The organism is Vibrio genomosp. F6, assembly GCF_005146325.1.
GTDB lineage: Bacteria > Pseudomonadota > Gammaproteobacteria > Enterobacterales > Vibrionaceae > Vibrio > Vibrio cortegadensis.
Genome location: NZ_SYUT01000028.1, coordinates 230,686 through 288,356, shown reverse-complemented (window position 1 = coordinate 288,356; position 57,671 = coordinate 230,686). Strand labels below are relative to the sequence as shown.

Below are 57,671 nucleotides of genomic sequence, written 5' to 3'. Positions count from 1 at the left end.
CGGTAAGCTTCATCTTGCTTGTCAAATGCATCTGTTGCTGGCATTGAAACAACGCGAACTTTCTTACCTTCAGCCGTTAGCTGAGCGTAAGCTTCAGTTGCAAGTTCAACTTCAGAACCCGTTGCGATAAGGATAAGCTCTGGCTTGCCTGCGCAATCTTTCAGGATGTAACCACCCTTAGCGATGTTTGCTAGCTGCTCTGCATCACGCTCTTGCTGTGCAAGGTTTTGACGAGAGAAGATAAGAGCTGTAGGACCGTCTTTACGTTCAATTGCTAGTTTCCAAGCAACCGCTGACTCAACTTGGTCACATGGACGCCATGTGCTCATGTTTGGAGTTAGACGTAGAGAAGCAACTTGCTCAACAGGTTGGTGAGTTGGACCATCTTCACCTAGGCCGATTGAATCGTGCGTGTAAACTTGAATGTTCTGAACTTTCATCAGAGCAGACATACGCAATGCGTTACGAGCGTATTCCATGAACATTAGGAATGTTGCGCCGTATGGTACGAAACCACCGTGCAAAGCAATACCGTTCATGATTGCTGTCATACCGAATTCACGTACACCGTAATGGATGTAGTTACCTGAGAAATCTTCAGTTGTTAGCGACTTAGAACCAGACCACATAGTCAAGTTAGAAGGCGCAAGGTCAGCAGAGCCGCCCATGAATTCAGGTAGCATTGCACCAAACGCTTCTAGAGCATTTTGAGAAGCTTTACGTGATGCGATGTTTGCAGGGTTAGCTTGAAGATCGGCAATGATTGCTGATGCTTTCTCTTCCCATTCTGCAGGAAGGTCGCCATTTACGCGGCGTTTGAATTCAGCTGCCAGCTCAGGGTATGCTGCTTCATAAGCTGCAAATTTCTCGTTCCACGCTGCTTCCTTAGTTGCGCCTGCTTCTTTCGCATCCCACTCTGCGTAGATTTCCGACGGAATTTCAAAAGAATCGTGCTCCCAACCAAGTTGTGCTTTTGCTGCTTTAATTTCGTCGTGGCCTAGAGGTGCGCCGTGACAGTCGTGTGTGCCTGCTTTATTTGGAGAACCAAAACCGATGATAGTTTTAGTACAAATTAGAGTAGGGCGACCTGTTTCTGCTTTTGCTGCTTCGATAGCGGCATTGATTGCGTCTGCATCGTGGCCATCTACTGCTGGGATTACATGCCAGCCGTAAGCTTCAAAACGCTTAGGAGTATCGTCAGAGAACCAACCTTCAACTTCACCATCGATAGAGATACCGTTGTCATCCCAGAAAGCAACAAGCTTACCAAGACCAAGCGTGCCTGCTAGAGAACATGCTTCGTGAGAGATACCTTCCATTAGACAGCCATCACCCATGAATGCATAAGTGAAGTGATCAACGATGTCGTGGCCTTCTTTGTTGAACTGTGCAGCAAGTGCTTTTTCAGCCATTGCCATACCAACAGCATTAGTAATGCCTTGGCCTAGAGGGCCAGTCGTTGTTTCGATACCTGGTGCGTAACCGTACTCTGGGTGACCTGGCGTTTTAGAGTGTAGTTGACGGAAGTTTTTAAGATCTTCAATCGATAACTCGTAACCAGCAAGGTGAAGTAGAGAGTAAATAAGCATTGAACCGTGGCCGTTAGAAAGAATAAAACGGTCGCGATCTGCCCATTCTGGGTTTGCTGGGTTGTGGTTTAGGTGAGAACGCCAAAGAACTTCAGCGATGTCAGCCATACCCATAGGAGCGCCTGGGTGGCCAGAGTTTGCTTGTTGTACACCGTCCATGCTTAGAGCACGAATAGCGTTAGCTAGAGGTTTACGGTTCATAGTACATCCGAAAATTTAAGTTTGTAAAAGAAAGAGGAACAAAACTGCTCCTCTCATTTGAATTCTTTAAGATTAAAGCTTAGCTTCAATCATTACTTCCAGTTTACCTTGGTCTACTGCGAAGTTGCGGATACCTTCAGCTAGTTTCTCAACTGCCATTGGGTCTTGGTTGTGATCCCATAGGAATTCAGCGTGAGTCATTGCTGCTGGACGCTCTTTATTACCGTTAGAGTCAATTAGTTTCTCTACAACGTCGCCTTCAGCAGCTTCTAGGTCAGCAAGAAGTTGAGGAGCGATTGTTAGGCGGTCACAGCCAGCAAGTTCAAGAATTTCGCCGATGTTACGGAAGCTCGCGCCCATAACAACAGTGTTGTAGCCGTGCTCTTTGTAGTAGTTGTAGATACCAGCTACAGAGATAACACCTGGATCTTCAGAAGCTTCGAAATCACGACCTTCTTTCGCTTTGTACCAGTCCATGATGCGACCAACGAAAGGAGAGATTAGGAATACGCCAGCTTCAGCACATGCACGAGCTTGAGCGAAAGAGAAAAGTAGCGTTAGGTTACAGTTGATGCCTTCTTTCTCTAGGATCTCAGCAGCGCGGATACCTTCCCAAGTAGAAGCAAGTTTGATAAGAATGCGATCGTTAGTGATGCCAGCGTCGTTGTACATTTTGATAAGCTGACGAGCTTTAGCAACACTGCCTTCCATATCGTAAGAAAGACGTGCGTCAACTTCTGTTGAGATACGACCAGGAACAACTTTAAGAATTTCTTTACCGATGTTTACAGCAAGCATGTCACAAGTATCTTGAACTTGTTGTGCTTTATCTGAGCTTTGAGCTTTAGCGTATTCAATAGAAGCGTCGATTAGAGGTGCATACTCTTCAATTTGAGCCGCTTTAAGAATTAGAGAAGGGTTAGTTGTTGCATCTTCTGGAGTGTATTTGCTAATTGCTTCGATATCACCAGTGTCAGCTACAACAGTGGTTAGTTTACGAAGTTGCTCTAATTTATTGCTCATGTTGATCATCCTATTTCTCTGGGCTTAGTCACTTTACTGTAAAGTGAACAGGGCATTTGAAAGCGAGTTAATTGTTGATTTATAAAGCTCAAGTTTCGTTAAGCTTAATAGAGAATCATCAATAAACTTGAAAATTTTTCGGTTTAAACAATTGCGCTGAGCATTTGTTCGAACACTGAGTAAATGATGTGTCCATATTTATCTTATCTGGAGATAAAGTCAATTACTGAATCTAACATATGATGACTTAAATCAAGTATTTTTAATCGCTCTCACATGGCTCAACTCAGATAAACGTTTGCCCAGTATTTGTAAGGGCTGCATGGCAACCAAGTACCTGTAGAATTTGTATGAGTATTTGTAATGGCTATGGGCAAATGTTGCATTACCATAATGTGTTGACATATGATTACCCCCTGAGCATATGAACACCTTTAGGCCATACCCAAATGCTATTTTTTATAAATTACACACTAAAAAGATAGTGATTGGGTATGTCATTTTTAATATTTATGAGAATTGGATATGAGTAATAATAGCCAAGATGTTTCTTTAGATAATACCGATCTCCTTACTGAGATCTCCGTAGCTTACTATCAAGACGGTGCCACTCAAGAAGAGATTTCAAAAAAATTCTCGATTTCAAGAGCTAAAGTTGGCCGTATGCTTAAACAAGCTAGAGATGAAGGGATCGTTGAAATTACGGTAAAATATCACCCTGTATTTAGTGCCAAAATCGAGCAAAGGCTAATTGAGCGATTTGGTGTTAAAAGAGCGCTTATCGCATTAGACCAACCTAATGAAGAGCAGCAGCGTCTCCAAGTGTCAGGTTTGGTGTCAAACTACCTGACTAGCACGTTAAAAAACGGAATGGTGGTAACAGTAGGGCAAGGCAGAAATGTTTCATCGGTTGCTCACCATATAGGGGTAATAACACCGCGGGATTGTAAATTCGTATGTGGTATCGGAGGTATTCACCCGCGGGGCGGAATGTTCAACGCTGATCATATCTGCCGACAACTAGCGAAAAAATATGGGGGTACATCTGAAACACTTTATGCACCTGCTTATGCGGAGAATAAAGATCAGAAAATGGCCTTCATGCAAAATGGAACGGTTAAGCAGACTTTAGATTTAGCTCGTAAAGCGGATGTTGCATTAGTTGGTATTGGTGACATGAGTGAAAATAGCTACATGGTTGATCTCGGCTGGTTTACACCAGATGAAGTGGTGCAGTCGCGCTTGCAACAAGGAGTTGTAGGTGATTTTGCAGGGCACGATTTTTTCAATATTGATGGCAATGCCGCGAATACGGTCATGAGTGATCGTGTTATTGGGTTGAGTATTGAAGAGTTTCGACCGATCTCGGAAGTGATTGCGATTGTGGCAGAAAATAGTAAACCATTAGCGCTACTTGGTGCGTTGAGAAGTGGCGTTATTGATGTGATTGCAACTAGCGTAAGTAATGCTTTGACCGTATTGAATTTAGATGAGCAGATGAAAGAGAGCAAAAGATCTGAATCCTAACGTGCTGAAATGCTCAGGAGCCTAGATATGTTTCTTAAATCCAAAACTATGAAGTATATAAGAGCATGATCATTTTAAGCGTTAGGAAAGCAGCTCAATAGAATGAATCAAACCACCATTTAAGAGAGAAGGGAATGATATCGATATCATTCCCATTATTTTATAGTGCAGTTTGTTTCATTTTTTCTAGGGTAAATGCTTTAAGCTCTTCAGGTGAGATTGGTTTAGAGTAGAGATAACCTTGTAGTAAATCGCACTGACACTCTTTTAGTACGTTCTTTTGGTCATTTGTTTCAACGCCTTCAGCGAGAACGACCATTTCAAATATTTTCCCAATTGCGATGATGTTTTTTACCATCGTCAAAGATTGGTGATCACTATGGATATTATCAATGAAACTCTTATCGACTTTCAATTCATCAATCGGTAGTGCTTTCAGCATACTTAATGAAGAGTAGCCAGTACCAAAATCATCGAGAGAAATCTTAATGCCTAATTGATGCAGTTGCTCGCAAATCGGTTTTACATAATCGAGATCTTCAATAAATAGATTTTCTGTAATTTCAATGGTCAAATTATTCGCATTGAACTTTGAGTAGCTCAAAGATTTCATGAGATGAGGAACAAAATCAACTTGCATGAATTGTCTCTCTGAAATGTTGAGTGACAACCTTAAATCATTGGACATTGCTTGTGGTAACTGGCTGATATCGCTCAGGCTTCGTTCAATAATAAACTTGCCTAATTTAGGCATTAACCCAGATTTTTCAGCAATTGGAATGAAAACGTTCGGTGGAACGAATCCGAGTTTTGTGTCAATCCAACGAACGAGAGCTTCAACACCGTATAGGTTGCCTTCCATATCAAATTGAGGCTGATAAACCATGAATAGCTCTTGGTTTTCAATGGCCAGTCTTAGTTTTTGTTCAATTGCCATCGTTTTAAGGTGTTGCGCTTGCATTTCCGAGTTGAACATTATCGATGCGTTACGTTCTTTTTTAGCCTGAAACATAGAAATGTCTGCGGCTCTTAGCAGTTCATCTAAATTCCCACCGTGTTCAGGGTAAGTTGCTATCCCAATACTGCTGCCTAATAGAAATTGGTTACCATCTATGGTGTAAGGCTTGGAAAGTTTGTCTTGTATATTGTCGGCAAATTTTCGTAGGTCTTGAACATTATGCTTTTTAACCATGACGATGAATTCATCACTGACTTTTCTGATTAAAATATCCGAAGGGGTAACACATGTTTTCAAACGCTCAGAGATGTCGATAAGAATCTTATCACCAAAAGTATGGCCGTGAGCTTCGTTAACACTTTTGAAATTATCGATATCGATGTAGAGCAGATAGAAGGTTTCGCTTGGTAAATCTAGCCATTGACTAAGAGAGTCAGAAAGGTAAGGACGGTTTGGCAATCCTGTCAAATGATCGTGAGTTGCCTGATACAGAAGCTTTTCACGTGTTTTTCTGTCATTTTTTGCGATAGATCGAACGAGAGTGTAGAAACAAATTTGTATCATTAAAAATACAGAAGATAAGAATACAAACTCAGAATAAAATTGTTGCTCTAGAAATTTGCGGTCGGTTTGAGACATCGCCCAAATGTTAAATTCAGGAATAAAGCAGACGGAAGTAAGAAAACTCTGCCCTGGGTAATCGATATTGATGGTGTAAGACCGAGCTGATTTCTTGATTTCAGCCTCTGAAAGTCCGTACTTTTCGCTTATTTTGGCAATACCAGACTGGTAATTTTCTATAGGCATGGGGGTTTTGTACCAATCTTCTGGATAATTATCCGCAGAGATATAAAGAGGGTACAAATCTTCACGTACTAATTGCAATGAGTTGGATGAGTTTAGGTGGCTTGTATTATTGAGCACCATTGTGCTTTGGATTTTAAGCCCTGCGGTCATCAATGCTTTAACTTCACCTGATGCCTCTCGTAACGCTTTTCGGATGGGGATGACAGGCTTTTCTAATGACGGTACGACATAAGTTTTCCCTACGACAACTGAGTTACTATTGAGAGCATTGAGAAAATCGTCATGACTGGGTTTATGCTCTAATAGATTAGGCATCGCAGATAACTCAAGGTTTGAACTGACTGCGATGAAAGTGCCTTCAGGGTTGGTAAGGCCAAAAGCTTCTATTGCTGGGTGCAACTCCAGCAACTTATTAAGGAGGGGACGAATTTGTAATGAGGCGGTTCGAGTATAATCATCTTGAGAGATTATTTGTTGTCCCATTAGCTCTAGCAGTGTTTCTTGACCCTTTAAAAGCGAGTTTGTTGAATTAACAAAAAGCTCTAACTGTAATATTTGATCATTTGTCGCTTGCTGTTCTATTACTTGGTAACGAGAGTGGCAAAATATTCCGAATAACAACATGGTCGCAATTAAAACAACTGTATACATAGTCCAGATGTTTTTCTTTAATTCTGCCATTTAACCTCATGAAGCTTTTCAGTACGCTGTTTGTGATACCATGGTAGCTATTCAAAATAGTGAAGCAAGTATTGATTTGGTAGTAAGTGACATTTTTTGCTTAGATGTGAGAAACATAACTTATTTACTGGGGGGAATGGGAAGAAAAACTAGGGAAGCGGCACTATTGTCCAACTTCCCATGAAATTGATTACCAAATTAATTGGCGGTTCGTGGTAGAAAAAACCTGCTGTTTAGGGGGCGAACCATCATAAAACCATATTTCGACTAACAACTCTTTTTTTGCATTTGGTACTGTAAAGTTGATGGTGCTTTTACCTTCTTGCAATGAAGCTGATGCGATGCGACTTGAATAATTCGCTTGTATGGCTGCGCTATTATCGGTGCTAAATTGATGGTAGACAGATACGTATGCACGTTGTGTGGTCTCACTGCTTAAATCAAGCTTGAGCTGAAAATCGTCTATTGGGTTGTAGTCAAACCCATCAGGAACAATTAGCTCAGAGGTCGTTAAGGTACTTTCTGCCGGAGTGGCGGTGCTATTACCGCCTTCAGAGCTTCCACCCCCACCTCCTCCTCCGCCCCCACATCCCATAAGAATAAGAGTTAGCGTTGTTACAGTCAGTAAGTTTTTCATAATCGATACCCTTATGGTTGATAGTATTTATTTTGTATAGCATTTGATGACTCAAACCAATCAGTGTTTTTACTGCCACCAGATTGCGCATACTCGGCAAAACTCGGATAGGCCGTTACAAGGTCGGTACGTTCTGTCGGCCATTCCCATTCATCGGTAATGAGTAGCGCCCAAGGTAAATTTGACGCTGTCTTAAAGTAAACACCTGAACTTTCATCACTGACATCGACACCAAGGCCGGCTAAGTTATCGGTATCAAATTTCTCTGTTGGGGCCTGGTCGGCTAAATGTATCTCGTAGCTACGACCGGGGTGATTGGGCAAGCCCTGCCCATGATAGGTTCCTGGTGAGGCAAAGATGAATGGGTCATATGGCATTCCCATAAGAGAAGAGACATCAGCATCTTCTTTCAATGTAATACTTAAGTTGAAAGCAAAAGCTTCGGAGTCTTTACAGCTATTAATGGTTCGATAGTAACTGCAATTTGTTGAAATCTTAGACGTTAAATCGTTCGATATAATAAATATTGCTTCGTTGGCATCCAGCTCCAATCCGCTATCTTCATTGATTGCACCGTTATGCTGTTGGAAGGTTCGAGCCGTATCAATCTCAGAGCGAGACAATCCAGCTAATCTAACAGCAAATCCATTTTTATAGTCTGCGCCATAAGCTGCAAATCGGCCTTTAATGGTTGATTTAACCACCTTATTCTCTTTAACAATTTCGGTGATGTGGTAGAACATGACGACGTCGTTCATATCGTAATCTGCGGTATAGGGCCAGTTATCTTCATAAGCGAGGGTCGCGTAGCCAAATTCGCTTGGGAAGTATCGAGCAGTGGCCCCATCATTGAGAACGTTGATTTGATAGTCTTCCACTTCTCCAGAGGTAGAGCCTCCGTTGTAATTAAGTCCTGTTTGTTGACTGAAACGAAATCGAGCCCATGTGTTACCGTTTAGGGCATTGATATCGACATTCAGCAGCAGTTGATTCGTGCCAGCAGTGAGCTCCTTGTCTGAAAATACCTTCTCGTTTTCATCGTCGAAATCACCATCTTGGTTCCAGTCTATCCATGCAGACAAGTAACCAGAGATTGAAGCATTGGCAATAATAATGGAGTCAAAACCAGTTTCTAGAGCGGTAACAAATCCGATTCCATCTTCATCATTACTGCCAGAAGTGTTATCACTTAAAGGGGACACAAAACCATCTTGTTCTCCGTCTGGTACTGAGTTGCCTAACCAAGTCATACCATCGATTTGGTGTCGTGGGCCATTACTGGCAAGCGTAGTTTGATAGCTATCAGGAGCGTCACCAAAATCGATGGTCGAGTCTTCATCAATCACAGGAGCATTTGCACAACGTGCACCATCGTTTTGACTAGATGAAGGACCATCTGCAAATTTAACCGCAGGGACATTTCCGGCGGCTATTTGAGCATCGTCGGATAAATCAATACGGTAGACTTGTCCATCTTGATTTCGAGATACGTAGTAGTAACCGTTGACATCAAAGTAACCCGCTCCAAATGTTCCTAGCTCGCCAGTATCTCCGATGTAAGTTTCAGCGCCTGTTGACGTATTAAAGCGATATAAACCGCCGCTGTTATTATCGATACCATATAGAGAACCATCACCGGGGTGGAAAGCGAAATCCGTTAATTTTGGGCTAGCGGAAGAGGAGATCTGCTCTACTAATAAAATGGCCGTTGGATCACTCTCAAGTGGGCGCAAGTCAATTCTAAAAAGCCCTTTTCCAGTGCGGTATAGGTAATAATATTGGTCGTGAACATCACCCACATAAAAAGTGTGGCCAGTGGGTAAATTAGCTGTGTTAACGATCTCTGCTTGGAAGTCGTGGCCTAACCTTACGATTTGTTTATTCGTTGTGTCGTAACCATAGATATAGCGGTTTTCAAAATCGAACCCGACACCGTTAATGTTCACATCCATGCCTGTGTCGCTTTGTATCAGCGTCGATTGACCAGTAACTAAGTTTAAGCCATACACTTGAACTGGGTTTGATTGGAATAAATAGGCTTTGCTTGGACAAGTATCGAATGGGGCTGCCAATGCCGCCCCTCCATAGGTAGCCAATGATAAAGCAACAATAGGTAGTATTCTCATGTCATCTTCCTTTCCTTCTAACGTATACTCCTTATTACAAGTTGCGTGCCATTTTTAACCTTTTGATTTCAATGTCTTTTATTTTTATATTTTCTATATTCTCAATTTGATTATCAATATTGGAGATATGAAAAAAGCCTTAGCGATTAGACTAAGGCTTAATGATGAGTGACGGAGTAATGCTACCAGCCATGAAACTGGATGGATCGATGACGTTATTTGCTACATACCGGACATGATGGCTGCTTGAATAATTTCATTTCACGCCATGTCAGTGACATCGCATCTAAGATCAATAGCTTTCCTTGCTTCGACTGGCCAAAGTTCGCTAATACCTTAATGGCTTCTAGCGCTTGAGTCGCCCCGATAATTCCGACAACAGGAGCCATTACTCCCGCCTCAACACAACTTAATGCAGCGGTTCCAAATAGGCTACTGAGGCATTGATAGCATGGCTGATTCTCATCATCATAAGTGAATACACTAATTTGACCTTCCATACGAATAGCGGCACCAGAAACTAATGGTGTTTTAGTCGCAAAGCAGAGTCTGTTCAGTTGATTTCGAGTTGCTACGTTGTCACTTGCGTCGAGCACTAAAGAGTGCGATTCCACAAGTTGTCTAAGCTGCTCATCGTTTAAGCGTTCAGAAACCGTATCAACCATGATATGAGGGTTAAGGGTTAAAAGTGTCTCCTTAGCGGAATCGACTTTCAAACGACCAATGTCTGCGTCACTGTGTAGAACTTGACGTTGTAAATTCGACAGTTCAACGACATCGTCATCAATCAAGGTGATTTTTCCAACCCCCGCAGTGGCAAGGTATTGAGAAGAGGCACAACCTAAGCCACCAGCACCAAGGATCAAAATTGAGCTCTGCTTTAGGGCTTCTTGTCCATCAAAATCAAACTGTTTGAGGATGATTTGACGATTGTAGCGAAGCATCTCTTGGTCAGATAATATTTCCAACTCTCAATTCCTTAATAAAGCGTAGAGTTAAACTGCTGGATCTGAACGGTTTCACCCACTTGAACATTGCCTCTGTCACGTTCAATAACGACGAAGCAGTTAGCAAGACTCATTGAACGAAATGCACCAGAGCTTTGGTTGCCTGTTGATTCAACTTCAAATTGGCCATCTTTGATGGTGTAGATCCCGCGTTGGTAATCAGTTCGGCCCGGGCCTTTTTTGAATGCCGTTTTTGTAATGGCAGGGATGGATTCAGGTGCTTGCCAATGAGTATGGCCTGCAAGTTTCGCTAGCATAGGTTGAACTAAAACATACATGGTCAAAATGGCTGAAACCGGGTTTCCTGGCAACCCACAGAACCATGCATCATCTAGAGCGCCAAAAGCAAAAGGCTTGCCCGGTTTAATCGCAAGTTTCCAAAAGCCGATCTCCCCAAGTTCTTCGAGTATGTCTTTGGTGTAATCCGCTTCGCCGACACTTACACCGCCGGAAGTGACAACCACATCAGCCATTTTTTGTGCTTTTTCAAATGTTGCTCGTAACGTGTCTTGGCAGTCTGGAATGATTCCAAGGTCAATCGCTTCGCAGCCAAAACCTTCGATGAGCGGCTTAATACCGTAGCGATTGCTATCGTATATTTGACCATCTTCCAACGTCTCACCCAATGATTTTAACTCGTCACCAGTAGAGAAAAAAGCCACTTTAGGTTTGGCAATGACGTTTAGATGACTAAAGCCAAGAGAGGCGATCATTGGGATATCGCGTGGAGTAAGTCTTACCCCTTTTTCTAGAACGATGTCACCTTGTTTGATGTCGTCACCGGTAGGGCGAATATTGTTTTGTGGTTTGATGTTCTCTTGTTTAATTTCAATGCCAAGATCTGTTACTGCGGTATTTTCTTGCATGATAACAGCATCACAGCCCTCAGGGATTTTTGCGCCTGTCATGATACGGATGCAGGTTCCAGCAGGCCATTCACCTTCAAATGGAAGTCCGGCGAAAGATTTACCAGCAAGCGGTAATATATTGGAACGCTCAAGATCAGCGAGTTTTATTGCATAACCATCCATTGCAGAATTATCAAAAGGTGGAACAAAAATTGGAGATAAAACGTCTTCAGCTAGGACATAGCCTAAAGCATCAGCAAGAGGTAGTTGTAGGGTCGTTTGAATAGGAGAGATACGCGAAAGCATTTTGTCTAGCGCGTCTTCAATAGGCATTAAGCCCGGAGCGTCACAGCAGCCCATATAAGAATCCTTTGGTACTTGTCATTATTAGAGTGTTATCGCCGAGTACTTTAGCATAAATTTAGCCCTGGCAATATACTCCACAGGTGTTGGTATTCATCACTTCAGTGCAATGCCCCTCACCAAAATAGGGGTGTAATTATTCAAGATTGCGAGTATGCTTGTCTGCCATCCAAAAGGGGTAAATCAAGAGGAATGCGAATGTCAGGTCTTAGCGAATCAGCTCTGTTGGTTAAAGATGCGCTATCAAGCCGTGGATTAGAGACGCCGATGCGTCCTAATGATGTAAGCCGAGAAGAGAAAAAAGAAAAGATTGAACACCATATGCGTGAAATCTTGTCTCTGCTCGAGCTAGACCTTACTGACGATAGTTTAGAGGAGACGCCTCAACGCATCGCCAAGATGTATGTTGATGAAGTGTTTTCAGGTTTAGACTACACAAACTTTCCAAAAATCACCGTCATCGAGAATAAGATGAACGTTAGTGAAATGGTTAGAGTAAAGGACATTACGGTAACCAGCACGTGTGAGCACCACTTAGTCACAATAGATGGCAAAGCAGCGGTGGCTTATATACCACGTGGAAAAATCATCGGATTATCAAAAATTAATCGTATCGTACGTTTCTTCGCTCAGCGCCCTCAGGTGCAAGAACGGATGACACAACAGATTCTAGTCGCATTGCAAACCTTGCTTGAGACAGAAGATGTTGCAGTAACGATGGATGCGGTGCATTACTGCGTTAAATCACGTGGAGTGATGGATGCAACAAGTGAAACCACTACTACTGCATTAGGTGGGATCTTTAAGTCCAATCCAGCGACAAGGCATGAGTTTCTCAGCGGCTTACGCTAGGTTTATGGTTAATAGCTCAATAGATTAATCGTGAAAGGCGACTAGCCATTAGCGACAAGAATAAGAAAGCCGATGACATAAAAATGTCATCGGCTTTTTTTACTTAGTTATAGAGCGGCTCAATTATAAATCTGCTCAGTTATAAATAACGATTCTTGTTATAGAACGCTATTTTTGGTCAATGTTACCAAGCTTGAGCCAAGTATCGACAACAGTATCTGGGTTTAACGATACAGAACTAATGCCTTGCTCCATTAACCATTGAGCAAAATCGTCATGGTCAGATGGGCCTTGTCCGCAAATACCAATATATTTTCCTGCTTTGGTTGCGGCATCAATGGCCAATTTAAGCAACGCTTTTACTGCTGGATCTCGTTCATCAAACAAGTGCGCGACATCGCCTGAATCTCGGTCTAAACCAAGAGCCAATTGCGTCATATCATTTGAACCGATAGAGAAACCATCAAAGAATTTTAAGAACTCGTCTGCAAGTATTGCGTTAGACGGCAGTTCGCACATCATAATGACTTTTAATCCATCTTGACCGCGTCGTAAACCGAATTTAGCTAATAGGTCGATCACCGATTCCGCTTCGCTTGGCGTTCGAACAAATGGGATCATGATCTCCACGTTCTTTAAGCCCATTTCATTACGTACACGCTTGATTGCTTGAGTTTCAAGTTCAAAACAGTCTTCAAAAGAGGAAGATATGTAGCGAGAAGCGCCTCGAAAACCTAGCATAGGGTTCTCTTCGTGCGGTTCGTAATCTTTACCACCGACTAAGTTGCTATATTCGTTCGACTTAAAGTCAGACATGCGGACAATCACACGCTTAGGCCAGAAAGCCGCACCTATGGTTGCAATACCTTCAGTAAGCTTACTAACATAGAAATCGATTGGATCATTGTAGCCTTTAATGCGCTCTGTGATCTCAGTTTGAAGCTCTTTAGGTTGTGCATCAAAATTGAGCAGGGCCTTAGGGTGGATCCCAATCATTTTGTTGATGATAAACTCTAGACGCGCGAGGCCGACACCTTCGTTAGGTAATTGAGCAAAGTCGAAAGCACGATCTGGGTTTCCAACATTCATCATGACTTTAGTCGGAAGTAATGGTAACTCGTTGAATGCTGACTGTTTGACTTCAAAGTTCAACTCGCCTTGATAGACAAATCCAGTTTCACCTTCAGAACATGACACTGTAACAGATTGCTCGTTTGTCAGCTTTTCTGTCGCATCACCACAACCAACAATGGCTGGAATGCCGAGTTCGCGTGCGATTATCGCAGCATGGCAAGTACGGCCACCACGATTGGTCACGATAGCAGAAGCCTTCTTCATTACCGGCTCCCAGTCCGGGTCTGTCATGTCTGTGACCAGCACATCGCCATCTTGGACTAGTGACATTTGATCTAAAGAAGAGACTAAGCGTACAGGGCCAGTACCAATTCGTTGCCCAATGGCTCGGCCGTCAATCAAGACTTCTGCTTTCGTGTTTAATTGGAAACGCTCGACAACATTCTTATCGCTTTGAGAACACACGGTTTCTGGTCGTGCTTGGACAATGTAGATCTTGCCGTCAATCCCATCTTTGGCCCATTCAATATCCATTGGACGCTGGTAATGTTTTTCAATAATTAAAGCCTGTTTCGCAAGCTCTTCAATTTCATGATCGGCCAGTGAGAAGTGCTTCTGCTCTTCTTCATCTGTATCAATGATCTCAACTTGCTTACCGATCTCTTGGCTATTGGCGTAGATCATTTTGATCAGTTTGGAGCCAAAGGTCTTGCGGACGATCGAATGATTACCGGCTTCAAGGGATGGTTTATGAACATAGAACTCATCGGGGTTCACTGCGCCTTGAACGACCATCTCACCCAGCCCCCAAGAGGAAGTAATGAAGGCGACTTGATCAAATCCTGATTCGGTATCGAGTGTAAACATCACGCCAGATGAGGCTTTGTCAGAGCGAACCATGCGTTGAATACCCGCAGATAGCGCAATGCCTTCGTGATCGAAACCTTGGTGCACACGATATGAGATAGCCCTGTCATTAAATAACGAAGCATAAACGTGCTTCGTCGCTTCAATAACCGCATCGATGCCTTTGACATTAAGGAAGGTTTCTTGTTGACCAGCGAACGAGGCATCAGGGAGATCCTCTGCGGTTGCGGATGAGCGTACCGCGACTGAAAGCTCGTCATTACCATCAATCAGTGTCGCGTAATGCTCACGGATATTATGTTCTAACTCCGCGGGGAAGGGAGCATCCAGAATCCATTGTCGAATCGTCGCGCCTGTCTTACGCAGAGCGTCAATATCTTCAACATTCAAATCATTGAGTAGGGCATAAATTCGGTCATTAAGCTGTTCAAATTCCAAAAATTGATGGAAGGCAAACGATGTAGTAGCAAAACCGTTAGGAACTGAAACGCCAGCATTGGATAAATTAGAAACCATTTCACCAAGTGAAGCGTTTTTACCGCCGACTTTGTCGACATCGTTCATGGACAGGGTATTAAACCAAAGAGTGTACTTTTGCATGTCTATCTCCGAAACATTGCATTAAGTGCGAAAAAGGCAAACGATTACGTATTGGCTTAAAAAATTTTCACAAATGTTAAAAGCTGTGGGGGACGTAATAGCATGCCCGTGTAGGATTTCGTTATTATGGGTACATCCTACTCAAAAAATTTTTAAAACTTAAATAAAATATGCAAACAGAATATCAAAGTCGTGATGTGTTCTATGTTTCTGACGGAACGGCCATCACTTGCGAAACGTTAGGGCACACTGTACTGGCTCAATTCCCATTTAAAGCCAATATTCAGACATTTCCGTTCATCGAAAGTGAAGAGAAGTTGAATGATTTACTGAAAGAAATCGAACTCTCATTTTCAACTTCTGGTACACCACCGCTGGTCTTTTTCTCTATGGTCATTCCTGAGATCAAAGAGAGATTGCTTCAAGCCAATGCTCATTTTTATGATGTTCTTGAGCGCGTAGTGGCTTCAGTCGAAGCGGATCTTGACTTAGAAGCAAAGCCTCAGTTACAACGTTCACATAGTGTGAATAAGGATTCAGTTGGTTATTTTGATCGGATTGCTGCGGTTGAATATACACTGGCTCATGACGATGGCATTTCACTTCGTGGTTTAGAAGAGGCCGATATTATTTTGCTTGGTGTTTCTCGCAGTGGCAAAACACCGACGAGCTTATACATGGCAATGCAGTTTGGTTTGCGCGTTGTGAATTACCCCTTTATTGATGAAGACATAAAACGACTTCAACTGCTGCCAAGCTTCGAGATTTTCCGTCATAAGCTGTTCGGTTTAACGATTGATGCCGAACGATTGACCGAAATACGTGGTAATAGACTCGCTGATAGTGAGTATGCAAGTACGGAGCAGTGCATCACGGAGTTAATCAGTGTTGAGGCTCTTTTTAGAAGAGAGGCTATCCCCTATATCAATACTTCAAGTATGTCTGTGGAAGAGATTTCGACTCGTATTTTAGAACGAACAGGTTTAAAGCGTCGGCTGTTTTAGATAGAGAAGATCTAATCATTTGGTGTTTTTATAAACACAAACAAATGGTGCTTGATATCTCAAAATCCGAAAATACAGATATAAAATGGCATACTGTTTTGGTAATGTAACAAACTATTTTAAATTTAGAACCATTAATTCATGCATGCACCTCCCCACAATTGTCGCCGTTCATTATGTCAAATTAGTCAAGTGCTATCGGTTTTACCTGAGCCTGTCTTTTTAATCGATAGAGCAGGGAAGTATCTTAATGTGTGGGGGGGAACTAGCCAACAACTTCATCACGATGCCCAGAAGTTATTAGGCTCTTGCTTAACTGATCTGTTTGAACCAGCACTGGCTAAATCCTTCCTTAAGGTTTTAGAGCAGGTATCGCTATCGGGTGAATCACAAATGATCGAATACACCATTTCCCCAAGTGATATAACGCAGTTTGAAGAGATTGTTGGACCAAAAGAGAAGCAATATTTCAGTGCCGTTGTTGCACCTTTCTCTGCTGAAGGGGAAGTTTTATGGTGCGTGAGAAATGTCACTGAGCTAAATAAAAGTTTGGAGCTACTGGGTAAGCAAACGGAATTGTTAGAGGAGCTAACGAACACTGACCACTTAACACAAGTGTTTAACAGACATGCTTTGGAAAATTATGTTCCTCCTGTAATGGAGAGAGCAAAGCGTGATCATGCGAGTGCGACAATCTTTATGATTGATGTGGACTATTTTAAACAACTCAATGATCACTATGGCCATACTTATGGCGATAAAGCATTACGTACCATCGCAGACTGTTTAAAAAGTGTAGAACGAAAAAATGGAATGTGTTTTCGTTATGGTGGTGATGAATTCCTACTGTTTTTCACTCACCTGACATTAGATGATGTGGAAGAGATAACATCGAAACTGAGTGACAAGCTTGAGCAATCCGCCCTAGTTCATGCCCACTCTCCAATCAGTGAAAAAGTGACGGTAACCATTGGGATTGAGCATCAGCGTATTATGCCTAACTCATGGGAATTAGAAGAGTTGGTACAACTGGCGGATAAGGCTCTATTTGAAGCCAAAAATACGAAAAGAGGTAGTATTAAGCTAAACGTCAATTAGCTTTCCTCTCGGTCTGTTGCATTGTTATGACACATTGATGTACAGATAGTATCCAAGATGTTCTCAACTGGCTCATTTTGATTTCTGATTAATTGATCAAATTCAAATAAAAGCATTTTTTGCTAAATTATTGGTCGAATGCATGAGCTATATCGTGCATTTTTTCAATAAGTCATCATAATACTCGGCTATCTCACCATAAGTTAGATTTTAATTAGGTTAATATGGAAAAGAAATTGGGGCTGGGTTCACTAACAGCACTCGTCATTGGCTCGATGATCGGGGCGGGCGTTTTCAGCTTACCTCAAAATGTAGCCGCGATCGCAAGCCCTGCAGCGGTTATGATTGGCTGGTTAATTACTGGTGTGGGAATGGTATTTCTTGCACTTTCTTTCCAACATCTTGCTCACTTAAAACCTAATATTGATAGCGGTGTGTTTGGTTATGCACAAGCTGGGTTTGGTGATTTTGTCGGTTTTTGCTCTGCTTGGGGTTATTGGCTAAGTGCGATGCTTGCCAACGTATCCTATCTGGTGATTGTCTTCAGTACGCTTGGAATGCTATTTGATCAACCAGATGCCGTCTATTTCGGCGCAGGCAACACATGGTTATCTGTTGCTGGATCTTCGATTCTGTTATGGCTGGTGCATGCATTGGTATTACGCGGAGTCCAAACTGCTGCATTGATCAATGTTATTACCACTTGCGCTAAACTTATCCCATTGATTCTGTTTATCCTCTGCGCTTCTATTGCCTTTAAATGGGACACCTTTGTTTTTGATTTTACTGGTGTAAGCTTTGGACCAGAACATGATTTACTTGCACAAGTAAAAAGTACCATGTTGATTACGGTTTGGGTATTCATCGGTGTTGAAGGTGCTGTCGTTGTATCAAGTCGAGCTAAAAAGCGTGGTGATATAGGCAAAGCAACAATTTTAGGTTTGTTAACCGCACTTACGATATATGTATTTGTAACTTTGTTGTCTATGGGGGTGATCAGCACACAAGAGCTAGCGACGTATCAAAACCCTTCAATGGCGAAAGTGTTAACAGAGATCATTGGCCCGTGGGGTGAACTAGTTATTGGTGTCGGCTTGCTTATTTCTGTATGCGGAGCATTTCTAAGTTGGACCGTTCTTGCATCTGAAGCGCCATATTTAGGTGCAAAAGATAAAATGTTTCCTAAAGTATTTGCGAAAAAAAATGACAGCGGTAGTCCATATAAAGCACTGACGTTTACCAATGTTTGCATCCAATTTTCGCTGATCTTCGTGATGTTTGCTGGTAGTACTTACGACACTCTACTTATCATTGCTTCTGAGATGATTCTTGTCCCATATTTTCTTGTGGGCGCCTATACATTGAAGCTGGCCATCGATACCGGGAATAGAGGTTCATTACTCTATGTTGGTATCTTCGCGAGTGCGTATGGTGTCTGGCTGCTTTATGCATCGGGTTTAAACTATTTACTTCTCTCTGCACTCCTTTATGTACCTGGATTATTGTTTTTCATAAAGGCAAAAAAAGAGCAGCAGCAACAAGCATTTAATTTTAAAGAAAAGCTAGGGGCTAGCGTTCTTGCTATTGCTGCTACTTCCGCGTTGATAAACCTACTGTCATAACGGTATCATTTCATAGAATAACCCCGCAAAAATCAATTTGTGGGGTTTTATCTTTTAGATTCAGACCTATACTTGAAAATAACACTAAGCAACTGCTTTCGATTATTTCATTTAATAGGAATCTTAATGGGCCGAATCATTTCCCGTAGTTTTGCCTTCTCTTTGCTATTTTTTCCACTTGCGTCTATCGCTTCAAATATTCAAAGCCAATTTCAGAAAGATCTTGAGCGCAATTTTGCCGCAGCGATTATTCTCACCGATAGTGATGTTCTAACGTTTGGCTTTCATGACTTTGATCCAAATGATTGGTTTGATTTGAAAAATGAAAATATTGGTACGGAAGATTCGATCAACTTACGAAAAAAAATCGCCGTGACGATATTGCCATATACTTTTGATCTCAGTGATGATGACGCCGTTAATAAGCACCAAATATCGGTTCGCTTATCATCTCTTGTCGTCGATCAAAATGTCGAAATAGATTCAAATTATAGCGATGATCGGCATAGAGAGCTTGTGGCCGGTCTTGGCGTTGAATACGAATATATACAAGCTCTAAATGAAGATTGGAGCATGAACTGGGGGATCGGCACACATATTCAGTACTATAGAAGTCGGTATGACTATGGAAGTGAGGTGTTAGATCCAATCAAAGACATTGTAGATGGTGTCATTGTTAATACCAGTGCCTGGGCTACGGTGATAGAGCCCAATATTGAATTTAAGTATGAGCAGCCTAAAGATTGGGGAAAGTGGACGTTTAAATCTCGGTTAAACTATTTTTATGGTTTCGGCTGGGGGGATGCGAATAACGGTCATATTGGCAATCCTGAAGGCTGGTTTGTAAGTAACGGCCTAGCGGCTTTTTACGATTTTGATCAATGGGGAAGAGCCGTACAATCGGTTTACAGCAGTATTCGTAGAGTTGATATTGGTGGAGATGCTTCAACTCCATTTGGCACAAGTCACTATTATGAAGGTAGTATCGGGTGGTTAATGACCCCACCTTTTGAAACAGACTTAATTGATAATGTCGGAATAGGGCTAAATATTAATTATGGTAGTAATTTGAAGGGCGGTAGTATCATTCTATTTTTCAACCAAGATTGAAGATTCTGCCATTAAACACAAACTCGATTGCGGCCCTTTTTCTTTGCTTTGTATAACGCTTGATCCGCAAACTTTAGCACTTCTTCGTGTTTACGTGTAACTGAACTATCAGACACACCAATACTAACCGTCACGGTAACGGTTTTAGTTTTATTGCTCCCACTGCCACGCTTTTGTACGCCGAGATCATCACTTGCAGGTCTTCCGTCGTTGTTTCGAATGACCATTTCATACTCTTCGATATCTGCACGTAACTCTTCGAGATAGGGCAAGGCTTGCTTCTTGGTTTTTCCTTTAAAAACGAGAGTGAACTCTTCTCCGCCATATCGATACACTTTTGCATTTCCGTCTGTAAGTGCTAATCGGCTTGCTACAAGCTTTAACACGTCATCACCAGTATCATGGCCATAGGTGTCGTTGAATTTTTTGAAATGGTCAATATCTAGCATCGCCATAGTGAATTTACGCCCGAGCAGTCGAGTATCAAGGTCAAAAGCTTGTCTGCCCGGAATGTTAGTCAGTCGATCATTAAATGCCATCTCATGGCTGGCAGAGATAACGTAAACAATAACCAAAATGCCTGAAAGCGAAAACATGGTGCTGGAAATGTACTGAACATCAAAGAAAATAAAGGTGGTTGATGAAAGTAAAATAGCAGAGTAAACCACAACGTCTATTGAGCGATTATTAATCAGAACCATCATGCTGGTGGCGCCAGATATCGCAAAACAATATAGGATGAGAATAACAGGCAGCTTCGAATATTCAGGCAGTGAATATAGAAGACTCTCACTGAGATTATCGAACCCTCCATCATTGAAATGATTAAGAGTCAGCTGTGCCCAAACAATAAATAGAAAAAGAGTCGATGTGAAAATCGCAACGCCTTTAGAGTTCACACCAGAATCTTGAAAAGCGTGAACAAACAGACAAGCAACGGGAAGAAGAACCGTCAGTAGAGAAAGCTCTATTAATGTGGTACCAGTGGATAACGAACTTTGAAGGCGGAGTTGAATGACGCTATAAGCGATCAGCATAGCAATGGAAACCATCGCCATCCTACCTTGTTTAAAGGTGTGGCAAAGAACAATTGCGATGGCAAATAAGATATAAGGCAAGTTCCCAGCAAAGCCTTGATTGGCGCTGGTGACTAAAATTACATTGTTCATTCCAATTAGCAGCATAAATAAAAGAAGCCACGGGAAAAGGAATCTAAAGATACTAGTAGACACAAAAGATGTCATTGGTGATTAAAACCTAGCCTAAACTATAATTCTTATGAACGAGAATTGCTTAGGATACTTTTATTTAATGATTTTCCAAGCTTTTTGCTAAACTAATAGAAGAAAATAGACATGATGAACAAAAAGAGACCAATATTAACTTTTTATGATTAACAGGTTGATATTCTCTTTAACAAGCGCTACAAAATGTAATCGACACAACAAGGAGATTAAACAATGCAAATTAGCGTTGATGTGCACAACTACATGGAAACTCTTGTTGGCCACGTTTTGGCTGAAGATTCATACATTGAAAAATATGATAATGAACAGTTGGCTGATCTTGCCTGTTTAGCTCTTAGTCAATTGAGACCTGTTTATATCCGCTTCGACATCGATTTTTTATCCGCTTTACCAGAGAAAGATCTAGTGAAATTAAAAGAGAGTGCATTAACGGCTGTCATAGCTGCTGAAAGTATGGTTGTAAACGACCGTCGTAAAAACAGAGACGTTGATGTTCCCGTAATCTTCACTCATTCAAATCCAGATGATGATGTGGAATTGGAATGGTTTGAAAAGCCATTGCTTAATTATAAAACAGAATAATAAAGGAGAGGGTTGTGGGACTTTTTTCGCGGCTTTTTGGCGGTAGTAAGAAACCTGAAGCTATAGAGCAGGTTGAAGCAGTAGAGTACAAAGGATTTTTGATTTACCAGGAGTCTTTAGCCGAGTCGGGCCAATATAGAATCGCAGGACGAATTACAAAAGAAATCAGTGGTGAACTTAAGTCTCACCGTTTTATCCGTTCAGATGTGATAGCAAACAAAAATGATGCGAATGAGTTGATGCTTAAGAAAGCTCAAATGTTCATCGATCAAATGGGTGAGAACATCTTTTAACGGCGACTTACCGTTAGATTGATGATAATCACCTTATTTTAAGCCGTAAGCGTTTATGCTATGGCTTTTTTTATGTACAAAGTTCGACTTTATCCAGTTGTTTTTAAAGTGATATTTTCTGGAGTGGTTTGACCTCTGTGTAGTGTTTAAAATGTTGTTTTTTTCCTTAACAACAGAGACAATCACCGATTACTTAAGGTTATATGTAATGAAATTTTGTATTTTTATTACAAAACACTTGAAGTTAACGCTGTCGTTAGATAAAAACAGAATATTCATTGTGCCAATAGTAGGGAATAACTATGCAAATTGGTGTGCCAAGAGAGATACTTGCGGGTGAAACGCGAGTAGCTGCAACACCGAAAACGGTTGAGCAGCTTTTAAAACTGGGATTTGAAGTCACAGTTGAAACAAAGGCTGGTTTATTAGCTAGCTTTGACGATGCTGCTTTTGAAGCTGCTGGGGCGACAATTGCTTCAGTTGAAGAAGTTTGGAAATCTGAACTTATTCTTAAAGTAAATGCACCGCAACTTAATGAATCAACTGGTGTTGATGAAATTGAATTAATGCAGGATGGTGCGAGTTTAGTCAGCTTCGTGTGGCCAGCTCAAAATCCGGAATTGATGGAAAAGCTATCAAGCAAAAACATCAACGTAATGGCGATGGATGCAGTTCCTCGTATCTCAAGGGCTCAGGCTTTAGATGCGCTGAGTTCTATGGCAAACATTGCGGGTTATCGTGCTGTTGTGGAAGCTGCGCATGAATTTGGTCGTTTCTTCACTGGTCAAATCACAGCTGCAGGTAAAGTGCCGCCAGCTAAAGTCTTAGTTGCTGGTGCTGGTGTTGCGGGCTTAGCAGCCATCGGTGCCGCAGGTAGTCTTGGTGCCATTGTTCGTGCATTTGACGTTCGTCCTGAAGTAAAAGAGCAAGTTCAATCTATGGGTGCTGAATTCTTGGAAGTTGATTTCCAAGAAGATACAGGCGCTGGCGATGGTTACGCAAAAGAGATGTCTGAAGCTTTTAATAAGAAAGCAGAAGAACTCTATGCAGACCAAGCTAAAGACGTTGATATCATTATTACAACCGCACTTATCCCGGGACGCCCAGCGCCAAAACTGATTACCAAAGAGATGGTAGACAGTATGAAAGCGGGTAGTGTCATCGTCGATTTGGCGGCTGCAAATGGCGGCAACTGTGAATATACGGTAGCAGACCAAGTCATTACAACGGAAAACGGTGTGAAGATTGTTGGTTATACCGATATGGTTGGTCGTCTACCGACTCAATCTTCTCAGCTATACGGCACTAACTTAGTAAACCTTTTAAAACTTCTATGCAAAGAAAAAGACGGCACTATCGACATCGATTTTGAAGATGTTGTGCTACGTGGCGTTACCGTTGTAAAAGAAGGTGAGGTTACTTGGCCTGCGCCACCAATTCAGGTATCTGCTCAGCCTCAAGCGAAAGCAAAAGAACCAGTAGTAGAAGCAAAAGTTGAAGAACCAGCATCTCCTGTGAAGAAAATCGCAGCACTTGCAATTGGTATTGGAGCATTCGGTTGGATTGCATCAGTAGCACCTGCAGCGTTCCTTGCACACTTCACCGTATTTGTTTTGGCTTGTATCGTTGGTTACTACGTGGTTTGGAATGTTTCTCACTCATTGCATACACCACTTATGTCAGTAACCAATGCTATATCAGGCATTATCGTTGTTGGTGCATTGCTACAAATAGGTCAAGGAAGTGGCGTTGTAACTTTCCTTTCGTTTATTGCCGTGTTGATTGCAAGCATCAATATTTTCGGTGGCTTTACTGTCACGAAACGTATGCTTGAAATGTTCCGTAAAAAATAAGGAGTAACAGATGTCTGCAGGATTAGTACAAGCAGCTTACATTGTTGCTGCAGTTCTTTTTATCATGAGTCTTGCTGGTCTATCAAAGCAGGAATCAGCTCGCGCGGGTAACTACTACGGTATTACCGGTATGGCTATTGCCTTAATAGCAACGATCTTTAGCCCTGATTCATCAGGTATTGCTTGGATCCTTGTTGCTATGGTTATCGGTGGTGGTATTGGTATCCACTATGCTAAGAAAGTAGAAATGACAGAAATGCCAGAGTTAGTGGCAATTCTTCATAGCTTTGTTGGTATGGCGGCGGTACTGGTTGCTTATAACAGCTATATCGATCATGGCGAACTAACTGGTGCGATGTTAAACATTCACTTAGTTGAAGTCTTCCTTGGTGTATTTATTGGTGCCGTTACATTTACAGGTTCGATTGTCGCTTTCTGTAAATTACGCGGATTAATTTCATCATCTGCGCTAAACCTTCCACACAAACACAAGATGAATCTAGCCGCTGTCGTTGTTTCAACGCTGTTGATGATCCATTTTGTTAATGTTGAAGGCAGTATGTTTGCTCTTATTGTGATGACATTAATTGCATTCGTATTCGGTTACCACCTTGTTGCTTCAATCGGTGGTGCAGATATGCCAGTGGTTGTATCAATGCTTAACTCATACTCTGGTTGGGCAGCAGCAGCGGCAGGTTTCATGCTAGCAAATGACTTGTTGATCGTAACAGGTGCACTCGTTGGTTCTTCAGGTGCGATTCTTTCTTACATTATGTGTAAAGCAATGAACCGCTCATTCATCAGTGTTATTGCAGGTGGCTTTGGTCAAGAAGTGACGGTGAGCTCTGGTGATGAAGAACAAGGTGAGCATAGAGAAACATCGGCTGAAGATGTCGCGGATATGCTGAAAAACTCTAAGTCTGTCATTATCACTCCAGGGTATGGCATGGCTGTTGCTCAAGCGCAATATCCAGTTCATGAAATTACAGAGAAGTTACGTGCACAAGGTGTTAACGTTCGCTTTGGTATCCACCCTGTTGCTGGACGTTTACCAGGACATATGAACGTACTACTTGCTGAAGCAAAAGTGCCTTACGATATCGTATTGGAAATGGACGAGCTTAATGATGATTTCGGTGAAACAGATACCGTTCTTGTCATCGGTGCTAACGATACGGTTAACCCTGCGGCTATTGATGATCCAAACAGCCCAATCGCTGGTATGCCAGTGTTGGAAGTATGGAATGCAAAAGACGTTATCGTATTTAAACGTTCAATGAATACCGGTTATGCGGGCGTACAAAACCCATTGTTCTTCAAAGATAATACTCAAATGTTGTTTGGTGATGCGAAAGCTTCATGCCTGAGTATCTTAGAACACTTGTAATCTAAGTTTTTTAAGCATCAGTTTTAGAAATAGCAAAAGGCAGCCCATATTGAGGCTGCCTTTTTTTCTTCTGAGACTAATGAAACAATGTTAGTCAGAATTTAAAGTATATTCTGATAGTTAAGAATCAAGCCAGAGACTGAATTCATCTAAGGTTAAGCATAAGTCCAAATTTTTAAATGTTATACATGAGTCGGTTAGATAACATATATGATCTTGATGCTCATCGTGAAAGATTATTTTTCCAACCGTGTCATTGAACTCTTCTTCGTTTTCAATGTTATGCTTGTACCCTCGATTCTCTAGAACTAATTTAATGAAGCGTAATTGCTCTACATGACGTTCATTCCATATTTTTGCAGCTTCTTGTTTTCTGTTCATTTTATCCTCAAAAACATATGTGGTTCTCTGACTGATAAGACGACAATTTGATCATTAATACTGCATTCAGAGATTGGAGAGTATTGTATATCGATAAGAGAGAAAAATGAATTTGGACTCATAACAAGATTTATAAGATAATGACTTAAAATCATGACACTTAGAAGTTTAAAGCAACTAAATTGATAAAAAAAATCAGCTATTCATTACTACTATTATTAACGCTATTTTCTGCAAATGCGTTAGCAGATTCCCTGCCTGAAAGAATAGAAAACTTTGCTGATCAATTTGATTATGAGTCTGCTACTCAATTTTACGATATACGTGTATTACAGTCTGATTATCCGACAAAACTTCTAGCTCCTGAGTCAATGCTACCGCAAACCGCAAAGTACCCACTTAAAGATATCCAACAACTTTACCGGCTTGCAGAAACATGTAATGGAAAGCTGCCACTAAGTCCTTTAATTACTGAACCTTTAGTTTTTACTCGCTCTATGTGTAAAGGCACTCCTCTTTCTTCTCGTTGGTTTTCACGAAGCAATCTAATTCACCCTGGTGGCGGCACATACGCTGCCCGATATGTGCAAAATCATCCTGAGCAATTTGAGCCGTTACAGCAATACATGCATATTCAGGAGCGACCACAATCTATAGACAATGAACTGCTTACCCGTCTACAAGAAATGGATAGTGACGCAATCACATCGCTCATCTCTGGGGCCAGTATGTTTGTCGAAAATGATGAATTATGGCTAAGGAAAGGGGAGCTGTATTATTTGTTTAATAGCTCGATATGGAAAGAAAATGCTGAACTCTCAGGTCTGAATTACAAATTATCTTCTGAATCAACAACGTGTTTAGTTCAAAGGGGTAATTTGTGTTGGGATGTTAAAGATCATTCTGAAGTACTCCGTATCAGCATGATCGTATTGATCGTTGCCAATATATTTCTAGTGGTTGGATGGTCAATCTATCGTTGGAATGTCAAAAAAAATGAACTTAAAAGTCGGATGCTTGTTCTACAAATTCTGACACATGAATTGAGAACACCGATTGCTAGCTTATCGATGACAGTGGAAGGCTTTAGACGTGAGTTCGAAAAGCTACCGGAATCTGTTTACGGCGAATTTAGAAAATTATGTGAAGACACGCGAAGATTAAGGCAATTAGCTGAAGCAAGTAAGGATTATTTACAGTCCGATAACCAAACTCTTGCAAGTGAATGGATTCCCTCAGTTCAAGAGTGGCTAGAATATAAAGTAGAGGAGTTGCAAGCGCCTGTCACTCTCAGCTTTAATCAGGATATTGCAGCAAAAGTGAATATCTACTGGCTTGGTACATGCATTGATAATTTAATTCGCAATGCGGTGAAATATGGCGTAGCACCCATCACTCTCGAAGTGACAACAGATAACAGTCGCTTGGTTATTCGAGTTATTGACCAAGGGACATTAACGAATAAAGACTGGCGAAGGTTAAGAAAACCGTTCGAAAGTAAAAGTGGCCTAGGGTTAGGCCTAACAATTGTTGAATCTATGGTTGGACGAATGGGAGGGAAAATGACTCTCATTGGCCCGCCAACTACATTTATTTTGGAGATACCCTGTGAAACAGACATTGCTACTCGTTGAAGATGACAAAAATCTAGCGGATGGACTATTAGTAAGTTTAGAGCAAGCTGGGTATGAGTGTTTACATGCTGAATTAATTTCAGAAGTCGAACAGTACTGGGAAAAAGCGGATTTAGTTATCTTAGACAGACAACTTCCCGATGGCGATTCTGTTCAACACTTAGCGAATTGGAAAAAAACGAAAGATGTTCCCGTCATACTGTTAACGGCTTTAGTTACAGTTAAAGACAAAGTGTCAGGACTCGATGCAGGGGCTAACGACTATCTAACTAAACCATTCGCCGAGGCGGAGTTATTTGCACGCATCAGAGCACAACTTAGATTACCAGAATCTGAAGCGGTTGATGAAATGAAAGTCACCACTGAAAACTTGGTTATAGATAAAGCGACCAGAGAAGTTTTTTTCAATGATATCTCCGTTACATTAACTCGCACAGAGTTTGATCTTTTACTTTTCCTCGCTAGTAACCTTGGCAGAGTGTTTACTCGAGATGAGTTGCTTGATCATGTTTGGGGTTATAACCATTTCCCAACCACTAGAACCGTTGATACACATGTACTACAACTACGCCAAAAGTTACCAGGCTTAGAGATAGAAACATTGCGTGGTGTAGGATATAAAATGAAAGCATGATGATATCGAAACTTGGATTGTCACTTATTCTGATTTTTTCGCTAGCACCTAAAGTGGTGTTGGCGGAATACTGGTTTGATGAAAACACGCCATTGACTCATGCCCATCAGAATTTGTTGAATGACGACTTGAAATCGATGTTTACTTCATTGGTAGAGGTATGGCAACAAAACAAATCATCGACCCTGAGTACCCATTTAAATGGTCTACTTAATCAATCGCTTGAACGAGATTGTGGTAAATCATTAGCACAAAGTAATTTTCCAGACTGGATTACCTCTGTCATTATTCGCAATCAAACCATACAAAGCCCGGGTAGAGATTCATATCGAGCGGTGGTAGAAGTAATCTCACCGAATATCATCAAAACGATTAATTTAGAGCGCTGGGTTGACAAGAAAATATCAAAAGACAGTGATTTTTACAGTCAGTCGCGTGACAATGTCACATCTAAGCAGCACGCTTATATACAAAGGTACAATTTAGCTAACAGACTACCAGCAGGGCTATATCGCCTGAACATAGAAAATTCAGATGGCCAAGAGTGGAGTTCATGGGTGATTTTTACCAACTCGAAGCTAAAACAGCGAGTTCGATGGGCATCAAAAGACAAGTGGTCAGTTTCAAAAGACGCTCTACTTAACCCTTACTGTCCCTTACCAACACTTGAAACTGCGCTCTATGATGACGTCGATGGAAAATATGTTCAAATATGGGGCCAAAGCTACGAGACTGACTATCCTGACTCACTAGACACTGAAAGTTTCCCCCCAAATCGATATGTTCTTGCCGTCTCAATGAGACATCAGCGGTGGCAAGGTAATATTGTGATAGAGCAATCTCAGACTATCAGCAAAACTTATGATATATCTAGGAGCGAATAACTAAAGTTTTAAGCAGAAGTGCCGCTAATCCTAATAGGGAAATAACAAAAAATACTAATATGAAAAATTCGACTAAAATACTTATCAGTTCTATTACCCTTGCATCCGTCCCCGCTGTTGCAGCAAACTATTCAGTTGAGGCTCGTGGTGACGCAATGGGGGGAGTTGGTACCGTTTCAGCATCCTACTTGACCGCTCCATTCTATAACCCAGCATTAACAGCAATTTATAGACGTAATGATGATGCTGGTATGATACTTCCGAGTATTGGCATTTCCTATAATGATGAAAACAAACTAGTGGATCAGATAGATGGAATAGCTGACGGACTGGCTGCCATTCCACCTGATGCTGCCGCATTAGACGCGGCTCTAACTGCGATGGATGGGGATAGCGCTAAATTAGAACTTGGTGGTGTAGTTGCTTTTGGTATACCCAATAAATTTATAGCCGCTAATATTTTTGGTAAAGCGTATACTGAAACCTTTGTCACTCCAAGAATTGATACAGCAGCAGGTGACGGCGTCACTAAAGCAAATAATAGTATCGTTGAAGCAGTGAGCATTGGTGTGACGGAAGTGGGGATATCGCTTGCTAAATACCAAACATTTTTAAATCAGCACCTTGCTTTTGGGATCTCCCCTAAATTACAACGTATTTATACATATTCATACGCGACCTCTTTTTCTGCTTATGATATTGGTGATGTTAGAGAAAATGAAACGGCTGAGACAGTATTTAATCTCGATGCCGGTGCACTATGGTTCTACGGACCTGTACGTATTGGCTTTGCAGCAAAAAATTTGATGGGTCGTGATATAGAGACCAAGAAATACCAACATACAGCAGGTTCCAAAACTTGGGACATCGGCTATGAGTACAGTATGCGACCTTTGTATACTATTGGGGCTGGGATCGTATCTGACTATTTCACAGTAAGTGTGGATTATGATCTCAATGAAGAGAAACGATTCAGTCAATTTGATGATAACACTCAAATGTTAAGGGCTGGTTTTGAAATTGACTTGATCCGCCAAGTACAAATTCGTGGTGGTTACATGACGAACTTAGCGAGAGATACGGAAGATACCATTACCGCTGGTTTAGGGATCTCTCCTCTGAATATATTTGAAATTGATGTTGCCGCCAGCTACACGAATGAAGATGCGATGGGTGCTTCAATAAATTTCCTTGCTACTTATTAATTGACCTTATATAGTCGGCTCCTGAATTTTAGGAGCCGATTATGTTTGACGACTTAACACTATCCCACCAAGAGCAGCAAGCCGCTGTAGAAGAAATCCAAAAGTTAATGCAACAAGGCGTGAGCACAGCAGAAGCAATTAAAATTATTGCTGAACAAATCCGTGCTGAAAAAGCCAACCAATAAAAGAGTAGGGTAGCATTACCCTCTTTTTCTCTCCCCCCTGATAGACCCACACTTACACTCATTTTCTATTCGTAGTTTCACTCAATTCCAGCAACAAAACCTCAAACACTCACTTTAGTGTTGATTTATGAGTTTATTTACCTAAAGCAGCATAATCATCTGCATTATTTAATCGTAACGCTAATCATCTTAAAGCTTGGTGTTATATCGTCGATCTTAGCAAAAACCATTTAAAACCAGTAGGTTGCAACGAAATTTTATTCTGAACGGTAATTAATGGCACCTTGGTGTGTAATTAAATTACGAAAGCCAATGTAAGTAAAACAATTGAGATGTCTAACTAGTGATTTGTGCTGTTAGCCTTTTGTGGGAAAGGATTATCATAGGTAGTAGGGATTTATGCTTAAAAGGAATTACAGTGTCACTTCTTGGTGTTGGAGTATTACTCATATTTCAGACTGCGAGACACTGTAACTAAAGTGACACTGTCTCGTCTTGGTGGGCTATTTTGAATAACTGAGTGGGTGTTTCTGCTAGGATGATTTTTCAAAACCATTGGCAGCGTCTTCGATGAACATCAATAGCCATCATTCGTAGCTAAGCCATTCAAACGAGCAGCCGATTTAGATCGCCTCTCTAAAGAAGTCGAAGTGGTAACGGGGTTAATAGGTAAGAAAGCTTGGGTTCGAATTAATGAACATCCAAATCCTCAAACTTAGATCTTTCTCACATGGCCAGTGAAGATGTTCAAGAATTTGTTCGCTTAGCTTTATATGGCACTTATCTGAACCATCTAATAGAAAGCTGAATTGATTTATCTTTTCAGCTTCAATTAATTTTAGCTGCCATGAGCTGAGAGATATTTGATGTGGTTGCCGGCCATCAGTACAAAAAAGTCTTCGCCAGCTTAAAGATATTAAAAGAAATGCTGCTCATGAGTGAGTCCAACAAGAACTGTGTACAGATGCTCGGTTATCGAGATGATACAGACCAAGTTCAATGTATGGTGTTGAATGTTGTTGGCTTCCAAGAAGTAAATGAACTTGCTGATGAGAGATTCTTGGTTGGTGACTGATTCATGTCAGTTGCAGACGTTGACCATAACGTAAAAATCCATAGACATATGAGACAGACCAGCAAGCGATGGAGCATGCACGTAAGACCTTGTCAGTAACAACGTTAAGAATCTCTGTATAGCCCAGAAAGCCCCTTAAAAGCGATTAGCCTAGTGCGTATTATGTATCTAGATTTATGTTGAGTGGTTTGCTGCAAGCCTGAGTGCATCAAAGGGTGGGCGAGAGAACTGCTCATTGTCGGAACTTGTTTCGTACATGCGAAGAACGAGAATCGCTTTTACAACGAAGCCCGTAACATAAATTGTATAATGCGCATTAAGCTTGCAGCTATCTTCCATTGGATTGCTGTAAACACGTTGACAATGTAAAGAAAAACCGACATCATTTGAACACAGTTGAAATGATTAGATGATTAGATGATTGTGGAGCTTAGCGCTAACTTAGCCCCACATAAAGTTTAATAGTTAACCTATTAAGTGATTGATAAATTCAAGAGCTTTGTCTAATAAGTCTATGATGATTATCAATATCTCTAAGTATTTCATATTGTACCTATATATTTAATAACCCTACGGATAAGACTGCAATCTAGTGGTAGGGTTGGATTAAAAAGGCCACTTTATTGTGGCTTTTCTCGTATCTGAAATATAACAACATTCAGCATTATTCGATTGTATACTATTCCTTTAGTACGTCAAAACCCCTAAACTTTAGATCCCTTTAATTATATTTGTCTCACTAATAATTATGAGACAAACTCTCCACCCGTTGACTTTAAAATGTTGATTTTTAATACTTATTTATGTTTTGAGTTTTTTTTGAAATTTTTAATAAAAACTAACGATCCCCAAAGTTTAAACTCGATTACTCGACGTTTGACAGCGAACAAGGACGGCGAAGACTGAGCAAGGACGGTGAGAAGGAAAATAGTCGAGAGTGAGAGAGAAGCAAGCGGGGAGAAAGCGGAGCGCCACGTTGCTCTCTCGATATGTTGAATTGTTATTCAGGTGTTACAAAATGAGTTGGGGTTACTGTTACACCCCAACTAACTGCGGACATCCGCATAAATTCCAAGTTTAATTACTATTGTCTTCGATAGATTTTTTATCCATCTCTTCTGTTCTTCCATCAAAAATAGATATTCCGAAAATGGTGTTATGCTCAACCATATCCTGCATGCTTTTAGCTATACAGTATTTATCTATGATCGCTAACAATATGTTTTTGTCTTTCTCTGGTAGTTTTTGCATTCTCTCTAAAGCGATTGCAAGTAAAGCATCTAGACTTGTTTGTGATACATCACTTAGCAAGGCGTTTGGCGTGCATTCCAAGGCTTTGCTAATCGCATATATGGTACTTAGTTTTGGATCAGTATCATTTCTTTCTATTTTTGAAATTTGCCCCAATCGAATGCCGCAATTTTTTGCTAACTCACCTTGAGTCCATCCTTTATCACGTCGTAAGCGCTTTAGATTTTCACCTATAGACATAAATTTACCTGCTCATTGATCTTGTGGGATTAATTATAACCCTATATATTACCCCTACCGATATAATTGATTCTGTAGAGTTAATTAAATTTATCATGTAAGAGTATTGACAGGGTTTTCATTTGTTCTTTATCGACCAACTATTCATGCAACAAGATCACCATGAGGGAAGCCTTCCTCTTGTGGGGCGTCATGTTATCGAAAGGGTTGAATTGGAAACTGGTGAAAGCCTTCCACCGACTGTTAATCAGAAAATCTTAGAAGGGTCATACAGTACAAAGCTAACTATTCGATGTAATGGTACTCGGGTTCGAGTTGAAGGAAACCCGTCCCGTTGGCAACGTATGGACAACCTCTTTGGAGTACGGACGCTTGGTGAGTGCGTAGCGATTTATAACCATATTTTAGCCTCATATGATTTGCCTCCGTTTACAAAAAACACTCGTTTTTCTCATCGTCAATCTGCTGATGGTAAGTCGTCCTCATTGATTGGTAATGGAGCTGAAATTACATCGATAGATTGGACTCGAAATTTAGCTGTAGGGAAGGGCAAAGAACGCTCTTTTATTCGAGGCCTTTCTTCTATGCAAATCGGTCGAGGACGAAAACCTAAGCTTTACCCTGATGGTAACACCTGTAACTGGGGGGAAGGGTCAACTTGGATAATGGACAAGCTATATGCCAAGGCGGTTGATTTACAGAGGCATTTACTAAAAGACCAACGAAAGAAAGAAGGAGTATCACAAGAGGCATTAGAGTACGTGAGCAAGCTTATTGGTTATTGTGAATCATTCGGTGTTGTTCGAGAAGAGCACAGTTTAAGACAAGCATTACTAAAGCGACACAACTTACAATTTTACGGCATTACCACAGAACAAGATTTCTACCACCACTTACAAGATATTGAGAGTGCTATGAAAACAACACAGATATCATATGACGAACATCAATCTTTTGCAGATCAACTTTTATCATTAGGTGTAGTTAAGAGTCGACAAGCAGCTAATGCGACACAAAGTTACGCAATTATGTGGCAGCACGGAACAGATTTAAGAAGTGTTTTAAAAGCCCGTCAATTTTATGAACACAAAGCTCGCTTAAAAGCCATTGGTATAGATATCAGTCAGCAATTCGATGTATCCCGTATGTGCCCAACCCTCAAGCGCTCAGAAATTATCGAGGTTCAGCCACTTGAAATACCACCTTGGTACAAGATGCCAGTCGTAGCAGAAACTAATATTTTACCTTTTAAAGCATATGCATAGGAATTCAACATGTTGAAAATTGAAGTATTCAAAGAAGACGTTAAAACCACATCCCGAACAATGCCAGGGAAGGACGGAAAGCCACCACGCACGATTTATGAACAAGACGCTTATGTGTACCTACAAGGTCGTTTTCCAACGTTAACTAAGATTCAACTCGAAGAAGGTCAGCCACCTTATGAAGCAGGATTTTATACCTTTCATAGCTCTTCTTATATCGTTAATAACTTCGGTTCTGTGGAATTGAAAAAATACGGGAAAATCATTACACCTCTGGAGCTTGATTTATGATTTGGAATTTACCTTCTAGAAAAATCGTTTATAAGACAGGGATCTTAATGGTCAACAGACAAGACGACTTGAAATATCAGTGTACGTCTTGTTACAAGCCATTCTTTGAAGATGAGATATTCAGTAGTGCATTTCTCTCTAAAATTGAATGTCCTAATTGCCAATCAGCACTAAGAGTCCTTACAGAATCAGAACCACTAATTACCAAATAAAATAAAGCTCGTAACTGGTCGGCAGCTACGGGTTTTATCACAATTATCAAAATTCGTTACATCTTGTAAGATACCGCTGAGCATTGATAACTTCGCTCTGCGAATGTTTCATTGTGAAGTGGAACTCCCAGAACCTTATTTAAATCATCAGATTACCTCTAAAGACTACTTATGCTTAAGTGCGTATTATATGTGTTATGTTAAATAGAATATTTAGCTAGCTAAACTAACTTCCTTCTACACCTATTTGAGCTATCACAACTCACCTTTCCATCTGGTGTTATGAACGTATGAACGGTTTCTTATTTAACAATAACGCTATTTACCATAAAATACCTAATAACTATATATCTTAATCTTCGATTTTGAATATAGCTATTAGGTTTTAACCATTAGCCACCGGCCAATTTAACTGTATGGCCTTTTTTCTCAAGGTGCGCTTTGATTTTGTCACGTGCGTCGCCTTGGATCTCAATCGTACCGTCTTTCACAGAACCGCCACAGCCACATACTTTCTTTAATTCTGCAGCTAAAAGCTTTAATGGCGCATCGTCCAGATCCAAGCCTGAAATAATACAAACACCTTTGCCTTTACGACCTTTGGTTTGACGCTGTATACGTACAATGCCATCACCTTTAGGGCGCTCAGCTTTTGTTTCTTCCTGTTTGATACGACCAATATCAGTTGAATATACTAAACTCATGATTTTCTTTTATTTCCGTTGACCTGTTGTTTGTTGCTGTTGAGCTTTCTGCTTTGCAATAAGATAAGCTTCAATATGTTTTTGAATTGCGATTTTCGAGCCTTTGATTAGACGGTTATTGAACATACAGTACCAAGCATTCGCCTCGCCTGAATCGTTCTTCAGCAGATAACCATTGAAGTTTTCACTTTGACCTGGAGCAACAGCCTCTGAATGATTTTGCCCTATTGAAGCAAATTCCTTTGGGTCTATAATTGAAGCGGTGTCACACCACCAATCAACACTCTTTTTAACCGCCACTAAGCTGCCCGTTAGAACGTGGTTTTTAATCTTAACTTGCCACACGTTACTAGAGTTATTTGCAGACTGTATGTTGAAGCCTTTGTAATTTGTAATAGCCATTAAATTCAATCTTTTATAGTCATTATTAAAATAATAATAATTGCTAATTATGAGTTATCAAGTAATTAGTATAATTATATTCAATATTTGTCATGACGATCGACTTTATGTTACAGGGTAACAGACCATGGCGATTTGATGATAACACACTGTGCTTTGCACTTATTAGAGCGATTTCAAACAATGCATTTTACTTAAGCTATTCATGCTCGCCTCTTCTTGAAGCGAACATATTCTACGCCAGATTTAGTTGGCTAAACTGTTTCTAACGCATGATTCTAGGAAACTTTTAAATGTGTGCCCATTATGTTCAACCATCTTTGGGAACATTGATATCGGCGTCATTCCAGGAAATGTATTGACTTCATTTAGATAGATTTCATTATCAGAGGTTAAGAAAAAATCAATCCGTGACAAATGGCGCAATTTCATCTGTGTAAATACGCGTAGAGCACTTTGTTGAATCTCAGCTATTTGAGACTCTGATAAATTCGATGCTTCGATTTCAGTAACGGAGTGGCTATCTGAACTGTACTTTTCTTCGTAGGTATAGAACTCGCCATTTGGAGCGATAACTTCACCGGGCTTAGAAATATAAATTTTTCCATCCATCTCATAGGCGGCAACTTCAAGCTCACGTGGTGTGACAGACATTTCAATCAACACCTGCTCTGAATAATTAAATGCATTGCTGATTGCAGGAAGCAATTCGTCAATTTTAGTCACACTGTAACAACCAACAGATGATCCCTGTCTTGCTGCTTTTACAAAAACTTTGCCCCACTTTTCGAAAGCTAAAGTGGCTTTACGAAGGCTCTCATCATTATTTGCTGATAAGAAAAGATATGGCGTATTTTTGATGCCTAATGCATCATACCAAAGCTTTGAGGTGATCTTATTAAAGCTATTGCTGCTTGCTTCAGGTCCGCAACCTAAGTATGGGATCCCAGACAATTCAAACATCGACTGGATGTCACCCGTTTCACCAGGGAAACCGTGGATACAAGGTACAATGAAATCTATTTTAGTCTTTGTACGTTCTGAGCATAATTCACCAGTATGTAAATCTAAATGAACTCTGTCGCCACTCTTCTCTATCCAGCCGTCATCTGTTATTTCAACATGGGTAACATTGAAATCAGAAACGCTTTCTAACTCTTGTTGTAGATAGTTAGCTGAAACGAGTGAGACTTCATGCTCAGAAGAGCCTCCGCCACACAATAAAAGGATGTTTGTACTAGTCATGTAAATCTGTCCGAGATGTCACGTTATTCTATTGAGTCCATAATAATACTTAGCTCTTAAATTTACAGTGTTTTGTCCACAAATCACTGCAAGAGAAATCGTTTGGTTAACGACTAAGCATATTAGTTCTATTTGCATGGGATATTAAAAAAGGACCTGCCGGCCCTTTTTATGTGTCTCTGTTAATTCAACTTGTTTAGAGTTGGGAACTCAGAGTTTTTGATTGCGTCGATACTCTTAACGAAAGGCTTAAGCTGTTTGAATTCAGTTGGCAGCGACTGGATTGCTGTTTTAGCATCAAGTTTTGTCGCGTAGTCACCGTATAGTACGGTGTACCATTTTGTTCCATTAACAACTTTATAGTTTTCCCAAATTGGCTGATTACTTCTAGGCAACTTACTTGAAAACTGGTCCACTTTTGACTGACTTCCAACTGCAACCACTTGAATGGTATAACCAAACCTTGGATTCATCATTGCCTGCTTTTTCGTCGGAGGTGTGATGATTACAGACGCTTGCTGCTTAACTGGAGTTTGCTGAACAACGTTCATCTCGGCATTAGATGCTGGAGACATTTTGACAACGTTTTTATCCACATTTTCTTCAGTAACACTCATCGCAGGAACACCTTGAGATACCACAGGAGGCATCACTTCAGCAGTTTTATACTCTTCGCGGTAACTGTCTGAAGTTACGTCTGTTACATAGTTTTCAGAAACACATGCAGCTAAGAGCATTGATAAGCTAACAATCGCAATTTTTTTCATGGAATAATCTAAGCCTTAATGAGAAATTACTATAAATCATGCCGATAGCGGCCCATAGAATCAAGTTCACAGTGACATTATATACCATTACTGTGTGACGTATTACACAAACTCAGCGGATGATGTGCTGTTATTGATCACAGCCCTGCCAACTGCTGTCTTTTTGCTCTCTTGCATAGGCTAAGATTAGAACATTTCATCACATGGAGTTTGATATGAACAATCTCAATCAAATGCTAAAGCCAAAATCGGTTGCGGTCATCGGCGCTTCGCAAAAACCATTTAGAGCGGGCTCTATTGTGATGAAAAATCTACTGCAAGGTGGGTTTGAAGGCGCCATCATGCCAGTCTCTCCGAAATTTAAGTCGGTTTGTGGGGTTCTTGCTTATAAAGATATTCCATCCCTTCCTATCGTGCCTGATATTGCCATTTTGTGTACTCATGCCACACGTAACACTCAGTTATTTACCGAATTAGCGAATAAAAAAATTCCTGTTGTGATAGTGCTTTCTTCGGATATGCACCTCATTGGGAGTAGTGGTCAAACAATAAGTGATGAGTGTTCAGCTATTGCGAAGGAACATAATATTCGACTGCTTGGTCCTAACAGTTTAGGGTTGATTCTTCCTTGGATAAATTTCAATTGTTCCTTTTCCCCTGTCACCGCTCTTAGAGGCAAAATCGCTTTTGTTTCCCAATCTGCGGCTGTATGCACAACCATTCTTGATTGGGCAAATGATAAGCAGATTGGTTTTTCTGCCTTTATCTCTATTGGTAATGGCGTTGATATCGATTTCGCCGAGCTTCTCGATAACTTAAGTGTTGATAGCCATACCGAGGCTATTTTGCTCTATGTCGATACAATTAAAGATGCACGAAGATTTATGTCAGCAGCTCGTGCTGCATCAAGGAATAAACGAATTCTAGTTCTCAAAGCGGGTACCACGAGTGCCGGTAAAATTGCAGCAAAAGCTCATACTGGTGGGGATGATACGTTAGACATCATTTATGACTCAGCGATTAGAAGAACAGGCATGCTACGAGTAAAGAATACTCATGAATTGTTTGCTGCAGTTGAAACCTTAACTCATGCCGTACCTTTACGTGGCGAACGTTTGGCGGTAATGACCAATGGTGGTGGCCCTGCCATTATGGCTGTTGATACCTTATTCAACCGAGGCGGAAAGTTAGCGACTTTAAATGAGCAAACAATATCAACGCTTGATGGTCTATTGCCATATAGCTGGTCCAAAAACAATCCAATAGACATGATGGGGGATGCGGATAAAACTCGCTATGTTAATACGTTAAATACTCTGCTCGATAGCGATGATATTGACGCGATTCTTATCATGCATAGCCCCTCTGCGGTTGCTCATTCAATGGAGACAGCGCAAGCCGTCATTGACGCAATTAAAGCTCATCCACGTCATAAACGATTCAATATATTAACCAATTGGACTGGCGAACAAACCGCTAAACCCGCAAGGCAGTTGTTCACTCAGGCCGGAATACCAACCTATAGAACCCCTGAAAGTTCCGTCGTGGCATTTATGCATTTAGTCGAATACCGACGAAACCAAAAGCAATTAATGGAAACCCCAACCACAGCGGAACATGTTGATTTGAGTAAAGTTGAACTAGCTCGTCGTTGGATCGGTGATCAATTGCTGCAGAGTAACGATTCTTTGGATACTCATCAGATCAGCCCCTTACTCAACCATTATGGCTTATCCACCCTGCCAACTTGGATTGCTTCAGATCCGATTGAATCTGTCCATATCGCAGAGAAAATCGGTTACCCTGTAGCGGTCAAACTGCGCTCTCCTGATATTGCACATAAATCAGATGTTCAAGGCGTGGTACTGAGTTTAAGAAACAGCACAGAAGTAGCAAATGCTGCACAAGCTATATTGGATCGTACTCAACTCTCCTATCCTACAGCCAATATACACGGCCTTCTTATCCAAGGGATGGCAAAATTAGCCGGCGGGCAAGAACTGAGGATTAAGGTTAAAACTGACCCCATTTTTGGCCCTGTCATCTTACTTGGACAAGGGGGATCAGAGTGGGACGAATCAATTGATGCTGCGGCTGCGCTTCCTCCTTTGAACATGACCCTGGCGCGTTATCTCATCGTCCGAGCGATCAAAGAAGGCAATATTCGTCTACAAAAATTACCTGAACCAATTAACATCGATGGGCTCTCAGAGTTCCTCGTTAGGATTTCTCAAATGATTGTGGATTGCCCTGAGATCCATCAACTGGACATACATCCACTATTAGCTAATGGGGATGAGTTTGTGATCCTGGATGCTGACTTGTCGTTGAAACCATATGTTGGTGATGCACAGCAACGTTTAGCCATTCGACCTTACCCTATTGAATCTGAAGAAATCATTTTAACTAAAGACGATCGACGTATTTTATTAAGGCCAATTCTGCCTGAAGACGAGCCCCTTCATGCCGATTTTATTAAAAATGTATCGAAAGAAGATCTGTATAAGCGATTTTTTAGTGATGTTGGCGAGTTCAACCACGAAGCTTTAGCAAACTTTACACAGATAGATTATGACCGTGAGATGGCATTTGTCGCTGTAGAAAACTTTTCAAGTGATCCAAAGATCATCGGCGTCTCTAGAGCCTTAATTAATCCAGATAATACTGATGCTGAATTTGCTATTTTGATCCGTTCAGATCTTAAAGGGATCGGTCTAGGTAAGTTATTAATGACAAAGATCATTACCTACTGTGAATCTAAAGGGACTGGCCAAATATCAGGAATGACGATGCCTACAAATAGAGGCATGTTGATGCTAGCTCAAAAACTAGGATTTGAGCTAGATGTACATTTTGAAGATGGGACGGCTGATATGGTTTTGGTGCTAAACAAGTGACCAATTTCTTTTAAGATATTGAATGCACCACGATTTAGCTTCACCAATATTACTGCGTTTCCATGCCAGAACTAGGTCGATCTCGCGAGTTTCACTACCCTCGATTTGTTTTAATTGACCATTTTCAATCAGTGGTTGTGCAACTTGAACCGGAAGAGTTCCGATGCCTAATCCTGTAATTAAAGCATCAAGTTTTGCTTGGAAATTGGTAACAGTCAACCGAGGTTGCTTCTCTAAAATATTCACACTGATTGCCGGTTGATCTCTTGCTGTATCGGCAATGGCGATCACTCGATATTTTTCTCGCGCAGCCTGATCAAACTCACCTTTGCGTTTGTGAATATAGTGATCAGTAGCTGCAACCCACATCATTTCCATTTTACCAATGTCTTCCGTTTTCATCTCTTGTGGGATAGTTGCAAGCCTAGGACAAATTAACAAGTCTGCACGATCAGTGACTAAAGACTCCCAGCATCCCGCTAAGATCTCTTCTTGTAAGCGAATGCGGGTCTTGCTGATTTTCCCTAGCTCATCAACCAATTTAAAGAAATTTGAAACAGGGATGATGCCGTCAAACGCAATAGTGATATCGAGCTCCCATCCGTTGGCCAAGATAGTCGCATCACTCACTAGCTTCTCAGTAGCCGATAAAATCTGACGACCTCTCTCTAAGATCAGGCTACCAGCATCGGTGAACGCCGCTTTATGACCAGAGCGATCGAAAATCATGATGTCTAAATCTTGTTCTAATTTCTGTATCTGGTAACTCAATGAGGATGGTGCTCTATCAAGCTCATTCGCTGCAGCCGCAAAACTGCCTCTGCGTTCAATCGCATCAAGTATGTGTAATGCTTCTAGTGTAATTGGACTTTGCATTGAGGCTCCCAGATAAATTAGAGATATGTAAGACAAAAATAAAAAAGCCAGCATAAGCTGACTTTTTTATTATTTCATTCTAAAAATGTAAATAAAAGAATAAGTTGAATGAAATTGTATTATTTATTCGCCATCTCTTTTTTTACCATTACAGCGGCTGCAATAATAAAAACGACGATTAAACCAAGTTCCATGACGATTCCCCAATCAAAACAAAATTCATGATAAAAAATAAGATACTTAACAATTGTAACATTAATTGTGAAATATGATAGTTTTTAACCACCTTCTTCTCTATTTAGACGATTTGGATCAATAAAGGCACAATCATGTGCCTTTAGTTGTCTAGAAAAAATGAAATTAATCAGGGAAACCATCAGGGTTCTTAGACTGCCAATTCCAAGTATCTGCGGTCATTTGATCTAAAGTACGACTAGCATTCCAGTCTAACTCGGTTATCGCTTTGCTTGGATCTGCCCAACATTCTGCAATATCCCCAGCTCGCCTTTCGACAAGTTTGTAAGGAACCTTCTTGCCTGACGCCTTTTCAAAAGCAGAGACCATATCCAATACACTAGAACCATTGCCAGTTCCAAGATTATAGATATGCAAATCAGGCTGATTTGCCTTTTTCTGCAGTGCCGCAATATGCCCGTCAGCAAGATCCATGACATGAATGTAATCACGAACCCCTGTGCCATCTTTCGTTGGGTAGTCCCCTCCGAAAATAGAGAGGAATTCACGTCGGCCGACAGCAACTTGAGAAACAAATGGCATTAGGTTATTTGGAATGCCTTGCGGATCTTCGCCTAACTCACCTGATGGGTGCGAACCAACAGGATTAAAATAACGTAATAGCGTGATGCTCCAATCTGGGTTTACTTTCTGGAAGTCAGCCAAACACTCTTCAACCATCAGTTTGCTTCGACCGTATGGGTTAGTTGCACTGGTTGGGAAATCTTCGGTAATCGGCACAGATGCAGGATCACCATAAACAGTAGCCGATGAGCTGAAGATTATCGTTTTAACATCGGCTTCACGCATCGCGTCAACAAGGACTAGAGTTCCATTTACATTGTTATCGTAGTATTCCAGTGGTTTTTGCACTGATTCGCCAACAGCCTTAAGGCCTGCAAAGTGGATTACGCCTTGTATCTCATTCTCTTTCAACACATCAATAAGCAGTGCTTTATCTCGAATATCGCCTTGAATGAATTTAGGACGAACGCCCGATACTTTCTCGATACGCTCTAGAACGCTCTGTTTGCTATTATAAAGGTTATCAAATATGACGGGGGTCATCCCAGCTTCTAGCATTTGGATACAGGTATGACTACCGATGTAACCCATTCCGCCTGTTACTAATATTTTCATTATTAAATACCAACTGTCTATTTGCGATTAGTGTACCTAACTCTCTCAGATATTTACACTATCTCAGCTTTACAGTTTTTAAATGTGACATTTTTCTTAATTATGAGCGATCACTTTAATTGGTTGTTTTGTTAATAAAAATGAAGGGGATCACAGACAACAAAATCCAAATAGAGCAACGTGAATCAACTGTAAAAATGCGAGTGTTAATCTCCTTGAATAGACCAAAGATAACGTTAAATTGTGACATGGGTGAAAGCTACGGACATTGGACAATGGGGGCTGATGAACAAATCATGCCTTGGGTTGATATGGCCAATATTGCTTGTGGATTTCATGCTTCAGATCCCCAAGTAATGGCAAAAACCATAGCATTAGCAAAACACTACCGCGTTGATGTTGGTGCTCATCCCGCTTACCACGATTTGCAAGGGTTTGGCCGACGTTCCATCCCCCACACGTGCGCGCAAATTACCGAATTGGTGGCTTATCAAGTGGGCGCGTTACTCGGTATCGCAAAGCTTAAAAATGCGAAGATAAAATACGTAAAACCCCATGGCGCTCTTTATAACGATATGATCGCAGACAAGGCGATATTTGAAGCGATTGTAGAAGCCGTCTCTCTTTTTGGTTTACCCCTTATGACGCTTGCGACACCAAACAATCAAATTTATCTCGATATTGCAGATAAATACGATGTTCCACTGCTTTTCGAAGCTTTCGCGGATCGCGCATATCAAACGAACGGCTCACTTGTACCAAGAAATCAAACAGGTGCGGTTTATCATAATGCGGATGATATTTTTAACCAAGCGATGCAGTTATCCAATTACGGTAGCGTAACCACATTGAGTGGCGAAACATTACAATTAGAAGTAGATACGCTCTGTGTACATGGAGATAACCCCACGTCCATTGCACTGATTCAAAGATTAAGCCAAGCACTCACACAAACGTAAGGAGGAGTGATTTGCGACCTGATTCCTATACCATCAACCCCGTTGCCGAATGCAGTGTTATGCTGCGATTTGAATTACCCATAACGGCCCAATCACTCGCGCTGGTTGGTTACACCGCGAATTTAATTCGTTATCAGTTTCAAACGTCGATAATGAACGTTACCCCATCGTACTGTTCCATTTTAGTTGATTATCTACCTTACCGAATTTCAGAATCTCAAATCATCGCTCAGTTACACGAGTTGATGTTAAACACAGATGAACATCAACCCTCAAAACTTAGCCCCAAAACCATCACCCTTCCGACCTACTATTCACATAGAGTTGGCCCTGACATCAGCCGATACGAAAGTATTGGAATCACTCTTGAAACTCTGATTGAGCTACATACCTCTGAAGTCTATTCGGTTAGCGCCATAGGCTTCGCTCCTAGCTTTGCTTTTTTGTCTGGGCTAAATGAGAAATTAAAGTTACCAAGGTTAGAAACGCCACGCGTGTATGTTCAAAAAGGCAGTGTTGGTATTGCTGATAGACAGACCGCGGTGTATCCAAATCATTCTCCTGGTGGATGGAATATTATTGGCAATTGCCCACTTGAATTATACCGCCCAGACTCAGCTGAAATTTGCCCATTTAATATCGGTGATAGCGTTAAATTTGAATCCATTGATGAATCGACATTCTTATCATTAGGCGGTGTGATTAAAGAGGCTGACAAACAATGAACACGATAAAAATCAATAAACCAGGCCAGCTTAGCTTAATTCAAGACTTCGGGCGCTTTGGCCTATCACAACACGGCATCACACAAGGTGGCCCTGTTGATGACTATGCGTATAGCTGGGCAAATTATTTATTGGGAAATACTGTCAATTTAGCCACCCTAGAAATTACTCTCGGTCAGGCTGAGTTTCAGGTTCAAAATGACTGCCTTCTTGCTATTTGTGGTGGTGATCTCCAAGCAAAGCTTGATGGAGTGGCGATTGATAATTGGAGTAGTTTTGCGGCTTACAAAGGACAAATGCTCACTTTTGGGCTTCCAATCAATGGACTGAGAAGTTATCTGGCCATCAAAGGAGGATTCATTACCCCAGCTCAACTAGGCAGTTGCTCTACCGTTGTGAGGGATAAACTCGGAGGTGTCCATTCTGATGGTTTGCCCCTTAGATCTGACGATGAATTGCATTTTCATCTTCATGAAGTCAAAAATTTTAAACCCGTTAGCCTCACATTTCGATTCAAACCAGACTACAACTTACCCTTAAACTTACGAGTCATTGAAGGTTACCAATGTGATGACTTTTCGGCTGAAGCGAAGCATAGTTTTTATTCGAATAAGTTTACGGTGGATCAAAACTCAGATCGCATGGGTTATCGATTATCTGGAACGATGATATCTACACCTTACAATGGAATACTATCAGAAGGGATCGCTCTCGGGGCGGTTCAAGTTCCAAGCGATGGACAGCCAATAATCTTACTTAATGATAGACAAACGATTGGTGGCTACCCGAAACTAGGCTGTGTCGCAAGAATTGACTTACCCCGACTGGCACAAGCGAAACCGGGACAACAAGTTCAATTTACTCGTGGTGATCGGCTTGGATTACAGGATGTATGGTGTCAGTGGGCAAATTTCTTTGGATACTAAGAAACAATGAAACGAATGGGTCACTACCATTAGCACTCTTGAAAGAGTTTCAAGTTAAGATAATGGATAGAAAGGCAAATGGCTTACTATCCATTTGATTATATTTAACTATTTTGGGATTGAACCCCTGATATTTTCGCTAAAGATTGTGGGTAATGACGTTCCTTTGCAAGTTGCAGAGCCCTCTCTTCAACCTCATGGCGAGATAAACCATAAGTGACAGGGTAACTGGATGATGAAGTTTCATCGCCTTCAAATCCTAATGAATCAAACCAGAATGTCGAAATTTTACGTGCTGCTTCAAGTGCTGAAGACGCTTTTACGACCTCGATTCTGGCATACCTTTCACCTTCAAACGAAACGTCCGCCGCACGTAAACTCGGATCATTTCCCGGAATTTGTTGAGCTCCGAATAACGGCTTTCCAGCTACCGTTGAACTTATATATGAAGGTATAAACTGACTCATATGCTCTATCGCACTTGTAGAGCGCTGATGAATAACCTCGTTAGACCAACCGGAATTGATCTTTTTAAGTAAACGCTTTGGTAGTTGGGGTTGAGATGATGATGAGTCGGAGGTCACAAGCCCATCCTCAAACAGAGTGATCCCTTCTGTCATACCATGCAATTGGAAATACCCATCAGCATAAGGTGTTAATTGGGCCATGCCCTGTGGTGTGCCTCTTGGCCCGTGGAATATAACCTCTGGCCATTCATCACTGCAATCTGGCCAATGAGTCACGTAGGCTGCTTTGAATTCAACTAACCGATCTCTTTGCTTTCCTAAATAGTCGTCAATTTTTCCAGTTTCAAAACCGCTCGCATTGATCAGAAAATCCGCTTCAAAAGTAGAAGTGTGACCAGATACTTGCTCATAAGAGAGCGTCCAATGGTCTTGGTTCCATTGAGCGTTAGTCAGCGACGTTTCTGTCATCACAGTGCAATTAGGGTTTCTTTCTAGTGCAATGTTTGCTGTTGCTGATAGACGAAATACACTCATCCCAAACTCTTGAACCGCGACAACTGGATACTTTAGAGCGCTTAAATCTGTGTATTGAGCGAAAGGAATGACCCAGTCATCCATCGATCGGGGCTGTTTAGGTTGGGATTTTAGGGCTAATTCCTGCAAATCCGACAATGAGTAAAGCTTATAATAATCTTTCGGATCGCCAAGAACCTGATTATCAATACTCTCCTCGACGAGTGATTGGTACGCATTTGCAACACTTTTCAAACGTGGCAGGAGTTCATTAGGGTCGCCACCATCAGAATGAGGAACTGCAATAACGGTTGGTCGGATATTCAGCGAATGCGGATAAAGACGAACCGTTTCAATTGATTGACGAAGTAACTCAAGGCACTGCTGTTCAGATATCTCACGATACAAATTGCCACCCGCATGTAAGTGACATATTGGTGGGCCATTCACTAAGCTTGGGCCTTTCTCTAGTAAAGTGACATCTAATCCCATCTCAGACAAATGAATTGCTGCTGTAGAGCCGGCAATTCCACCGCCAATGATTGCAATTTTACGCTTAGGGTGAATCTTAGTATTCAATATCATGAGCTTAACTATATGATTTATAGGCTGTGGTCAGTAAAAATCAACCAGATTATGAGCAGTGCGTATTCTACTGAGTAAACGAGAAGAATAAAAACACATTTTGATTAAGGGATTAGTTTCTCATTATTATTTACTAGAACAAAAATACTAAAATTTCTTCTTGACTCATTTATCCAGCCTAATTAATTCAGTCCATAAATGAAAGCAAATTGAGTGTAACTCTTGTAGATTGAGGCTTAGCGAGGATTGATAGATTTACAAATTCAAGTTATCCCAAATGTTATCCACCGTTTTTGTGGATAACTGGGATAACTTATTCATTAATGTTAGCTGATCCCTTTATTTACGGGGGTTAACAAGCGCTTAATAAGAGAATTAACCACCACAGCAAGGGTAATAAAAGTGATAACTGGTAAAACTATCCACAATAATGGATGAAGTTTAGGTGTCAGCTCAAATCCATAATTCATTAAACTAGCCACACTCAACTCAGCCCCCAAACTGGCAACGAGACCTGCAACGAGCGCCATCAAACCATATTCACTCCAAATAGTTTGAGTGATACGTTTCTTACTCGCTCCTAAGGTTCGATACAAGCGGATTTCCTGCTGTCTTTGAGACAAGCTCAGCCTTAATAAAGTAAATATTAACAATAGGCCTGCAATCACCCCTAAACCAGCAAGTACGGTAATGGACCAGATGATTTGAGTAAGAAGCGACTGTATCTTTTCTCCCATCATTCTTATATCCATAAGGCTCACGGTTGGATGCTCTCTAGATAGTTGCTGTAACAGAGCCTGATCACTCTCTTCTGCTCGAAAACTGACTAACCAAGTTGATGGAATAGATTGCAGAAGATCTGGAGTGAAAATGAAATAGAAATTCGGCTTCATCACTCGCCACTCAACCGCACGAATAGAGTTAACTGTCGCGATAACCGTCTGACTATTTATGACGAAAGTAAGCTCATCACCGAGCTGTATGCCTAAATCTTCAGCCACTTCAGACTCGACAGAAACACCTTTAGTTGACGTCCACTCCCCTGCAATCACGTCGTTATAAACAGGTAATTGATCTCCCCAAGTAAAGTTCAATTCTCGGCTGAGAACATCCGTCTCTTCTTCGTTTTCATTTTGGCTTTTCGCTGGTTTTGCATTAATTTCTGAAAGTCTGCCCCGAATGATGGGAAAGGCTTGAGAGCGATCAATATGTTGCTCATCAAGTGCCGCAAGATAAGCCTCTTTCTCATATGGCGCAATGTTTAAGGCGAAGGCATTCGGCGCATCTGCAGGTAATGTCTGTTGCCAATCGGCAAGTAGATCCGTTCGAACCAACCAAATTACTGACAAAAGCATAAGTGACAGTGCAAGTGCTCCAAACTGAAGTCCACTGGCGGTTGAAGAGCGGTTGATGCGGCTTAACGCTAACTTCATTGATGTCGATAACGGTAATTTCACCATCGTCTTTGTTATTCCGATGCTAAGCAGCGCAAGGACGATAAACAATACAAAGATGCCACAAATAACAATCCAAACCAGAGAATTGGAGCCATAAGCAAAGATCATAGGGACAACCGGAACCAGTAACAACAACCAGTGCTTATAATCTGTTGTGGCTTGATTATCAGGCTGCATAACATTCATTGCGGAAGTATTAAGCAAGCCGAGAAGCGGAATACCAAGAGCAGGCACGCCAATCGCAACACTTGCTAACACTGAGATCAATGCAGGTTTGTAGCCATACTCCGGAAGTGGTGTCGGCAGTAGATCAGAGAGTGGGATCCTAAGAAGCATTTCAAGGCCAACACCAATCGCTAATCCTAAAACAACGCCAATCACTAATAACAGAATAACTTGGATAATGAGCCAACGAGCGATCCACCCTTGACTTGCCCCAATGCTTTTTAACATCGCAATTGTTTGTCTACGACTGGCAACGTAATGCTGACAAGTTAGTACCAGCGTTGTCGCGGCCATGATAATCACAATCGCAACCGTTAATGATAAATACTGCTTTGTTCTATTAAATACTTCGTTAGTTCGGCTTGTTGTATTTTGGTCACGCCATCGATCACTGGGCGTCAATTCAATACTCTCTTGAATTCGCGAAATAGCATCACTGTCACCCGCTAGAAATAGTCGGTGTTGAACCCGGCTTCCGAGTTGAATTGCCCCTGTCTTTTCGATGTCGTCCATATTGATTAGTGCCGTAGGCATCTGTTGGAACGGGTTAAAACTGAGCCCAGGTTCTTGCACGATTCGACCACTGACTAAAAAATCCGCGTCACCAACCGTGACATTGTCACCGATTGATACGTTTAACTGTGCAAAAATTCTTTCATCTAACCAAAGTTCACCTTGCTTCACCTTATTTTGTTGATCCGCTTGGCTTCCCAAAATCAGCTCACCAAGCAATGGATAATTACTTTCCACGGCTTTGACGGTAATCAGTTGCATCCCATTATCACTGAATGCCATGGTGGCAAATCGAGTAAGCTCGGAAGTTTCAAGACCTTCAACTAGGCTTTGTGCAATTAAAACGTCTGGAATTGGATTCGCAGAAATAAAGACACTATCGGCGGTCAACGCATCTTTGCCCTGCTTCACGATTACCTGTTCCATTCTTTCTGCTAGAGCTGATAATGCAAAAATACACGCAATGATTAGTGTTAGTGCAATAGAGATCGGCCACAACTGACCATGACGGATTTCCTCAGTACTCCAAGAGAATAGTCGACGATTCAACTTCGCTCCCTTAGCCTTGATCATGATTGAACTCCTCAATGACACCATTTTTCATATGAAGTGTTCTATCACATCGTTTTGATAATTCTAGATCGTGAGTCACTAGAACTAGCGTCGTCCCGTGCTGCTGATTCAACTCAAACAGTAACTCAATCACTTTCGCTGCGGTTTGCTGGTCCAAATTACCTGTAGGTTCATCAGCGAACAGAATCTTAGGTTTAATCATAAAGGCGCGAGCTAAAGCGACACGTTGCTGCTCTCCTCCCGATAATTGAGAAGGCAAGTGGTCGACACGCTCAGACAGGCCAACAGATGCTAATAGCTCCAATGCTCGCTCAGTATCTTCCTCTTCTCCTTTTAGCAGACAAGGTAGAGTGACATTGCCTAATGCAGTTAGACTAGGGATCAACAAAAAGCTCTGAAACACAAACCCAATCGATTCGCTTCTGATTGCGGCTCTCGCTTCATCGCTTAACGTGGATAAAGGTTTACCGAGTAAATGGATTTCACCAGCTGTGGGCGTGTCTAGCCCCGCAAGCAGGGTCATAAGAGTGGACTTACCGGCCCCTGAGGTACCAACAATCGCAACAGACTCGCCACTTAAGATTTCAAGGTTAACGTCATCTAATATTGTTAAATGCTCTTGATTAGTAGAGACTAGTTTTGACACAGACTCGGCTTTAATAATGGATGTATGCATGACTCGACTATTTTCCTTTTTTTTAATTGTTCTACTTTCTAGTAATGCTGTTGCTTCTAATTCACAAAGTAACACTCTTCTTGTACTTGGGGATAGCTTAAGTGCGGGCTATCAGATGGCGATTGAAGATAGTTGGCCTAGCCTTCTTCCAAACGAGCTACAAAAGCAAGCTTCGTTAATCAACAACCTACCGGTTACTGTGATTAACGGCAGTATCTCTGGTGATACAACAGGTAATGGGTTAGCTCGCTTGCCTGAGTTACTTAATCAACATAAACCTAACTGGGTCATTATTGAGCTAGGCGCTAATGACGGCTTACGCGGATTTCCTCCTCAGTTAATTAAAAAGAACCTCACATCATTGATTCAAATGAGTAAAGATGCAGGTGCTCATATTGCATTAATGCAGATTCAAGTGCCACCTAACTATGGCAAGCGATATAGCAAAGCGTTTTACGAAATCTACCCTGCAATAGCAGAAGAGCAATCCGTCCCTCTACTCCCATTTTTTCTTGAGTATGTGATTCAACAACCCTCTTGGATGATGAATGACGGACTTCACCCGAAACCGATCGCACAGCCGTGGATAGCTCGATTTGTTGCGCAAGAATTAGTTAACATTCCAGATTTTACTGGTTTAGCTCAATAAAGTTTACAAAGCTTTACGATATTCTGAATTCATAACGCGGCTTAAAGTCTACAAATAGAGTCGGAAACGCTAGCGAATTTAGGATAAAAATATGCTCATCAAACCAGTGATTAAAGGGGTTGTTGCACGGTCAGCCCATCCGTATGGCTGTGAAGAATCCATCAAGCAGCAGATCCAATATGTTAAAAATGCAGAACAGATTGTTGATGGCCCTAAACGTGTTCTAATTATTGGCGCATCATCCGGTTTTGGCTTAGCTTCTCGTATTGCCGCAACCTTTGGCGGAAGCAAAGCAGATACAATTGGTGTCTCATTTGAAAGAGGACCATCGGAGAAAGGCGTTGGTACTGCTGGTTGGTACAACAATATATTCTTCAAGCAGCAAGCAGAACATGAAGGCCGCGTTGCCGTTAATATTGTCGGTGATGCATTTTCAAATACCGTTCAAGAGCAAGTGATCGAGGCGATAGAGACATATTTTGAAGGTGAAGTAGATTTAGTCATTTACAGCTTAGCCGCTGGCGTTAGACCAAAAGATAATGGTGAGTTTTGGCGCTCTGCAATAAAACCTATTGGTGACAATGTCACGGGGTCATCGATTAATTTAGAAACAGACCAATGGATAGAAGCTGAAATTGAAGCGGCATCGGAAGAAGAAGCGGATGCCACCGTTAAAGTCATGGGGGGTGAGGATTGGGAGCGTTGGATTGACACCTTGATCAACACCGAGTCTATTGCTCAAGGTTGCCAAACTATCGCATTTTCTTACATCGGCCCTGAAGTCACCCACCCTATTTATCTCGACGGAACATTGGGCCGGGCCAAAATCGATTTACACCAAACTAGCCATTCGCTGAACTTAAAACTCGCCAACTTTGATGGTGGTGCTTATGCAACGGTTTGTAAGGCTCTAGTGACAAAGGCGAGCGTTTTCATTCCAGGGTTAAGCCCATACATTTTGGCTCTATACCAAGTAATGAAAGAAAAAGGGACACACGAAGGTTGTATCGAACAGATGCAACGCCTTTTCTCAAGTAAGTTATTCGGTCAAGATAAAGTCCCTGTAGATGGTGAGCGTCTGTTAAGAATGGATGACAAAGAGCTTGATCCTGAAACACAGCATGAAGTTTCACAATTATTGTCAAAAATGAATGAGACTAACTTTGCCGAGATTGGGGATTATCGTGGATTTAAACATGAATTCATGCAACTTAACGGCTTTTCCTTTGCCAATATAGATTATTCCAAACCGATTTCGATGGGAGATCTTGAACTGCTTGAGCCTTAACATATATCTTAAGGTGTTAATTTATAATGTCTTCTTATTTTTAAGACAATATCAAATGGTTAAGGTCCCAATATTTATTTGGGACTTTTTTTTGTTACATTGAATAACCCTTCGTATACTTAGGGTATATTGTTCAGATTATCAATATATGATGAATATCATCAAGCCTAGGAAGGGTTTGCAATACATAACAATAAGGATATCCATAACGATATGACAAGAATCAATACGCAAGAGTTGTCAATTCCTGAGAACATGCAGCTTGGCTGGCAGAATATTGTGGATTTATTAGCCGAAATTATCTCTGTACCTTCGGCGCTGATCATGCGAGTTCATCCTAAGCACATTGAAGTGTTCTGTCGAAGCAACTCTCCCGAAAACCCTTACTTAACTGGTGATAGCGAGTCACTGGGCAAGGGGCTCTATTGTGAAACCGTCATTAATTCAAATTCAGAACTGCTTGTGCCCAACGCCCTTAAAGATGATAAATGGAAATCAAACCCTGATATTGCCCTTGGTATGATTTCGTATTGCGGGATCCCATTGAACTGGCCAAATGGCGATGCTTTCGGCACCATCTGTGTTTTAGACAGCAAAGAAAATCATTACTCTCCTATGTATCGTGAATTGTTAGAAAGCTTTCGAATTTCTATCGAATCGCAACTCACAACACTCTATCAACATGCGAAACTACTTTGTCTCAATGATGAACTCAAATACCGAGTAAAAACCAGAACAAAGGACTTAGCCAGTCTAAACTACTCACTTAATCAAGAAATCGATAAGCGTAAAGCCGCTGAACAACAGATCTCATACCAAAAAAGCCATGACTCTGGCACCGGATTCTTAAACAGAAACGCTTTTGAAACTGAACTTGATAAGTTGATGAAAAATCGAGTTGGGAACACCTCTGAGATTGCAGTGATACATATTGGTTTTACTAATGGGCGGCGTATTCAAGCCAAGTATGGCTACCATGCCTTCGACGAGGTATTAAAACGCTATCGTGATCGTATTGGTGGAATCGACCTTATAGAAACAATCACCGCGAGACCAACATCAATCGACCTTGCTATCGCAATAAGAGCCAACGATATCTCCACACATTTGGAGCTTTTGTGCCATAAGCTAATTGAGGTTGGGCATTCCGAGTTCTTTATTGAAAACGATAAAATCCACTTACATGCTTTTATTGGTATTGCCACTGGCAAAGATGGACAAATCGCAAGTGATGTTTTGAAACACGCCAACGAAGCGATGATCGCATGTAAAGATTCAGGCAACAAATACCGATTTTTCTCTCAATCACTGTCCGATAGTCAATCTCATATTAATCAACTTGAAAGCTACCTGTTACAAGCAGTCAGAAATGATGACCTGATGTTGTACTTCCAACCTAAGGTATGCCCTACTTCTCATAAATGGACAGGAGCAGAAGCACTTTTACGCTGGCGTCATCCGGTTCTTGGGGATATTTCTAATGAAACTCTTATTCACATGGCAGAGCAAAATGGCTTAATCTTCGAGGTCGGCAATTTTGTTTTACGAGCGGCGATTGAAAAAGCACGGGAGTGGTCAGATTATGTTGACAACTTTAAGATGGCGGTTAATGTATCTGCTATTCAGCTAAAAAATGTGCACTTTGCCGACCAGGTACAACACTTACTGGAAACTTATCACCTTCCCCCTAGTTACTTAGAACTAGAAGTGACAGAAAGCGGTTTGATTGCCGATGAAGCCGTCGCACGAAATACACTTCAAAATTTACACGATCTGGGTATTACCCTCTCTTTAGATGATTTCGGTACTGGGTATGCTTCTTTTGCGTACCTTAAAAAATTCCCGTTCGACTGCATAAAAATAGACAAGAGTTTTGTTCAGCAAATCGATAAAAGTGTTGATGATGAAGAGATTGTTCGTTCAATTGTTCAAATCGCTAAGAAATTGGATTTAAAAGTGATTATTGAAGGGGTAGAAACGCAAGAACATGAGAATTTCATCATTGATGAAGGCTGTGATATTGGTCAGGGGTATTTCTATGGAAAACCAATGACTTGCCAAGATTTTGAGCAAGGATTGATTAATCAAAACTATATCGGCTCTACTCAATTTACGTATCAATAACTAATTTGATGCAGTTTCCCTTTACTCCTAAGGTGGCGGTTTCTATAATCGCCGCCTTTATCTTTTTTAATAGGCAAATTTCGTTATGGATCAGTTGACTGCTAAGCTGAAAAAGCTTGAAAAACAGAACTATCGTGCATATCAACAGATCAAAGGTCAGTATGACTTTGGTGATTTCCAGCTTCATATCGATCATATCCAAGGCGACCCGTTTGCTTCGGCTTCTCGCTTTCGAGCGACAAGAGCATGGTCTTTAACCGGTTTAGGTTGGTTAACGGAAAAATCAGCGGCTTATCAAATCGCAGCTCGTGATTTTATTGCTCGTAGCTTTGCGGAGTTTGCCAAGCAAGAAAGCAGCATCTCTATTGCCTTAACGGGACAAACGATTCTTGATAGTACTTCTGTTGTGTTTACAGAAGAAGGAATTGATATTCGATTCCGCATCAACTTACCCGCTGATGGTCGAAGCATTCTGGCTAAGAAAGCGAGCAACATTATTACGTTCTACTTGCCAAAATTTATTCGTCGTTCAACGATCGAAAGAGAGCTTAATCTTGAGGCTATGATCAAGCATTGTGAATGTGCTGAGGATCAAGAGTCAATGCGTAGCCAGTTAGCAGGCAAGCAACTGGCAGCCTTCGTTGCAAACGGTAGCGTTCTGCCACGTACTGCAGGTAATTGTGATTTTCCAATGAAAGATGCGGTTGCTTTTGTTGCCCCTTCTTCTCTTGAAGTTACATTAAACACACCTAATAAAGGTGACGTTAAAGGCCTTGGTGTTCCTACAGGTATCACGCTTATTGTTGGTGGTGGCTTTCATGGTAAATCAACACTATTGAATGCGATTGAGCGTTCAATCTACAACCATATTCCTGGTGACGGCCGTGAAGGTATCGTTACAGATCGTAATGCAATGAAGATTCGTGCTGAAGACGGTCGCTGTGTCCACCACCTTAATTTATCTAATTACATTAACCACTTACCTATGGGTAAAGACACTGCTGATTTCACGACTCAAGATGCTTCAGGGTCAACCTCTCAAGCCGCTTGGTTACAAGAGTCTATCGAAGCAGGTGCAACGTCTTTACTGATTGATGAAGATACGTCTGCAACGAACTTTATGATCCGTGATGAACGTATGCAAGCATTGGTAAGCAAAGGAGATGAGCCAATCACTCCGTTAGTGGATCGAATTGGTCAATTACGAGATGAGCTGAATATTTCAACCATGGTGGTTATGGGCGGTTCAGGTGATTATCTCGATGTGGCTGATACTGTGATTCAAATGCATGATTACCAAGCGGTAGATGTCACTGAAAAAGCGAAAAAAGTCATCGAGCAGCACCCATCTCAAAGAAACAATGAGTGTGAAACTTCACTAGAAGCGTTCCAACCTCGTAGCTTGTTTTGTAATGCTCTGATGAACATCCTTGTTGATGGTAAGTTCCGCGTAACCGCAAAAGGAAAAGACTCTTTACGTTTTGGTAAAGAGTTTACTGATTTGAGTGCGTTGGAGCAGTTAGAGTCAAGCTCTGAAGTCAATGCCATCGGTTGGACTTGGTTCCAAATGGCTCAACATGCTGGCTGGCAAGAGAACCCATCTCAAGAGATCAATCGACTTCTCTCTGATGATTGGCACCAAACTATGCCTAATGTTGGTGATTTAGCAAAGCCACGCACACTAGATGTAATGGCCGCTCTAAACCGTATGCGCAAATCTCAATTTAAATCAAGTGATAACCAGTAAACAAATATCGAACGGCTTAGACAAAACTTTAGCAAAACTGGAGTTAAAGCTCTTGGTTCTTAGGTCTTGGTTCTTAGTAAAATAGCAATAAGCTAAACGCCAGTTTTACTGTCAATGATCTTCTGTAAGATCTAAAAAAGAGTGATATGTCGGTTGAATGAAACCACATATCACTCTTTTTTTATCTTTTACACCGCCAAAGTGACAGGGTCGCGTTCTAGTGACGTAATATATTCCATGCCTCACACAATACCCTGAACCTTTCAGCATTGCCGTGTTCTCTATCGGGATGCCACTTCAACGCAAGACGACGCCATTTTTTACGAATTTGAATTTGAGTAGAGTCATGTGAAAGTTCAAACAGGCGCAGCGCTTTTTCTCTGTCCATATCTGAGCCGTTAGTACTCCCGACAGATTGGCGGTAACGAGTCCAAAACTCATTCAGTAACCGCTTCACTTCTCCCTCGTTAGCCTCATAGTTTATCCAATGCGTATAGTAATCTCGTAGAGGATCATTAAGATCAATCTCATGTAAATGTGACTGCGTTCCGGACATCAACTCAATACTCATCGCTTCAACTTGCAACCAGCTGTCTGGGTAGAGCGTCTCTTGAAGTTGATAAAGTGCATTCATGATTAAAAAGTTTTTTTTAAACAAATCCTTCTCAGGACTATCATCGAGAACAGGAATATAACCAAGCTCACTCAGGTGAGATGCTAACGTATGTACTTTCCATCCCGAAGGCTGTTTTTTCAGCTCTTCAAGCATGGGCCATAACAGAGGGTTTTCCATATAGGTTTGAAACGTGGCTTTGATCTCTTGGTTTTCTTGCATGAGGCTCTTAAAGAATGACGATACACAGCTTAATTCAAATCCAATTGAGCCGATTTGTCGAGTAACTATTACATTGTTACTCGACTTCTTGAACTGTACGACAAAAAAATCGCCCATTAACTGAGCGATTGAAATTAACTTGATTGTCGCACACTACTAAAATGTGAATACGACTTATATTTTGATTAAATCACGCCTAATTCACGTAAGCGTTCCATTAAATAACTGTCTGCTGTGTAACGCTCAGACAAAACCACTTCAGGTTTAGGATGTAAGAAAAGCGGTAATGAAATTCGAGAATGCTCTTGGCGTTCACCTGATGGGTTAATCACACGGTGAGTGGTGGATGGGAAGTAACCACCAGATGCTTCTTGCAGCATATCACCAATGTTAATGATCAAATTACCGAAATCACACGGCACATCAAGCCATTCATTCTCTTGGGTTTTTACTTGCAGGCCAGGTTCATTTGACGCAGGAAGTACCGTTAATAAATTGATGTCTTCATGAGCGGCAGCGCGAATTGCACCA

Annotated in this window: 47 protein-coding genes (2 of these 47 only partly in view); 26 read left to right on the top strand and 21 right to left on the bottom strand. The window is 41.2% G+C overall.

Annotation, left to right across the window (positions count from 1 at the left end):
- Positions 1 to 1,790: the 5' portion of a transketolase gene (tkt, locus tag FCV43_RS12635; protein ID WP_136995395.1), read on the bottom strand. Its footprint begins 205 nt before the window's first position; only the first 1,790 of its 1,995 coding nucleotides appear in the window; the start codon lies at positions 1,788 to 1,790; its stop codon lies off the left edge, out of view.
- A 72-nt stretch (positions 1,791 to 1,862) separates the two neighbouring features.
- Positions 1,863 to 2,813 carry a transaldolase gene (gene tal, locus FCV43_RS12630; RefSeq protein WP_136995394.1) on the bottom strand — a complete coding sequence of 317 codons (951 nt, stop codon included), beginning with the start codon at positions 2,811 to 2,813 and terminating at the stop codon, positions 1,863 to 1,865.
- A gap of 525 nt (positions 2,814 to 3,338) precedes the next feature.
- Here tal and FCV43_RS12625 point away from each other — a divergent pair.
- Positions 3,339 to 4,340, top strand: coding sequence for a sugar-binding transcriptional regulator (locus FCV43_RS12625; RefSeq protein ID WP_136995393.1), 1,002 nt, complete (start codon positions 3,339 to 3,341; stop codon positions 4,338 to 4,340).
- A 160-nt stretch (positions 4,341 to 4,500) separates the two neighbouring features.
- Here FCV43_RS12625 and FCV43_RS12620 read toward each other — a convergent pair whose 3' ends face one another.
- The 5 genes from FCV43_RS12620 to moeA all read right to left on the bottom strand — a co-directional run bounded on the left by FCV43_RS12620 (position 4,501) and on the right by moeA (position 11,764).
- Entirely contained in the window at positions 4,501 to 6,786 is a 2,286-nt protein-coding gene (locus FCV43_RS12620) for a bifunctional diguanylate cyclase/phosphodiesterase (RefSeq protein ID WP_136995392.1), read from the bottom strand.
- A 190-nt stretch (positions 6,787 to 6,976) separates the two neighbouring features.
- Positions 6,977 to 7,423: a hypothetical protein gene (locus FCV43_RS12615; protein ID WP_136995391.1), complete on the bottom strand. Its 447-nt coding sequence runs from the start codon at positions 7,421 to 7,423 to the stop codon at positions 6,977 to 6,979.
- An 11-nt stretch (positions 7,424 to 7,434) separates the two neighbouring features.
- A complete protein-coding gene (locus FCV43_RS12610) occupies positions 7,435 to 9,549 on the bottom strand; it encodes an LruC domain-containing protein (RefSeq protein WP_136995390.1) in 2,115 nt (704 codons plus the stop codon).
- A 215-nt stretch (positions 9,550 to 9,764) separates the two neighbouring features.
- On the bottom strand, positions 9,765 to 10,517 hold the full coding sequence (moeB, locus tag FCV43_RS12605; protein ID WP_136995389.1) for a molybdopterin-synthase adenylyltransferase MoeB: 753 nt from the start codon (positions 10,515 to 10,517) through the stop codon (positions 9,765 to 9,767).
- An 11-nt stretch (positions 10,518 to 10,528) separates the two neighbouring features.
- Positions 10,529 to 11,764, bottom strand: coding sequence for a molybdopterin molybdotransferase MoeA (moeA, locus tag FCV43_RS12600; RefSeq protein WP_136995388.1), 1,236 nt, complete (start codon positions 11,762 to 11,764; stop codon positions 10,529 to 10,531).
- A 201-nt stretch (positions 11,765 to 11,965) separates the two neighbouring features.
- On the opposite strand from moeA, the gene folE reads away from it, so the two are divergent.
- On the top strand, positions 11,966 to 12,619 hold the full coding sequence (gene folE / locus FCV43_RS12595) for a GTP cyclohydrolase I FolE (RefSeq protein ID WP_017053242.1): 654 nt from the start codon (positions 11,966 to 11,968) through the stop codon (positions 12,617 to 12,619).
- Positions 12,620 to 12,787: 168 nt separating this feature from the next.
- Here the strand turns inward: folE and ppsA are convergent, their stop codons facing one another.
- Positions 12,788 to 15,160, bottom strand: a complete 2,373-nt coding sequence (gene ppsA, locus FCV43_RS12590) for a phosphoenolpyruvate synthase (RefSeq protein WP_136995387.1) — start codon at positions 15,158 to 15,160, stop codon at positions 12,788 to 12,790.
- 170 nt (positions 15,161 to 15,330) lie between these two features.
- Here ppsA and ppsR point away from each other — a divergent pair, with 170 nt between their 5' ends.
- The 4 genes from ppsR to FCV43_RS12570 all read left to right on the top strand — a co-directional run bounded on the left by ppsR (position 15,331) and on the right by FCV43_RS12570 (position 19,994).
- Entirely contained in the window at positions 15,331 to 16,164 is an 834-nt protein-coding gene (ppsR, locus tag FCV43_RS12585) for a posphoenolpyruvate synthetase regulatory kinase/phosphorylase PpsR (protein WP_136995386.1), read from the top strand.
- Positions 16,165 to 16,305: 141 nt separating this feature from the next.
- Positions 16,306 to 17,262, top strand: coding sequence for a GGDEF domain-containing protein (locus tag FCV43_RS12580; RefSeq protein WP_136995385.1), 957 nt, complete (start codon positions 16,306 to 16,308; stop codon positions 17,260 to 17,262).
- A 224-nt stretch (positions 17,263 to 17,486) separates the two neighbouring features.
- Positions 17,487 to 18,884, top strand: coding sequence for a basic amino acid/polyamine antiporter (locus FCV43_RS12575; protein WP_029203438.1), 1,398 nt, complete (start codon positions 17,487 to 17,489; stop codon positions 18,882 to 18,884).
- A gap of 126 nt (positions 18,885 to 19,010) precedes the next feature.
- Positions 19,011 to 19,994: a Solitary outer membrane autotransporter beta-barrel domain gene (locus FCV43_RS12570; RefSeq protein ID WP_136995384.1), complete on the top strand. Its 984-nt coding sequence runs from the start codon at positions 19,011 to 19,013 to the stop codon at positions 19,992 to 19,994.
- Between the two features lie 11 nt (positions 19,995 to 20,005).
- Here FCV43_RS12570 and FCV43_RS12565 read toward each other — a convergent pair whose 3' ends face one another.
- Positions 20,006 to 21,238, bottom strand: a complete 1,233-nt coding sequence (locus tag FCV43_RS12565) for a GGDEF domain-containing protein (protein ID WP_136995383.1) — start codon at positions 21,236 to 21,238, stop codon at positions 20,006 to 20,008.
- Between the two features lie 216 nt (positions 21,239 to 21,454).
- Between FCV43_RS12565 and FCV43_RS12560 the strand changes: the two genes are divergently transcribed.
- The 10 genes from FCV43_RS12560 to FCV43_RS20650 all read left to right on the top strand — a co-directional run bounded on the left by FCV43_RS12560 (position 21,455) and on the right by FCV43_RS20650 (position 31,354).
- Positions 21,455 to 21,823 (top strand): late competence development ComFB family protein, encoded by a 369-nt coding sequence (locus tag FCV43_RS12560; protein ID WP_017053235.1) that lies wholly within the window; start codon positions 21,455 to 21,457, stop codon positions 21,821 to 21,823.
- A 14-nt stretch (positions 21,824 to 21,837) separates the two neighbouring features.
- Positions 21,838 to 22,116, top strand: coding sequence for an HlyU family transcriptional regulator (locus FCV43_RS12555; protein ID WP_017053234.1), 279 nt, complete (start codon positions 21,838 to 21,840; stop codon positions 22,114 to 22,116).
- 302 nt (positions 22,117 to 22,418) lie between these two features.
- Complete coding sequence (gene pntA, locus FCV43_RS12550) at positions 22,419 to 23,969, top strand: Re/Si-specific NAD(P)(+) transhydrogenase subunit alpha (RefSeq protein ID WP_136995382.1); 1,551 nt, start codon at positions 22,419 to 22,421, stop codon at positions 23,967 to 23,969.
- A gap of 10 nt (positions 23,970 to 23,979) precedes the next feature.
- A complete protein-coding gene (gene pntB / locus FCV43_RS12545) occupies positions 23,980 to 25,356 on the top strand; it encodes a Re/Si-specific NAD(P)(+) transhydrogenase subunit beta (protein WP_017053232.1) in 1,377 nt (458 codons plus the stop codon).
- A 563-nt stretch (positions 25,357 to 25,919) separates the two neighbouring features.
- Entirely contained in the window at positions 25,920 to 27,371 is a 1,452-nt protein-coding gene (gene vxrA / locus FCV43_RS12540; protein ID WP_113798899.1) for a sensor histidine kinase VxrA, read from the top strand.
- Entirely contained in the window at positions 27,346 to 28,005 is a 660-nt protein-coding gene (gene vxrB / locus FCV43_RS12535) for a response regulator transcription factor VxrB (protein ID WP_017053229.1), read from the top strand. Before vxrA ends, vxrB begins: the two co-directional genes overlap by 26 nt.
- Positions 28,005 to 28,889 carry a DUF2861 family protein gene (locus tag FCV43_RS12530; RefSeq protein WP_136995381.1) on the top strand — a complete coding sequence of 295 codons (885 nt, stop codon included), beginning with the start codon at positions 28,005 to 28,007 and terminating at the stop codon, positions 28,887 to 28,889. The genes vxrB and FCV43_RS12530 overlap by 1 nt, the downstream gene beginning before the upstream one ends.
- 59 nt (positions 28,890 to 28,948) lie before the next feature.
- Complete coding sequence (locus tag FCV43_RS12525) at positions 28,949 to 30,094, top strand: conjugal transfer protein TraF (RefSeq protein ID WP_136995380.1); 1,146 nt, start codon at positions 28,949 to 28,951, stop codon at positions 30,092 to 30,094.
- 41 nt (positions 30,095 to 30,135) lie between these two features.
- Positions 30,136 to 30,279 carry a YoaH family protein gene (locus FCV43_RS12520; protein WP_017053226.1) on the top strand — a complete coding sequence of 48 codons (144 nt, stop codon included), beginning with the start codon at positions 30,136 to 30,138 and terminating at the stop codon, positions 30,277 to 30,279.
- A gap of 934 nt (positions 30,280 to 31,213) precedes the next feature.
- On the top strand, positions 31,214 to 31,354 hold the full coding sequence (locus tag FCV43_RS20650) for a hypothetical protein (RefSeq protein ID WP_240697160.1): 141 nt from the start codon (positions 31,214 to 31,216) through the stop codon (positions 31,352 to 31,354).
- A 1,077-nt stretch (positions 31,355 to 32,431) separates the two neighbouring features.
- Here the strand turns inward: FCV43_RS20650 and FCV43_RS12510 are convergent.
- Positions 32,432 to 32,845: a helix-turn-helix domain-containing protein gene (locus tag FCV43_RS12510; protein WP_136995379.1), complete on the bottom strand. Its 414-nt coding sequence runs from the start codon at positions 32,843 to 32,845 to the stop codon at positions 32,432 to 32,434.
- A 122-nt stretch (positions 32,846 to 32,967) separates the two neighbouring features.
- Between FCV43_RS12510 and FCV43_RS12505 the strand changes: the two genes are divergently transcribed.
- Positions 32,968 to 34,110, top strand: a complete 1,143-nt coding sequence (locus FCV43_RS12505) for a phage/plasmid replication protein, II/X family (protein ID WP_136995378.1) — start codon at positions 32,968 to 32,970, stop codon at positions 34,108 to 34,110.
- A 9-nt stretch (positions 34,111 to 34,119) separates the two neighbouring features.
- Complete coding sequence (locus FCV43_RS12500) at positions 34,120 to 34,401, top strand: single-stranded DNA-binding protein (protein ID WP_136995377.1); 282 nt, start codon at positions 34,120 to 34,122, stop codon at positions 34,399 to 34,401.
- A gap of 604 nt (positions 34,402 to 35,005) precedes the next feature.
- On the opposite strand, the gene yciH is transcribed toward FCV43_RS12500, so the two are convergent.
- The 4 genes from yciH to FCV43_RS12475 all read right to left on the bottom strand — a co-directional run bounded on the left by yciH (position 35,006) and on the right by FCV43_RS12475 (position 37,731).
- The gene (gene yciH / locus FCV43_RS12490) at positions 35,006 to 35,317 is read right to left on the bottom strand and encodes a stress response translation initiation inhibitor YciH (RefSeq protein ID WP_017053225.1); all 312 of its coding nucleotides are present in this window, start codon (positions 35,315 to 35,317) and stop codon (positions 35,006 to 35,008) included.
- Positions 35,318 to 35,326: 9 nt separating this feature from the next.
- A complete protein-coding gene (locus FCV43_RS12485) occupies positions 35,327 to 35,719 on the bottom strand; it encodes a DUF3319 domain-containing protein (protein ID WP_017053224.1) in 393 nt (130 codons plus the stop codon).
- A gap of 246 nt (positions 35,720 to 35,965) precedes the next feature.
- Positions 35,966 to 36,964: a D-alanine--D-alanine ligase gene (locus FCV43_RS12480; RefSeq protein WP_136995375.1), complete on the bottom strand. Its 999-nt coding sequence runs from the start codon at positions 36,962 to 36,964 to the stop codon at positions 35,966 to 35,968.
- Between the two features lie 182 nt (positions 36,965 to 37,146).
- Complete coding sequence (locus FCV43_RS12475) at positions 37,147 to 37,731, bottom strand: SPOR domain-containing protein (RefSeq protein WP_017053222.1); 585 nt, start codon at positions 37,729 to 37,731, stop codon at positions 37,147 to 37,149.
- A gap of 215 nt (positions 37,732 to 37,946) precedes the next feature.
- Between FCV43_RS12475 and FCV43_RS12470 the strand changes: the two genes are divergently transcribed.
- Entirely contained in the window at positions 37,947 to 40,628 is a 2,682-nt protein-coding gene (locus tag FCV43_RS12470) for a bifunctional acetate--CoA ligase family protein/GNAT family N-acetyltransferase (protein ID WP_136995374.1), read from the top strand.
- Here the strand turns inward: FCV43_RS12470 and FCV43_RS12465 are convergent.
- Complete coding sequence (locus tag FCV43_RS12465; protein ID WP_113798070.1) at positions 40,617 to 41,504, bottom strand: LysR family transcriptional regulator; 888 nt, start codon at positions 41,502 to 41,504, stop codon at positions 40,617 to 40,619. The genes FCV43_RS12470 and FCV43_RS12465 overlap by 12 nt on opposite strands.
- A 360-nt stretch (positions 41,505 to 41,864) precedes the next feature.
- Positions 41,865 to 42,878, bottom strand: coding sequence for a UDP-glucose 4-epimerase GalE (galE, locus tag FCV43_RS12460; RefSeq protein ID WP_136995373.1), 1,014 nt, complete (start codon positions 42,876 to 42,878; stop codon positions 41,865 to 41,867).
- Between the two features lie 197 nt (positions 42,879 to 43,075).
- Here galE and FCV43_RS12455 point away from each other — a divergent pair, with 197 nt between their 5' ends.
- From FCV43_RS12455 to FCV43_RS12445, 3 genes are read left to right on the top strand one after another with little or no spacing between them, the layout of a single operon-like run.
- Entirely contained in the window at positions 43,076 to 43,837 is a 762-nt protein-coding gene (locus FCV43_RS12455; RefSeq protein WP_136995411.1) for a 5-oxoprolinase subunit PxpA, read from the top strand.
- Positions 43,838 to 43,848: 11 nt separating this feature from the next.
- A complete protein-coding gene (locus FCV43_RS12450) occupies positions 43,849 to 44,562 on the top strand; it encodes a 5-oxoprolinase subunit B family protein (RefSeq protein ID WP_017053217.1) in 714 nt (237 codons plus the stop codon).
- The gene (locus FCV43_RS12445) at positions 44,559 to 45,488 is read left to right on the top strand and encodes a biotin-dependent carboxyltransferase family protein (protein WP_136995372.1); all 930 of its coding nucleotides are present in this window, start codon (positions 44,559 to 44,561) and stop codon (positions 45,486 to 45,488) included. The genes FCV43_RS12450 and FCV43_RS12445 overlap by 4 nt, the downstream gene beginning before the upstream one ends.
- A gap of 104 nt (positions 45,489 to 45,592) precedes the next feature.
- On the opposite strand, the gene FCV43_RS12440 is transcribed toward FCV43_RS12445, so the two are convergent.
- The 3 genes from FCV43_RS12440 to FCV43_RS12430 all read right to left on the bottom strand — a co-directional run bounded on the left by FCV43_RS12440 (position 45,593) and on the right by FCV43_RS12430 (position 50,497).
- A complete protein-coding gene (locus FCV43_RS12440) occupies positions 45,593 to 47,053 on the bottom strand; it encodes an FAD-dependent oxidoreductase (protein ID WP_136995371.1) in 1,461 nt (486 codons plus the stop codon).
- Between the two features lie 326 nt (positions 47,054 to 47,379).
- Positions 47,380 to 49,821, bottom strand: coding sequence for an ABC transporter permease (locus tag FCV43_RS12435; protein ID WP_136995370.1), 2,442 nt, complete (start codon positions 49,819 to 49,821; stop codon positions 47,380 to 47,382).
- Entirely contained in the window at positions 49,808 to 50,497 is a 690-nt protein-coding gene (locus tag FCV43_RS12430; protein WP_136995369.1) for an ABC transporter ATP-binding protein, read from the bottom strand. Before FCV43_RS12430 ends, FCV43_RS12435 begins: the two co-directional genes overlap by 14 nt.
- On the opposite strand from FCV43_RS12430, the gene FCV43_RS12425 reads away from it, so the two are divergent.
- The 4 genes from FCV43_RS12425 to FCV43_RS12410 all read left to right on the top strand — a co-directional run bounded on the left by FCV43_RS12425 (position 50,496) and on the right by FCV43_RS12410 (position 56,305).
- The gene (locus FCV43_RS12425) at positions 50,496 to 51,146 is read left to right on the top strand and encodes an arylesterase (RefSeq protein ID WP_136995368.1); all 651 of its coding nucleotides are present in this window, start codon (positions 50,496 to 50,498) and stop codon (positions 51,144 to 51,146) included. The two genes, FCV43_RS12430 and FCV43_RS12425, sit on opposite strands and share 2 nt — an antisense overlap.
- A gap of 91 nt (positions 51,147 to 51,237) precedes the next feature.
- Positions 51,238 to 52,434 (top strand): enoyl-ACP reductase FabV, encoded by a 1,197-nt coding sequence (gene fabV, locus FCV43_RS12420; RefSeq protein ID WP_017051248.1) that lies wholly within the window; start codon positions 51,238 to 51,240, stop codon positions 52,432 to 52,434.
- Between the two features lie 213 nt (positions 52,435 to 52,647).
- Positions 52,648 to 54,558, top strand: coding sequence for a bifunctional diguanylate cyclase/phosphodiesterase (locus FCV43_RS12415; RefSeq protein WP_136995367.1), 1,911 nt, complete (start codon positions 52,648 to 52,650; stop codon positions 54,556 to 54,558).
- An 85-nt stretch (positions 54,559 to 54,643) separates the two neighbouring features.
- Positions 54,644 to 56,305 (top strand): ABC-ATPase domain-containing protein, encoded by a 1,662-nt coding sequence (locus FCV43_RS12410; RefSeq protein WP_113798051.1) that lies wholly within the window; start codon positions 54,644 to 54,646, stop codon positions 56,303 to 56,305.
- 217 nt (positions 56,306 to 56,522) lie between these two features.
- Here the strand turns inward: FCV43_RS12410 and FCV43_RS12405 are convergent, their stop codons facing one another.
- Together FCV43_RS12405 and FCV43_RS12400 are read right to left on the bottom strand one after the other, a co-directional pair.
- Positions 56,523 to 57,140 (bottom strand): DNA-J related domain-containing protein, encoded by a 618-nt coding sequence (locus tag FCV43_RS12405; RefSeq protein WP_136995366.1) that lies wholly within the window; start codon positions 57,138 to 57,140, stop codon positions 56,523 to 56,525.
- Positions 57,141 to 57,325: 185 nt separating this feature from the next.
- Positions 57,326 to 57,671, bottom strand: partial view of an isopenicillin N synthase family dioxygenase gene (locus FCV43_RS12400; protein ID WP_017051244.1) — the 3' portion only. Its footprint extends 494 nt past the window's final position; the window shows 346 of its 840 coding nt (coding positions 495-840); its start codon lies beyond the right edge, outside the window; it ends in the stop codon at positions 57,326 to 57,328.

Coding starts and splice junctions, on each gene's coding strand:
- FCV43_RS12435 (WP_136995370.1), bottom strand. CDS start 49,821: ATGATCAAGGCTAAGGGAGCGAAGTTGAATCGTCGACTATTCTCTTGG.
- FCV43_RS12430 (WP_136995369.1), bottom strand. CDS start 50,497: ATGCATACATCCATTATTAAAGCCGAGTCTGTGTCAAAACTAGTCTCT.
- FCV43_RS12455 (WP_136995411.1), top strand. CDS start 43,076: ATGCGAGTGTTAATCTCCTTGAATAGACCAAAGATAACGTTAAATTGT.
- FCV43_RS20650 (WP_240697160.1), top strand. CDS start 31,214: ATGAGTGAGTCCAACAAGAACTGTGTACAGATGCTCGGTTATCGAGAT.
- FCV43_RS12560 (WP_017053235.1), top strand. CDS start 21,455: ATGCAAATTAGCGTTGATGTGCACAACTACATGGAAACTCTTGTTGGC.
- pntA (WP_136995382.1), top strand. CDS start 22,419: ATGCAAATTGGTGTGCCAAGAGAGATACTTGCGGGTGAAACGCGAGTA.
- ppsA (WP_136995387.1), bottom strand. CDS start 15,160: ATGCAAAAGTACACTCTTTGGTTTAATACCCTGTCCATGAACGATGTC.
- FCV43_RS12530 (WP_136995381.1), top strand. CDS start 28,005: ATGATATCGAAACTTGGATTGTCACTTATTCTGATTTTTTCGCTAGCA.
- FCV43_RS12580 (WP_136995385.1), top strand. CDS start 16,306: ATGCATGCACCTCCCCACAATTGTCGCCGTTCATTATGTCAAATTAGT.
- yciH (WP_017053225.1), bottom strand. CDS start 35,317: ATGAGTTTAGTATATTCAACTGATATTGGTCGTATCAAACAGGAAGAA.
- FCV43_RS12510 (WP_136995379.1), bottom strand. CDS start 32,845: ATGTCTATAGGTGAAAATCTAAAGCGCTTACGACGTGATAAAGGATGG.
- FCV43_RS12615 (WP_136995391.1), bottom strand. CDS start 7,423: ATGAAAAACTTACTGACTGTAACAACGCTAACTCTTATTCTTATGGGA.
- fabV (WP_017051248.1), top strand. CDS start 51,238: ATGCTCATCAAACCAGTGATTAAAGGGGTTGTTGCACGGTCAGCCCAT.
- FCV43_RS12620 (WP_136995392.1), bottom strand. CDS start 6,786: ATGGCAGAATTAAAGAAAAACATCTGGACTATGTATACAGTTGTTTTA.
- FCV43_RS12445 (WP_136995372.1), top strand. CDS start 44,559: ATGAACACGATAAAAATCAATAAACCAGGCCAGCTTAGCTTAATTCAA.
- FCV43_RS12470 (WP_136995374.1), top strand. CDS start 37,947: ATGAACAATCTCAATCAAATGCTAAAGCCAAAATCGGTTGCGGTCATC.
- FCV43_RS12415 (WP_136995367.1), top strand. CDS start 52,648: ATGACAAGAATCAATACGCAAGAGTTGTCAATTCCTGAGAACATGCAG.
- FCV43_RS12625 (WP_136995393.1), top strand. CDS start 3,339: ATGAGTAATAATAGCCAAGATGTTTCTTTAGATAATACCGATCTCCTT.
- FCV43_RS12475 (WP_017053222.1), bottom strand. CDS start 37,731: ATGAAAAAAATTGCGATTGTTAGCTTATCAATGCTCTTAGCTGCATGT.
- FCV43_RS12410 (WP_113798051.1), top strand. CDS start 54,644: ATGGATCAGTTGACTGCTAAGCTGAAAAAGCTTGAAAAACAGAACTAT.
- FCV43_RS12520 (WP_017053226.1), top strand. CDS start 30,136: ATGTTTGACGACTTAACACTATCCCACCAAGAGCAGCAAGCCGCTGTA.
- FCV43_RS12570 (WP_136995384.1), top strand. CDS start 19,011: ATGGGCCGAATCATTTCCCGTAGTTTTGCCTTCTCTTTGCTATTTTTT.
- FCV43_RS12485 (WP_017053224.1), bottom strand. CDS start 35,719: ATGGCTATTACAAATTACAAAGGCTTCAACATACAGTCTGCAAATAAC.
- FCV43_RS12525 (WP_136995380.1), top strand. CDS start 28,949: ATGAAAAATTCGACTAAAATACTTATCAGTTCTATTACCCTTGCATCC.
- folE (WP_017053242.1), top strand. CDS start 11,966: ATGTCAGGTCTTAGCGAATCAGCTCTGTTGGTTAAAGATGCGCTATCA.
- FCV43_RS12480 (WP_136995375.1), bottom strand. CDS start 36,964: ATGACTAGTACAAACATCCTTTTATTGTGTGGCGGAGGCTCTTCTGAG.
- FCV43_RS12575 (WP_029203438.1), top strand. CDS start 17,487: ATGGAAAAGAAATTGGGGCTGGGTTCACTAACAGCACTCGTCATTGGC.
- FCV43_RS12425 (WP_136995368.1), top strand. CDS start 50,496: ATGACTCGACTATTTTCCTTTTTTTTAATTGTTCTACTTTCTAGTAAT.
- pntB (WP_017053232.1), top strand. CDS start 23,980: ATGTCTGCAGGATTAGTACAAGCAGCTTACATTGTTGCTGCAGTTCTT.
- moeA (WP_136995388.1), bottom strand. CDS start 11,764: ATGGGCTGCTGTGACGCTCCGGGCTTAATGCCTATTGAAGACGCGCTA.
- FCV43_RS12610 (WP_136995390.1), bottom strand. CDS start 9,549: ATGAGAATACTACCTATTGTTGCTTTATCATTGGCTACCTATGGAGGG.
- FCV43_RS12565 (WP_136995383.1), bottom strand. CDS start 21,238: ATGACATCTTTTGTGTCTACTAGTATCTTTAGATTCCTTTTCCCGTGG.
- FCV43_RS12440 (WP_136995371.1), bottom strand. CDS start 47,053: ATGATATTGAATACTAAGATTCACCCTAAGCGTAAAATTGCAATCATT.
- FCV43_RS12500 (WP_136995377.1), top strand. CDS start 34,120: ATGTTGAAAATTGAAGTATTCAAAGAAGACGTTAAAACCACATCCCGA.
- FCV43_RS12405 (WP_136995366.1), bottom strand. CDS start 57,140: ATGCAAGAAAACCAAGAGATCAAAGCCACGTTTCAAACCTATATGGAA.
- tal (WP_136995394.1), bottom strand. CDS start 2,813: ATGAGCAATAAATTAGAGCAACTTCGTAAACTAACCACTGTTGTAGCT.
- galE (WP_136995373.1), bottom strand. CDS start 42,878: ATGAAAATATTAGTAACAGGCGGAATGGGTTACATCGGTAGTCATACC.
- FCV43_RS12465 (WP_113798070.1), bottom strand. CDS start 41,504: ATGCAAAGTCCAATTACACTAGAAGCATTACACATACTTGATGCGATT.
- ppsR (WP_136995386.1), top strand. CDS start 15,331: ATGCAAACAGAATATCAAAGTCGTGATGTGTTCTATGTTTCTGACGGA.